General features: G+C 65.6%; 38 protein-coding genes and 1 pseudogene. 31 read left to right on the top strand and 8 right to left on the bottom strand.

Annotation, left to right across the window (positions count from 1 at the left end; genetic code table 11):
• The 12 genes from OEX18_11840 to OEX18_11785 all read left to right on the top strand — a co-directional run.
• Nucleotides 1-290: amidotransferase (locus tag OEX18_11840; GenBank protein MDH4337953.1), on the top strand; the 290-nt coding region annotated here is incomplete at its 5' end.
• A complete protein-coding gene (locus OEX18_11835) occupies nucleotides 274-1,515 on the top strand; it encodes a PQQ-dependent sugar dehydrogenase (GenBank protein MDH4337952.1) in 1,242 nt (413 codons plus the stop codon). The genes OEX18_11840 and OEX18_11835, both read left to right, overlap by 17 nt.
• Before the next feature lie 5 nt (nucleotides 1,516-1,520).
• Entirely contained in the window at nucleotides 1,521-2,690 is a 1,170-nt protein-coding gene (locus tag OEX18_11830; GenBank protein ID MDH4337951.1) for a PQQ-dependent sugar dehydrogenase, read from the top strand.
• Nucleotides 2,687-3,415: a bifunctional demethylmenaquinone methyltransferase/2-methoxy-6-polyprenyl-1,4-benzoquinol methylase UbiE gene (gene ubiE, locus OEX18_11825; GenBank protein MDH4337950.1), complete on the top strand. Its 729-nt coding sequence runs from the start codon at nucleotides 2,687-2,689 to the stop codon at nucleotides 3,413-3,415. Before OEX18_11830 ends, ubiE begins: the two co-directional genes overlap by 4 nt.
• Nucleotides 3,416-3,442: 27 nt before the next feature.
• A complete protein-coding gene (locus OEX18_11820; protein ID MDH4337949.1) occupies nucleotides 3,443-3,886 on the top strand; it encodes an arsenate reductase ArsC in 444 nt (147 codons plus the stop codon).
• A 29-nt stretch (nucleotides 3,887-3,915) separates the two neighbouring features.
• Nucleotides 3,916-4,818 (top strand): carbon-nitrogen hydrolase family protein, encoded by a 903-nt coding sequence (locus tag OEX18_11815; protein ID MDH4337948.1) that lies wholly within the window; start codon nucleotides 3,916-3,918, stop codon nucleotides 4,816-4,818.
• A 9-nt stretch (nucleotides 4,819-4,827) separates the two neighbouring features.
• Nucleotides 4,828-5,496 carry a GNAT family N-acetyltransferase gene (locus OEX18_11810; GenBank protein MDH4337947.1) on the top strand — a complete coding sequence of 223 codons (669 nt, stop codon included), beginning with the start codon at nucleotides 4,828-4,830 and terminating at the stop codon, nucleotides 5,494-5,496.
• On the top strand, nucleotides 5,493-7,622 hold the full coding sequence (locus OEX18_11805; GenBank protein ID MDH4337946.1) for an acetate--CoA ligase family protein: 2,130 nt from the start codon (nucleotides 5,493-5,495) through the stop codon (nucleotides 7,620-7,622). The genes OEX18_11810 and OEX18_11805 overlap by 4 nt, the downstream gene beginning before the upstream one ends.
• A 229-nt stretch (nucleotides 7,623-7,851) precedes the next feature.
• Entirely contained in the window at nucleotides 7,852-9,195 is a 1,344-nt protein-coding gene (locus tag OEX18_11800) for an insulinase family protein (protein ID MDH4337945.1), read from the top strand.
• A gap of 31 nt (nucleotides 9,196-9,226) precedes the next feature.
• On the top strand, nucleotides 9,227-11,299 hold the full coding sequence (locus tag OEX18_11795; protein ID MDH4337944.1) for an insulinase family protein: 2,073 nt from the start codon (nucleotides 9,227-9,229) through the stop codon (nucleotides 11,297-11,299).
• A 317-nt stretch (nucleotides 11,300-11,616) separates the two neighbouring features.
• Complete coding sequence (locus OEX18_11790) at nucleotides 11,617-12,243, top strand: PEP-CTERM sorting domain-containing protein (GenBank protein MDH4337943.1); 627 nt, start codon at nucleotides 11,617-11,619, stop codon at nucleotides 12,241-12,243.
• Between the two features lie 132 nt (nucleotides 12,244-12,375).
• Nucleotides 12,376-13,524, top strand: coding sequence for a hypothetical protein (locus tag OEX18_11785; protein MDH4337942.1), 1,149 nt, complete (start codon nucleotides 12,376-12,378; stop codon nucleotides 13,522-13,524).
• A gap of 6 nt (nucleotides 13,525-13,530) precedes the next feature.
• Here OEX18_11785 and pyrE read toward each other — a convergent pair whose 3' ends face one another.
• Nucleotides 13,531-14,079, bottom strand: coding sequence for an orotate phosphoribosyltransferase (gene pyrE, locus OEX18_11780; GenBank protein ID MDH4337941.1), 549 nt, complete (start codon nucleotides 14,077-14,079; stop codon nucleotides 13,531-13,533).
• A gap of 116 nt (nucleotides 14,080-14,195) precedes the next feature.
• Here pyrE and OEX18_11775 point away from each other — a divergent pair, with 116 nt between their 5' ends.
• Nucleotides 14,196-16,283: a tetratricopeptide repeat protein gene (locus tag OEX18_11775; GenBank protein MDH4337940.1), complete on the top strand. Its 2,088-nt coding sequence runs from the start codon at nucleotides 14,196-14,198 to the stop codon at nucleotides 16,281-16,283.
• On the opposite strand, the gene OEX18_11770 is transcribed toward OEX18_11775, so the two are convergent.
• On the bottom strand, nucleotides 16,280-16,939 hold the full coding sequence (locus OEX18_11770; GenBank protein MDH4337939.1) for a porin family protein: 660 nt from the start codon (nucleotides 16,937-16,939) through the stop codon (nucleotides 16,280-16,282). The two genes, OEX18_11775 and OEX18_11770, sit on opposite strands and share 4 nt — an antisense overlap.
• Nucleotides 16,940-16,983: 44 nt before the next feature.
• Nucleotides 16,984-18,768, bottom strand: coding sequence for a hypothetical protein (locus OEX18_11765; protein ID MDH4337938.1), 1,785 nt, complete (start codon nucleotides 18,766-18,768; stop codon nucleotides 16,984-16,986).
• A 171-nt stretch (nucleotides 18,769-18,939) separates the two neighbouring features.
• On the opposite strand from OEX18_11765, the gene OEX18_11760 reads away from it, so the two are divergent.
• The 9 genes and pseudogenes from OEX18_11760 (at nucleotide 18,940) to OEX18_11720 (ending at nucleotide 30,963) form a co-directional block, all read left to right on the top strand.
• Entirely contained in the window at nucleotides 18,940-19,953 is a 1,014-nt protein-coding gene (locus OEX18_11760) for a site-2 protease family protein (protein MDH4337937.1), read from the top strand.
• 196 nt (nucleotides 19,954-20,149) lie between these two features.
• Nucleotides 20,150-20,656: a hypothetical protein gene (locus OEX18_11755; protein MDH4337936.1), complete on the top strand. Its 507-nt coding sequence runs from the start codon at nucleotides 20,150-20,152 to the stop codon at nucleotides 20,654-20,656.
• Nucleotides 20,657-20,748: 92 nt separating this feature from the next.
• Nucleotides 20,749-21,942 carry a tetratricopeptide repeat protein gene (locus OEX18_11750; protein ID MDH4337935.1) on the top strand — a complete coding sequence of 398 codons (1,194 nt, stop codon included), beginning with the start codon at nucleotides 20,749-20,751 and terminating at the stop codon, nucleotides 21,940-21,942.
• A gap of 73 nt (nucleotides 21,943-22,015) precedes the next feature.
• Nucleotides 22,016-22,459: a zinc-ribbon domain-containing protein gene (locus OEX18_11745; GenBank protein MDH4337934.1), complete on the top strand. Its 444-nt coding sequence runs from the start codon at nucleotides 22,016-22,018 to the stop codon at nucleotides 22,457-22,459.
• A complete protein-coding gene (gene glpX / locus OEX18_11740) occupies nucleotides 22,459-23,412 on the top strand; it encodes a class II fructose-bisphosphatase (protein ID MDH4337933.1) in 954 nt (317 codons plus the stop codon). The genes OEX18_11745 and glpX overlap by 1 nt, the downstream gene beginning before the upstream one ends.
• A 42-nt stretch (nucleotides 23,413-23,454) precedes the next feature.
• On the top strand, nucleotides 23,455-24,795 hold the full coding sequence (locus tag OEX18_11735; protein ID MDH4337932.1) for a replication-associated recombination protein A: 1,341 nt from the start codon (nucleotides 23,455-23,457) through the stop codon (nucleotides 24,793-24,795).
• Nucleotides 24,796-24,864: 69 nt separating this feature from the next.
• Complete coding sequence (locus OEX18_11730) at nucleotides 24,865-27,774, top strand: PD-(D/E)XK nuclease family protein (protein MDH4337931.1); 2,910 nt, start codon at nucleotides 24,865-24,867, stop codon at nucleotides 27,772-27,774.
• The gene (locus OEX18_11725) at nucleotides 27,747-30,824 is read left to right on the top strand and encodes an ATP-dependent helicase (protein ID MDH4337930.1); all 3,078 of its coding nucleotides are present in this window, start codon (nucleotides 27,747-27,749) and stop codon (nucleotides 30,822-30,824) included. The genes OEX18_11730 and OEX18_11725 overlap by 28 nt, the downstream gene beginning before the upstream one ends.
• A gap of 7 nt (nucleotides 30,825-30,831) precedes the next feature.
• Nucleotides 30,832-30,963: pseudogene (locus tag OEX18_11720) on the top strand (tyrosine-type recombinase/integrase).
• An 828-nt stretch (nucleotides 30,964-31,791) separates the two neighbouring features.
• Here OEX18_11720 and OEX18_11715 read toward each other — a convergent pair.
• Nucleotides 31,792-32,028: a thioredoxin family protein gene (locus OEX18_11715; GenBank protein MDH4337929.1), complete on the bottom strand. Its 237-nt coding sequence runs from the start codon at nucleotides 32,026-32,028 to the stop codon at nucleotides 31,792-31,794.
• 115 nt (nucleotides 32,029-32,143) lie between these two features.
• Between OEX18_11715 and OEX18_11710 the strand changes: the two genes are divergently transcribed.
• The 4 genes from OEX18_11710 (at nucleotide 32,144) to OEX18_11695 (ending at nucleotide 35,299) form a co-directional block, all read left to right on the top strand.
• A complete protein-coding gene (locus OEX18_11710) occupies nucleotides 32,144-32,563 on the top strand; it encodes a helix-turn-helix transcriptional regulator (protein ID MDH4337928.1) in 420 nt (139 codons plus the stop codon).
• A 76-nt stretch (nucleotides 32,564-32,639) separates the two neighbouring features.
• Complete coding sequence (locus tag OEX18_11705; GenBank protein ID MDH4337927.1) at nucleotides 32,640-33,020, top strand: hypothetical protein; 381 nt, start codon at nucleotides 32,640-32,642, stop codon at nucleotides 33,018-33,020.
• An 88-nt stretch (nucleotides 33,021-33,108) separates the two neighbouring features.
• Entirely contained in the window at nucleotides 33,109-34,338 is a 1,230-nt protein-coding gene (locus tag OEX18_11700; GenBank protein MDH4337926.1) for an alpha/beta hydrolase, read from the top strand.
• Nucleotides 34,339-34,348: 10 nt separating this feature from the next.
• Complete coding sequence (locus OEX18_11695; protein ID MDH4337925.1) at nucleotides 34,349-35,299, top strand: hypothetical protein; 951 nt, start codon at nucleotides 34,349-34,351, stop codon at nucleotides 35,297-35,299.
• A 66-nt stretch (nucleotides 35,300-35,365) separates the two neighbouring features.
• Here OEX18_11695 and OEX18_11690 read toward each other — a convergent pair whose 3' ends face one another.
• From OEX18_11690 to OEX18_11675, 4 genes are all read right to left on the bottom strand, one after another.
• Complete coding sequence (locus OEX18_11690; GenBank protein MDH4337924.1) at nucleotides 35,366-35,710, bottom strand: type II toxin-antitoxin system PemK/MazF family toxin; 345 nt, start codon at nucleotides 35,708-35,710, stop codon at nucleotides 35,366-35,368.
• A gap of 4 nt (nucleotides 35,711-35,714) precedes the next feature.
• On the bottom strand, nucleotides 35,715-35,954 hold the full coding sequence (locus OEX18_11685; protein ID MDH4337923.1) for a ribbon-helix-helix domain-containing protein: 240 nt from the start codon (nucleotides 35,952-35,954) through the stop codon (nucleotides 35,715-35,717).
• Nucleotides 35,955-36,016: 62 nt separating this feature from the next.
• Entirely contained in the window at nucleotides 36,017-36,712 is a 696-nt protein-coding gene (locus OEX18_11680; protein MDH4337922.1) for an HAD family phosphatase, read from the bottom strand.
• Nucleotides 36,705-37,532, bottom strand: a complete 828-nt coding sequence (locus OEX18_11675; GenBank protein ID MDH4337921.1) for a hypothetical protein — start codon at nucleotides 37,530-37,532, stop codon at nucleotides 36,705-36,707. The genes OEX18_11680 and OEX18_11675 overlap by 8 nt, the downstream gene beginning before the upstream one ends.
• Nucleotides 37,533-37,738: 206 nt before the next feature.
• Here OEX18_11675 and OEX18_11670 point away from each other — a divergent pair, with 206 nt between their 5' ends.
• The 5 genes from OEX18_11670 to OEX18_11650 form a co-directional block, all read left to right on the top strand.
• Complete coding sequence (locus OEX18_11670) at nucleotides 37,739-38,725, top strand: MoxR family ATPase (GenBank protein ID MDH4337920.1); 987 nt, start codon at nucleotides 37,739-37,741, stop codon at nucleotides 38,723-38,725.
• A gap of 4 nt (nucleotides 38,726-38,729) precedes the next feature.
• On the top strand, nucleotides 38,730-39,650 hold the full coding sequence (locus OEX18_11665) for a DUF58 domain-containing protein (protein ID MDH4337919.1): 921 nt from the start codon (nucleotides 38,730-38,732) through the stop codon (nucleotides 39,648-39,650).
• Between the two features lie 14 nt (nucleotides 39,651-39,664).
• Nucleotides 39,665-40,591 (top strand): hypothetical protein, encoded by a 927-nt coding sequence (locus tag OEX18_11660; GenBank protein MDH4337918.1) that lies wholly within the window; start codon nucleotides 39,665-39,667, stop codon nucleotides 40,589-40,591.
• A complete protein-coding gene (locus tag OEX18_11655) occupies nucleotides 40,588-41,577 on the top strand; it encodes a VWA domain-containing protein (GenBank protein MDH4337917.1) in 990 nt (329 codons plus the stop codon). The genes OEX18_11660 and OEX18_11655 overlap by 4 nt, the downstream gene beginning before the upstream one ends.
• On the top strand, nucleotides 41,578-42,475 hold an 898-nt coding region (locus OEX18_11650; GenBank protein MDH4337916.1), incomplete at its 3' end, for a VWA domain-containing protein.

Genomic DNA, 42,475 nt, shown 5'->3' with positions numbered 1-42,475 from the left:
CCTTTGAACTGCCCGCGGGCGCGGTGCAGCTGGCGCGCAGCGCCGCGTGCGAACAGCAGGCCTTCGCGTGGGGCGATTCGGTGCTGGGGCTCCAGTTCCACCTGGAGATGGACGCGGAGGGTGTCGCGGCGCTGGGTGCGCACTGCGGCGCGGATGCGGGAAGCGGGCCTTACGTGCAATCCCTGGAGGAAATGCTCTCGGCGCCGCAGCGTTTTGCAGCCGCGCACGCGTTTCTGGATGACCTGCTCGACCACTGGAAGAAGGAGGAGCGCCATGAAGACCCGGCATAGCGCGGTGTGGATGCTTGCAATTCTGAGCCTCGCGGTGCTTGCGTGCGAGGACGACCCGGCCCAGCCGGGTCCACCGCAACCGCCGCCCGGCGCCGACTACACCTACGACCTGGTGCCGGCGTTCCCCAGCCTGACGTTCGCCCGTCCGGTGGATATCCGCAACGCGGGCGACGGCACGGACCGCCTGTTCGTCGTCGAGCAGACCGGCGTCATCCGGGTGTTTGCCAACGTGGACACGGTATCGACGTCGTCTGTCTTCCTCGATATCAGCGCGTCGGTGACCTACACCTCGCAGAGCGAACTGGGTCTGCTGGGGCTCGCGTTCCACCCGGACTACGCGTCCAACGGCTACTTCTACGTGTACTACACCACGGGACCGACCAACGCCCTGCGCGCGCGCCTGTGCCGCTTCCAGGTGAGTGGAGATCCCGACGCCGCGGATCCGGCCAGCGAGCGGCTGATGCTCGACTTCGCGCAACCCTACGCCAACCACAACGGTGGCGGGATGTGTTTCGATGGCAACGGCTACCTGTGCCTGGGGGTGGGCGACGGTGGCAGCGGTGGAGACCCGCTGAGCAATGCGCAGGACCCGACCACGTTGCTCGGCAGCATCCTGCGTGTCGACGTGGATCAGAACGTCAATGCGCCGCCCTACCACGGCATTCCCGCCGACAACCCGTTCGTGGGTTCGGGTGGTGGGGAACGCCCGGAGATCTTTGCGTACGGGCTGCGCAACCCGTGGCGTATTTCGTACGATGCCGTGGGCGGAAAAATATGGGCGGGCGACGTGGGGCAGGCGTCGTACGAGGAAATCGACATCATTACCAACGGCGGCAACTACGGCTGGGACTGCCGCGAGGGCATGCACGCGTACACCGGGCCTCCCGGGGGTCCGTCGGCCGCGTGTGCCACCGCCAGCGGGCTGATCGACCCCGTCTACGAGTATCCGCGCAGCGACGGCCAGTCGATTTCGGGCGGCTACGTGTACCGGGGCCCCACGCTGACCTCGCTGACCGGCCGCTACGTATACGCCGACTACATCGGCGGTACGCTGTTCGCGTTGAAGAACACGGTGCCGGCCGAGACAGAGGTGCTCAAGGACACGACCAGCTTCATCTCCACGCTGGGTGTGGCGGAGGATGGCGAGTTGTTCGTCGCCGGCTACTCCTCCTCCGGAAATCCCACGGGGCTATTTCGCATCACACAGACGGAAGTGCAGCCTTGAGGCTCGTGCGCGGCGTTGCGGTCGCGGCGCTGACAGGGTGCGTGGTACCGGTGGCTTCGCCGGCGCAGGATGCGCCGGCGTACGCCATCGAGGACGCGTTTCCGTCGCTGGAATTCCGCCGTCCGGTGGACCTGCAGTCGCCGCGCGACGGCAGCAACCGCCTCTTCGTCGTCGAGCAGGACGGCGTGATCCGCGTCTTCGACAACGACCCCGGCGTGGCGGTCAGCAATGTGTTCCTCGATCTGCGCGAGCGGGTCAACCGCGACGGCAACGAGATGGGCCTGCTGGGACTGGCGTTCCCGGGCGACTTTGCCCGCTCGAAGACCTTCTATGTGGACTACACCGCCTCGAAGATGCTGCGGCGCATCACGCGCGTGAGCCGTTTGACCGTCGGCCCCTATCCCAATGCCGCCGACGTGGCCAGCGAGCTCGCCGTCATCGAAATTGCGCAGCCATGGTCCAACCACAACGGGGGGCAGGTGGCGTTCGGTCCCGACGGCATGCTCTACATCGCCATGGGTGATGGCGGCTCGGGGGGCGACCCGCGCGGCAGCGCGCAGGATCTCTCCTCGTTGCTGGGCAAGATCCTGCGGCTCGACGTGTCGCGGCATCCCTACACCATCCCGGCCGACAACCCGTTTCGCGGCAACCGCGACGGCCACAAGGAGGAGATCTTTGCGTACGGGCTGCGCAATCCGTGGCGCCTCTCCTTCGACCGCGAGACGGGACGGCTGTGGGCGGGCGATGTCGGACAGGTGACGTGGGAGGAAATCAACATCATCGAGTCCGGGAAGAACTACGGCTGGGACTGCCGCGAGGGGTTTCACGACTACGAACCGGCCGACCAGCGCTCGCCGGACTGCGGTCAAGCCCGCGACCTGCGGGATCCGGCGTGGGCCTACGGGCGCGACCAGGGCATCAGCGTGACGGGCGGATACGTGTACCGGGGAAGCGCGCTCCCGGATCTGAGAGGCTGGTACGTGTACGCGGACTACGGCAGCGGCCGCGTCTGGGCGCTGCGCGTTGGAGACGACGGCGCGGCGGAGAACCGGCTCCTGGTGGACACGAACGTGCTCATCTCGTCGCTCGGTTGTGACGAAGCGGGCGAGGTGTACATCTGCGCCCACGATCCCTCCAACGAACCCACCCGGATCTACCGGCTGGTGGCCGAGTGAGTGCCGGCATGCCCAACGACGTGGACGCGCTGGTGTCCGACAAGTCGCGCACGCCGCGCATGTTCACCGCCATCGCACGCCGTTACGATCTGCTCAACCATGTCCTGAGCTTCAACGTCGATCGTAGCTGGCGGCGCGCGCTGGTGGCGTATGCCCGTGCCCACGTCGGCGAGCGCGTGCTCGACGTCGCCACCGGCACCGGCGACGTCGCCATCGCGTTCGCCCAGCGCACCCGCGTTGCCGCCGTCGTCGGGCTGGATCCCTCCGACGGCATGCTGGCGGTGGGTCACGAGAAGCTGGCGGCGGCGCCGCAACCGCGGATTCATCTCGTTATGGGAGACGCACTTGCCCTCCCGCTCGCCGACGCCTCGGTGGACGTGGTGTCCATCGCCTTCGGGCTGCGCAACCTGCCCGACTACGACGCGGGCGTACGCGAAATGGCGCGCGTGCTCAAACCGGGGGGGCGGATGGTGGTGCTGGAGTTCCTGCCCCCGCAGGGCGCGGCACTGCTGGCCTACCGCGTCTACCTGGGCGCGGTGCTCCCGATCGCCGGCCGGGCCATCTCGGGATCGCGCGAGGCCTACGGTTACCTGTCGGCGTCCATCCGCCAGTTCATGCCCGCCGACGAGGTCCGTGAACTGCTGGCCACCGCGGGCCTGCGCCGGGTGGAATCGCGCCGGCTCTCCGGCGGCATCGCGTCGTTGTATCGCGGCGTCAAGTCGTGATAGGTTGGGGGTAGTTTCGCAACCGAGATGATCCCAGTTCGCAAGACCCGCATCCTCTTTGTCTGCATCGGCAACATGTGCCGATCGCCCATGGCGGAGGGCTTCGCCCGCACGCTGGGCGGAGACGTGCTCGAGATTTACAGCGCCGGCACCAATCCAACCGGTTTCGTGAGCGAAGACGCCATCGAGATCATGCGCGAACTGAAGATCGACATTTCCGCGCAGCGCTCGGGGGGGCTGGACGCGGTGCCGGTGGCGGACATGGACATCGTTGTCTCCATGGCGCCGCTGCCCGCGCGCAGGATGGTGCCGCGGGGGTTCGGCGGGGTGGCGATCGACTGGAAGGTGCAGGACCCGGTGGGGAAGTCGCTCACCGTGTTCCGTCGCGTCCGCGACGACATCCATGTGCGCGTGACGGACCTGGTTGACCAGGTGCGGCGCGGCGAACTTGCCAACCGGCGCACGCCCTGAGCGACGGGCGGAAGGAAAAGGAAGAGGAAATGGAGAAGGAATTGGACCGCATCCGCGTCGCAACGCTGCAGTACTTCATCCGCCCCATCTCCTCCTTCGACCAGTTTCGCAACCAGGTCGCGGGGCTGGTGGAAACCGCGGCGGACTACAAGTGCCACCTGCTGGTGTTTCCAGAGTACTTCACGCTGCAGCTGCTGACCCTGGAGGACATCCGTCGCCCCATCCACGAGCTGGTCCGTTCCCTTGCGCTGCAGCGCGAGCGTTTCGTGGAACTCATGTCGGGGCTGGCGCGCAAGCACCGCGTCTATATCGCGGCGGGCACCATTCCCTCCAATGGCACCGAGGATGGGGTGATTCACAACGAGGGATTCTTCTTCGGGCCCAGCGGTGGTCATACCTCGCAGTGCAAGATCCACATGACGCGCTTCGAAAAGGAAGAGTGGTTCGTGGAGCCGCTGAACGAATTGCGCATCATCGAAACCAACTTCGGCCGTGTCGCGTTGAACGTGTGCTACGACGTGGAGTTTCCCGAGCTGGCCCGCGTTGCGGCGCGGGAGGGCGTATCGGTGCTCATCGTGCCCAGCTGCACGGACGACCGCCAGGGGTTCCTGCGCGTGCGCTACTGCGCGCAGGCGCGGGCCATCGAAAACCAGATGTACGTGGTGCACTCTTCGACGGTGGGGTCGCTGCCCATGGTGCCCGCGGTGTCGCTCAACTATGGCCAGGCTTCCATTCTCACGCCCAGCGACTTCCCGTTCTCGCGCGACGGCATCCTGGCCGAGGGGCTCCCCAACCAGGAGACGATGGTGATCGGCGAGCTCAACCTGCGCATCCTGATGGAATCGCGCGAGAGCGGAACCGTGTTGCCGCTGCGCGACAGCGTGGCGTCGGCCGAGGTGAAGAAAGTTGTCGAAGTGGTGAAGGTGACGTAGGAGGGTGACATGTTTACGGTTCGGGGTCTGCAACCCGCGGATTTCGCCGCGGTGCAGCGGTTATCGCTCAAGATCTATCCGGACGCGCCGCCATGGGACGACACGCAGTTGTTCTCGCACCTGCGTGTCTTCGCCGAGGGGCAGTTCGTGGCGCAGCGCGACGCGGACGGGCGCATCGTGGGATACGCGGCCAGTTTGATTGTGTTCTGGGACGACTATGAACCCACCGACACGTGGCGCGATTTCACCGACCACGGGATGTTCACCAATCACGACCCCGAAAACGGACGCACCCTGTACGCCGCCGACGTGATGGTGGACCCGGACTGCCAGGGGCAGGGGGTGGGCAAGCTCATCTACCAGGCGCGGGAGAAGCTGCTGCGCGATCGACGCCTGCTGCGCATTCGCGCCGGTGCGCGCCTGCAGGGCTACCACCGCTACCACCAGGAGATGGCGGTGGAGGAGTACGTGAGGCGCGTCGTCGACGGTGAGCTCTCCGATGCAACCCTCTCCTTCCAGTTGAAACGCGGGTTCAAGGTGCTGGGCGTCGTGCATGGCTACATGCGCCACGACCCCCTGAGCATGGGCTACGCGGCCGTGATCGAGTACCTCAACGACGAGGTCGCCACCCTCGAGGACCACCGTCACCAGCAGGCCAACCGGTTCTACCGCCCATGAACTCGCTCGACGCCATATTCAAGCCCAGGTCCATCGCCGTCATCGGCGCCACGCCGCGCGTGGGCAGCATCGGGCGCGAGATTCTCAACAACCTCTTCGCCTACGAGTTCAACGGGAAGATCTTTCCGGTGAATCCGCGCTACGAGTATATCCACAGTACCAAGGCGTACCCCACCGTACTCAGCATCCCCGACCCGGTTGACCTGGCGATCATCGTGGTGCCCGCCGCGCACGTTTACAGCGCCGTCGACGACTGTGGGCGCAAGGGCGTAAAGGGGCTGGTGGTGATCACCGCAGGATTTCGGGAGACCGGTGAAGAAGGCGCTGCGCGCGAAGAGGCAATCATCAGGCTCGCGAAGAAGTATGACATGCGCATGATCGGCCCCAACTGCATGGGTGTCATCGACGCCACGCCGGACGTGCGTATGAACGCCACCTTTTCGCCCGGCGTGCCGCCATCGGGCAGCGTGGCCTTCATGACCCAGAGCGGTGCGCTGGGTGTGGCCATTCTGCTGGCGGTGCAGAAGCTCGGCCTGGGCTTTTCGTACTTCGCCAGCGTGGGGAACAAGGCGGATGTCAGCGCGATGGATCTGCTGGAGTACTGGGAGAAGGATCCCCACACCAGTCTCATCGCGATGTACCTGGAATCGTTCGGCGACCCGCGCCGCTTCACCGAGCTCTCCAAGCGTATCTCTCGCGAGAAGCCGATCGTGGTGGTGAAGTCGGGAACCTCGGATGCGGGCGCGCGCGCGGCTTCGTCGCACACCGGCTCGCTGGCCGGCATGGAGGCGGCATCGGAGGCCCTGCTGCAGCAGTGCGGTGTGAACCGCGTGTCCAGCATCGAGGAGATGATCCATGTCGTCGCCGGCTTCGTGGGCACCCCCATGCCCACCGGCAACCGCCTGTGTATCGTGACCAACGCCGGCGGGCCGGGCATCATGGCCGCCGACGCCGCCGACGGCCACGGGCTGCAGATCGCAACCATCACGGACGCAACACGCGCCGCCATGCGCAAGGTGCTCGCGCCCGAGGCCAGCGTGCAGAACCCGATCGACATGATCGCCGCCGCCGGTCCCGAGGAATACGAGAAGGTGCTCGAACTGGCGCTGGCGGACGAGAATGTCGACATCGCCATTCCCATCTTTGTGCCGCCGCTCATGATCGAGCCGCTGGAGGTGATCCGGCGCATCACCGCGGTGGCGCGCCGCCACGGCAAGCCGGTGTACTCGGTGCTGATGGCCGAGGAGAGTTACTACGAACGCATCCCCCGCGCCGTGCCCGATGCCGTGCCCATTTACCGTTTCCCCGAGGACGCCGTGCTGGTGGCCGAGCACATGAACCGCTACCGCCTGTGGCGCGCGCGACCGGTGGGCAAGGAGCGCCGCTTCGAGGTCGACCACGACCGCGCGGCGGCAATCGTGGACGCAAAGCGGCGGGCCGGCGGCGGCTACCTGGCCCCGTGCGACGCCCAGGCCGTGCTGGAAGCGTACGGATTCCCGGTGGCCCACCAGGTGGAGGTCGTGGTGGACGGTGACGCGGTCACCGCGGCGGCCGGTCTCACCTACCCGGTGGTGCTGAAGGTGGTCAGCCCGGTCATCGTCCACAAGTCAGATGTCGGCGGCGTGATCGTTGGTATCGAGAACGAACCGGGCTTGCGCGAGGCACGGCAAGCCATGGAGGCGTCACTCAAGCGCGCGGGGGTTTGGGACGGTGCCACCGGCTTCCTCATCCAGGAGATGGTGCGGGGCGATGCGTCCAGCAAGGAACTCATCTTTGGTGTGGCCGAGGATCCCAAGTTCGGGCCCCTGCTCATGTTCGGAATGGGGGGGCGCTACGTGGAGATTCTGCGCGACGTGGCCTTCCGGGTGCTGCCGGTGACCGATATCGATGCCCGCGAGATGATCCGCGGCATTCGTTCCTTCCCGTTGCTGGAGGGCGTGCGCGGCGAGGCCCGGGTGGACATCGAGTTCGTCGAGGAAATGGTGCTGCGCCTCGCCCAGCTGGTCGACGAGTTGAACGGGATTGCCGAACTGGACATGAATCCGGTCATCGTGACCCGCTCGCGCGCCAGCTGCCGGGTGGTCGATGTTCGCATCCGGGTGCTTCCCGAGCCCCCTGCGGCCTGATTTCGCCCGCCTCCGCCCGCTCCCACCGCAACCTTCCCCCCCGTTGCGCCGTATGGTCTCGGCATCGAGTCACTCACACGATTCCGGGCGCGCCCCCCGGCTGGTTGACGCGGGGGGCGTTTTCGGGTATACCGGGTGACAGGCCCATCCACTCACCGACCCCACCGTGCCCCAGCGGGCGCGGAAATGGAAATGTACCAATGAACAGCACTGTGGAGGTAACGACGGCATGAAGCGCCTCGCATGGTCATTCGCAGTCGTCGCGCTCGTCGCGGCGTTTTCCACCGCCGGATACGGCAAGAAAGACACGCCGGCCGGCCAGATCGAATACGAAGAGCACGTCCTGGACAACGGGTTGCGCGTGATCCTCTCCGAGGATCACTCGGTGCCCGTGGTCGCGGTGAATGTGTGGTACCACGTTGGCAGCGCCAACGAGGAGAAGAGCCGCAGCGGTTTCGCCCACCTGTTCGAACACATGATGTTCCAGGGGTCGGAGAACGTCGGCAAGGGTGACCACATGAAGCTGGTTGCGGACGCCGGCGGCTCGATGAACGGTTCCACCACCGAGGACCGCACCAACTACTACGAAACGCTCCCGTCCAATCGCCTGAATCTCGGCCTGTGGCTCGAGGCGGATCGCATGCGCTCGCTCGCGATCACCGAGGACAACTTCGAGAACCAGCGCGAGACCGTCAAGGAGGAGCGCCGCCAGGGCATCGACAACCAGCCCTACGGCGAGGCCTTCCTGGTGTCGGACACGCTCGGCTACGACGGCTGGCCCTACGACCACACCGTCATCGGCAGCATGGACGACCTAAACGCTGCGCAGGTGAGCGACGTGCAGGCGTTCTTCAACCGCTACTACTGCCCGGCCAACGCCGTGCTGGTCGTGGTGGGGGACATCGACCCCAAGAAGACGCTGGAGATGGCGAAGGAGTACTTCGGTGACATCCCGGCCGGACAGGCCGCCACCTTCCCGAAGTGGAACGAGCCCTTCAACAAGGGTGAGCGCCGCAAGACGGTGGATGCGCCCAAGGCCAACGTGCCCGCGTTGTTCACCACCTACCTGGTACCTCCGCACGACCATCCCGATTCGGCGGCGCTGCAGCTGCTCAACAGCCTGCTGTGCGACGGCGAGTCCAGCCGCCTGCACGAGCGCATGGTGAAGGACGAGGAGGCCGCGTTCGCGGTGTTCGGATTCGTAGACGGCCGGCTCGGGCCCAGCCAGTTCCGGCTGATCACCGCGTCGAACGCGGGTGTCGACATCTCCACCTGCGAGATGCTCATGGACGAGGAGATCGCGAGACTCCAGAAGGACGGCATCACGCCCGCGGAACTCGAGAAGGTGAAGACGCAGTTCAAGTCGACCTTCATCGAGGGCCGCCAGACGGTGATGAGCAAGGCCGAGAACATTCACCACTACATCCTCTACCACAATGATCTCTCGGTCATTAACACCGACCTGGATCGCTACCTGGCCGTCACCGCCGAGGACATCCAGCGCGTCGCGCAGAAGTACCTGCGCACGGACAACCGGACCATGGTCGTCGCGGCTCCGCCGCAGAGCAGCTGATCCCAACGGACAACGCCAAGGAGAGATGAAAATGAAATCGATTCGAATGATTGGCGCGCTGCTGGTCCTGATGGTGGCGGGCCTCCATGCATCGGCGCTGGCCGCCAAACAGGAGCCGCCGGCGCCCGAGCCGATGAAGAAGATGTCGTTCCCCGCCTATTCGGAAATGAAGCTCAAGAACGGCCTCGAGGTGGTCGTCGTCGAGCACCACGAGCAGCCCGTGGCGTCGCTGTGGCTGGCCTTCCGGGCCGGTTCCACCCTGGACCCGGAGGGGAAGTCGTCGCTGGCCAGCTTCACGGGAACCCTGCTCAACAAGGGCACCAGGTCGCGTGATTCCAAGGCGCTGGCGGAGTGGATCGAGTCGGTGGGCGGCAGCGTCAACGTCAACGTCGATGAGGACGACACCGTAATCGCCATCTCGCTCCTCAGCGAGTATCTGCCGACGGCTTACGAGTACCTGGCAGATATCGTGCTCAATCCGACCTTTCCGGAAGACGAGTTGAGCGAAGAGCGCAAGCGCGCAATCACGGGTATCGAGTTCGAGAAGTCGGACCCGAATGCCATGGCCGACCGTCACTTCCACGGGGTCGTGTATGGCAAGCATCCCTACGCGATTCGCCCCACCACCGACACCGTCGAGGATGTCTCGCGGGAGGACGTGGTGGCGTTTCACGCGCGCAACTACGTTCCCAACAACGCGCTGTTGTTCGTGGTGGGTGACGTAAAGGACAAGCAGGTCAAGAAGGACGCGGAGAAGTACTTTGGTTCGTGGAAGGCGGGGACGCCGGACAAGCCGCAGTACGCCGCCCCGCCCGAGCGCACGGCAAAGAACATCTCGCTCTACCACCGGCCGGGTTCGGTGCAGACCAACGTGTACATCGGGCATCTGGGTCTCAAGCCCACCGATCCGGACTGGCCGGCGGTGACGGTGGCCAACCGCGTGCTGGGCGGCGGCGCCAGCGGACGCCTCTTCATGAACATCCGTGAGGACAAGGGCTGGACGTACGGTGCGTACTCCAACTGGACCAAGCCGCTCGACGCCGGTTACTTCCGGGCCACCGCCAACGTGCGCACGGAAGTGACGGACAGCTCGCTGACCGAGATGCTGGCGGAGATCACCCGCATTGTCGATCAACCCGTTGACGCCGACGAACTCGAGAGCGCGAAGTCTTACCTGGTGGGCAACTTCCCCACCACCATCGAAACCCCCAGCCAGATTGCGGCGCAGATCGGGCAGGTGAAACTGCTGGGGCTGGACAAGAGCTACCTGGAGAACTACCGCAAGTACATCGCCACCGTCACGGCGGCCGATGCCCAGGCGGCCATGCAGAAGCACCTCCATCCCGACCGGCTGGCGGTCGTGCTGGTGGGTGACGCCACCGAGATCAAGGACAAGGTCGAGCCCATCGCATCGGTCGCCCTCTACGACATCGAGGGCAACGCCATCTCCCTGGATGAACTCGCGGTGCAGGGAACCGACTTCGACTACGATACCTCGGCGCTCAAGAACACCACGGCCACCTATGCGGTGAAGTACCAGGAGATGAACCTGGGCGACATGAACGTCTCGCTGGAGAAGACCGGCGACGACTTTGCGTCATCCTCCACCATCACCGGGATGATCAGCATGAAGGAGGAGATGACGTTCGGCGGCGACTTCGAGCCGCGCAGCTACAGCTTCTCCATGGCAGCCGGTCCGCAGACCCGGACCGCGGAGCTGGCCTTCGCGGATGGCCGGGCGACCGGCCGTTCCGAGGGTGGGAAGGACGGCCCCAAGGACATCGATGTGGAGCTGGTGCAGGGCATGATCCTCAAGAGCGCCGTGGACGTCCTGGTCAGCACGCTTCACCTGGAAGCCGGGGCCACGTTCAAGTTCCCGGTGCTCGACGCGCAGTCGGGCGGACTCGAGAACGTGTCCATCGAGGTAATGGGAGAGGAAGACGTCATGGTGCCGGCCGGCTCTTACGCGACCTTCAAGGTGCGGGTGAAGAGCGGCGACGGCGAGCAGATCATGTACGTGCAGAAGGCAAGCCCCCACTGGATGGTCAAGCAGGAGGTCCCCGCGCAGGGCCTCAACATCGAGCTCAAGAGCATCAAGATGTAGCGGCGTCGCCGCTGGCCGGGCGGGGTCTTCCCGCCCGGCCGGGCGCCGCTTCCCCGCGCCGTTTCACCCACGGAAGATCCTTCCCACCCACGGGTATGGGTGGACCTGCCCGAGAATCTTGAGAGAACGGTATAGTGCATTGTGTCCGGTATAGTTTGCCCCGGTTGCCCTTGTAACTCCAATCTGGACAATCGATTAACTTGCATGGTAAACTTATTGCCGACCTTGAAAGCGGCATCCGGTGTGCATGGTGAGACATTCGGATAGTTGTGTCCATCTCACAGAGTCGCTCGTCGTTGTCCCTGGAGGACCGAACCATGAAGGCCCGCATTTGTTTTGCTGCCGTTGCAATCGTGCTGATTGCCGGCACACAGTCGTCTGCTTCGGTGATTTCCGCGTCCAGCCAGACCGCCGGCTCGCGTTCCGCTGAGCGCGTCGACTACCTGAGCGTTACATCGATCCAGACCGACCTCAACGCGTCCATGCGCGAGGCCGCCGATGCATCGGCGCCCACGGCGCTGCGCGCCACGTCCGCGCCCTCGACGGCAAGCGGCGGCTTCCTGCTCACCGCGGGACAGGGCTCCGGCTACAACGGCGTCAGTGGGAATGCCATGGAGAGCCTGTTCAAGCCCGACCACGACAAGACGTCCAGCGCGATGAAGCGTGACGTCGCCGGCCCGGGCACGGTGATCGCCAACGGCGGCTCCCACGGCGGGCGATGGGGTGGCAACCACGGTTCGGGTGGGCGCTGGGGGAACAACGGGGGCGGCAAGAAGGGCGGCAAAACGGGTGGCGACAAGAAGGACGGCGGCTGGGAGAACCACCGGCGCCGTGGTGGTGGCGGCGGCGGAATCCAGGCCGCGCCGGAGCCGTCCACCTGGCTGCTCCTTGGAGCCGGCCTCACCATGGTCGGCATCTACGAGGTCATTCGCCGCCGCAGCTAGGCCGAAACCGTAGATCATAAGACTCTCGACGAGGGCTCGCCGGTTGACCGGCGGGCCCTCTCGCGTTGCTGCCCGCCGGGTGGGGTGGTGGTCTGGCACGCCCTGTGCTTTCCCTTCGCGGGGGGAACTGCAATGGCAACGGATACACTCTACTACGTGCTGCGTGAGGGCTCGACCCGCGAGGAACAATGGAGCTGGGAGGACATCGAGTCCCTGCGCCGCTCCGGCGAGCTCTCCGGTAATGCGCGTGTCTTTCTGCCCGACGAGGATCGCTGGGCACTTCTTTCCGAGACCCGTATCGGCGGCACGGACGACGCCGACCCGGATGGTGGTGCGAACGAAGCCGCGGCCGCGCGTGCCGCCCTCGAGGAGGCCTACCAGGCTGCCATCGACCGGATCGACCTCGACAACGCGCTCGAGGCGCTGCTCGACGCCGGCGTGCTCGCGGTGCAGCTGGACAAGCAGGTCGAGGCCCGCGCCCACTTCCAGGACGTTCTCAACCGCTATCCCTACCACCCGCGTGCGGCACAGGAGATCAAGCGGCGCTACTCGGTGGCCGAGCAGCGCAAGTTCCGTTCGCTCGACCGTCCCGCGCCGGTGTGGGACGATCTGGGCAGCGCCGCGGCCATGCCGCTGGCGCGCGGTCCCATCCATTTCTTCGCGCCCGCGGCGGTACTGGTGGCTCTGAGCTTCCTCCCCTACGGTCACCTGGCCACCGTGTTGATTGCGTTCCTGTGGATATTCCAGATCATGGAGTACACCGCGCGCGGCGCATCGCGCACGCCCGACTGGAACCGCGCCTGGGCGGATCCGATCCGCAAGCTCGTGCGCCCCGCACTCCTGATGGGCGTGGTGGTCGCGCAATGGGCGGCGGTGTTGATCGGCCTGGCGCGGCTCGCGATGCTGGCGGGTGGGGTGAAGAATGAAACCGTGTGGAGTTACATGGCGGCCAGCCCGCTCTTCGTGGTGCTGGTGTGGATCGTGGCGGCGCTGTACCTGCCCGCGGCGACGGTTTCAACCGGCGGTTTCGTGGGGTCGGTGGCCAAGACGCTCGATCCGCGCCGGCTGGTGCGCATGGTGGGACGCATGGAGCACGAGTACGTGTACAGCGTGGCCCTGCTGGGCGTGCTGGTGGGTGTCGTGGCGCTGGTGCGCGTTCTCACCGGCTCGATTGCCCTCGTGGGCAACGTGGCGCAGGGACTCGTGCTTGCCTACGCGCTGCCGCTGGCGGGACTGATCCTCGGCCGCCTGCTGGGGCGCACCGGTCACGTGATCTCGTAGCCCGGATCACCCCGCGGCGCCGAGCAACTCGCTGGCCGTGAAGATCGCCTCGAGCGCGCAGCCCGCGTCGGCGAGATTCTTCCGTCCACCCTCCTCGCGATCCACCACCGCCAGGACCTTGCGCACCTCGCACCCCAGCTCCTTCACCGCGGCGATCGCCTGAAGCGAAGATCCCCCCGTGGTCACCACGTCTTCCACGATCACCACGCGGTCGCCCTTGCGCAGCGGTCCCTCGACGAGCGATTTGGTGCCGTGATCCTTGCTCTGCTTGCGGACGATAAAGCCGCGCACGGAGAGGTCTTCCAGCCCGGCGAGCGACAACATGGAACCCACGATGGGATCTGCGCCCAGCGTCAGCCCACCCACGGCGTCGGGGACGTCATCCGCGATCATGGCCAGGAAGGTACGCGCCACGAGGTACGCGCCGCGCGCGTCCAGCGTGGTCATCTTTCCGTTGACGTAGTACTTGCTCTTGCGGCCGGACGCGAGGGTGAAGTCTCCCGTCTTGAAGGAGTGAGCGAGCAGATGCGTGAGAAGCTCGTCGCGGAGCGTCATGTCGGTCTCCCGGGTGGCGGTGGATTTCCTGTGCGGCAAACGATTCGTGGGCGGGTGATGCCTCGAGTTCAGGAGCGTAGGTTGCGGACCGTTCCCGGTCAAGGGATTTCCTTGCGGTGGAAACGGTGTTGGACTACGTTGCCGTCACCATGAGGAGTCTGATGCAGCGCATCGACAACGCCCTCACGCGGGCGGACGGCGTACTCGCCTGCGGGTTGCGCTGGCCGCTGATTCTGCTGGCCGCCGCCTTCGTTCTCAAGGCCATCTACGTGTTGCAGAGCGCGGACGCGCTGCACGTGCGCGTGCCCATCATGGACTCGCGCTACTACGACGAGATGGCGCAGGACATCGCGCGCGGCAACGTGGTTCGGCGCGAGGCGTTCTTCATGGGGCCGCTGTACCCGTACCTGCTCGGGTTCCTCTACGAGGTGGTTGGGCGCGACTTCACGGTGATCCGGCTTGTGCAGGCGCTGGGCGGCGCGCTTACCGTGATGCTCACCTTCCTCATCGGCCGCCGGCTGTTCCGGCCCTCTGCGGCCATGGCCGGCGCCGTGCTGCTGGCCCTCGCCGGCGCCATGACCTTCTACGAGACCCAGCTCCTCATGGAGGGACTGGGAACGCTGCTCAACTGCACCGTGCTCTACCTGCTGGTCAGTGGTGGCGAGCGCATCACGCCCCGCCGGGCGGCCGTCGTCGGCGCCGTACTGGGTCTGTCGGCGCTGGCGCGCGCGAGCATCCTGATCTTCGCCGTGTTCGTGGCGGTGTGGTTGTTCCGGCGCCGCCCGCGCACGGCCAGATGGCGGCGCGCCGGGGCCTGCACCGCCGGGCTGGTGCTGGTCCTGCTGCCGGCGGTCATCCACAACTACGCCGCCAGCCGCGATCTTGCGCCGGTAACCACCAACGCGGGCGTGAACTTCTACGTGGGCAACGCGTCCCATGCCACCGGCACCTTCGTGCCCATCGAAGGCGTGGACCTGCTGCGGGACATCACCACGCGCGACTATGTGGAGCAGATGACGGGACGAGAGATGTCGCCATCGGAGGTGTCACGCTTCTGGTTCGCGCGTGCCTGGGACGACATTCGTAAGGGGCCGGCGCGCACGCTGGGCCGGATGGGCAAGAAGACCGCAATCTTCTTCAACGGGTACGAGGTGCCGCAGATCGAGAGTTTCGACCTGCTGGCGCACGAGGAACCGTGGCTGCGGGTACTGTTCGTGCGCCTGTGGTTGATCATGCCACTGGCCCTGCTGGGGATGCTGCTGGCCCTGCGCAAGCCGGAAAGACTCGCGCCCCTGTACGGGTACGTCCTGCTTTACGCGCTGTCGATCGTGGTCTTCTTCGTCACCGGACGCTACCGGTCCCAGGTGATTCCCGTCCTGTGCCTCTTTGCCGGCTACGCACTGGTCACGGTGCCGCACCATGCGCGTTCGCTCCGACCGGCGTTCGCGTTCGCGGCCGGACTCCTGGCACTCGGGCTCGTGACCAGTCCCGGGCTGTTTGCCATCGACGAAGACATGATCGTGTTCCGCGATCAGGTGCGCCGTGGCCGCCGTCTGGGCGAATTGCGCAGCTACCAGCCCGCGCTGCGCGAAATCGACAAGGCGATCGCCATCTATCCCGGCGAGCCGGAAGGGTATGTCCAGCGCGCCATCATCCACCGGGACAACGACAACGACTTCAAGGCTATCGAGGACTACTCGCGCGCCCTGCAGATCGATCCCGCATCACCCTCGGTTCACTATGACCTCGCGCAGGCGTTGCGCAGCGTGAATCTCCCGGAGGAGGCGGCGCGTGAGTATCGCCGGGCCATCGAGTACAACCCGCGCATGCTGCAGGCGCACAACAACCTTGGTATCACGCTGCGGGAGATGAAGCGCTACGACGAGGCGGTGGCAGCGTTCCGGGAGGTGATCGAACTGTCACCGGATTACCGCAAGGCGTACAACAACCTGGGGGCGAGCTACGCGGAGATGGGGCGGATGGACGACGCGGTGGCCACCTTCCAGGAGACCACGCGCCGCTTTCCCGACTACGCCACCGGCTACCGCAACCTGGCCATGGCCTTTGCCGCGCAGCACCGGCCGCGGCCGGCGCTGGAGGCGATGCGGCGTTACGTGGCGCTGAGTCCGGATGATGTGGAAGCGCGGGAGCTGGTGCGCAAGCTCGAGATCGCGGCGCAGGCGGACACCAGTTCGGTCGACTAGCGCAGATCGACGGTGAGCCCCAGCGCGACGCCGAGCAGGAGCGGTGCGTCGGCCTCGGAGGTGAACACCCAGTAGAGGTCGTTGTCGTTCTCGTCGATTCCGAAGTAGTGGACGGTTCCGTTGAGTTCGAGCGACCAGTTGCTTGCGATACGCCGCGAGAACCCCAGCCCGCCGTTGTACCCGATGTGCTGATCGCTGTAGTCGAACGTGGTCACGCCCGGAGTGAACTCCATGCTCACCGAGTAGATGCCGATTCCCGCGCTGATGTATCCCGAAGACGAGCTGCCCACGTTGAACCCGAACAGGGGGCCCGCGCTGAAATACAGGTAGCGCATGCTGGGAATTGTCCCGAGCGGCAGGATGATTCCGTAGTTGTCCAGCACCTTCTGGTTGAGATCGGGGTCCAGCGTCTCACCCAGGTAGATGGCGCCCAGCCTCACGTCGAGCAGGATTCTCGAGTAAAGCTTCTCCGTGAAGAACAGGGTGAGATCCCATCCATCGCCATAGGCGTCGTTCAAGCCATCCTTGGTCTGAACATATCCCGCGCGAATGCCCAGGCGCTCCTGGCCGGCGGCCTCGTCGACCGCGGCCGCGGCGCCGGGCAGCAATGCCGCCACCAGTGCCGCCGCGAGCAAAGCGCGTTGCAGGACTGTCATGGGCACAATGTACGGTGGTTGTACGGGTGCGTAAAGCCCGTTTGCTACTTGAGGAGGACCATCTTGCGGGTGTCGATGGAAACGCCGTCCACGATGAGCCGGTAGAAATACACGCCCGAGGACACCGTGCGGCCGCCGTCGTCGATGCCGGTCCATGGCTCGCGGTGCATGCCGGCGGCGCGAACGCCGTCCACCAGGGTGCGGACGCGGGCGCCGGTCGCGTCGAACACATCCAGCCGTACGCGTGCCGCGCGCGGAATCTCGAAGGCAATCGACGTCGCCGGATTGAAGGGGTTGGGAGTGTTGGCCAGCAGGCGCGCAACGCTGTTCGCGCCGGTTCCATGGTTCGCCGACTGAACGGGGATTTCGGCGCCGGGACGCTCGCGGGTGGATCCGCTGCCGTTGCCGTTCGCGTTTCCCCCGCCCGAGCCGACGACCTCGTACGACTCAACTATCTCGTCCGCGCACACGTGCCCCGTCGCCGACAGGTCGGCCACTTCGACAAACACGCTCCGCCCCAGCAGCGGACGGGTGTTCCAGTAGCGTTTGTCCATTTCGTTCGAATTGCGCCCGGTTTCTGTGAAGAGAACCTCGCTGGTGATGGCGTCCACCAGTGCCACATAGCATTCACCCGGGAGGTCGTTTCCGCCCACGAGCAGGCTGATGGAGTTTCCGGTGAGCGTGAAGGGGTTGGTGCGGATGATGCCGGTCTTCCCCTCACCCTGGACGGTGCCCGGAACCCCGTAGCCGAGCGGTCCGGTGTAGTACTCGTAGGTGTTTATCCATCCGTCGCCCACGAATGTCTTCGCATAGTTTTCGTTACGAACGGCGGCGTTATTGTTCCACACCGGCTGGTAGTAGAAGGCATCGCCCGAGACGAAGTTCCAGTTGCCCGCCAGGGGCAGCGGCTTGGGGACCGCGGGAATGTTGCCCAGCCATGCCAGTGGTGTGAAGCGAATGACGTACTGGAGATTTCCGTGCTGGTCGTTGTAGACGGCGTGACGCGAGAACATCTCGCCGAGGTGCGTGTCGCTCACCTGCGGCGCGTGCCCGCTGTCGATAACGCGGCGCAGCGAAATATCCCATCCGGAGAGCAGGGAGTCCGATGACATCCACGAGGTCCCGTTGACGGTCTCTTCGGTAAACATCATCTGGAAGCGGTTGTTGTGCCGGAAGATGAATACCGACTCCATCACATGCCAGCTGGTATTGATGAAGATGGGTCCGATGTCCTGCCACTGAATGAGGTCGTCGGAGACGGCGCAGGCCACCGCGCCACGGTTGTCGTTGGTCTTGGCGGTGACGAACATGTAGTAGCGCCCGTCTTCTTCTACAATGTGCGGGTCGCGCCCGTGGCTGAACACGGATTCGCTCCACTCCGCCCACGCGGTGTCCGGGTGGTAGAGTGGATCCGGGAACTTGAACCAGGCGTTGAGGTCGTTGGAAACCGCCAGCCCGGTCTGCTGCGACGAGACCAGGTTGACGCCGGTGTAATACATGTACCACCACTCGGTTCCCGGCAGGCGAAACAGTTGCGGGGCCCACAGGGCCTTGTTGTCCCACACCCCGGGCTGGAGCACCGGTGGCTGTTTGTCCCAGTGCACGAAGTCGGTGGTGGTGGCGTGCCCGATGTTGACGGCGGGGTTACCCCGCAGGTAGAAGAGGTGATAGACCCCGTTCTCTTCCACGACGCAGTGGTCCAGAATCGGCTCCGGCGGCTCGGTGTAGATGGGCTGCTCGAAATCGAACCGGACGAGCGCGTGCGCACCCGTCGCGAGGCCGACGAGCAGGGAAGCCAGGACGATGCCGCGAAAGAGGCCCAAAGTCATGCATTTCACCCGGTGCGACCCGGGCGGGTGTTCGAGTAGAATTCGAGAAAAGGCCTTTATTGGGGTGGATTAGTGCCTGATTCTATCACACCCCCCGGCGCCGGGCAAGGCGGCGCGGGGTGTCCCTGGGGCGGCGGGAAGGTGTCCTGGGCCCTCGAGAGGTGGCCGGCAATGAGATACACGCTCGGTCTGGTGAAACTGTTCGGGATTCCGGTTCGGGTCCACGCCACCTTTCCGCTGGTTCTGGTGCTGTATGCCGCGGAGGCGGGCCGCAGCGGCTCCGCCCGGGACGCCCTGCTCGCGGCCCTGCTGGTGCTGCTGGTGTTCGGCTGCGTGGTGTTGCACGAGCTCGGGCACAGCCTGATGGCGCGGCGCTACGGCATCCGCGTGCGCGATATCGTTCTGTTTCCCATCGGCGGGGTCGCGCGCGCCGAGTCCATCCCCGAGGACCCACGGCAGGAGATTGCGGTTGCCATCGCGGGGCCCATCGTCAACTTCGCCATCGCGGGGGTGCTGTTTGCGCTGCTCGCGGCCCGCGGCGTTCCGCCCCACGGCGGCGGCTTCTTCGTCGACCTCGCCTGGGTGAACCTGGCCCTCGGTGTCTTCAACCTGATCCCGGCCTTCCCCATGGACGGGGGACGGATCCTGCGCGGGATGCTGTCCCTGCGCGTGCCCTACCTGGAGGCCACCCGACGCGCGCGCGGGGTCGGTCAGTTGATCGCGCTGGGATTCGCCACCCTGGCGCTGGTGAACACCTCCTTCATCATGCTGGCGCTCATCGCGGTGTTCGTGTTTGCGGGCGGCATGATGGAGGAACGTGCCGTGAGCACGCGGCTGCGTCTCGGGGGGCGGTCGGTGGGTGATCTCACGGACGCCTCCGCGCCGGTCTTTGCGCTGGATGACGCGGTGGGCGTGGTGGTGGATCGGGCCGACGGGCGCCCCGCCTTCGCGGTGGCCGGGGAGTCGGGGTCGCTGGCCGGTGTGGTGTCGGTGGCCGACCTGCTGCACGCGGTGCGGGACGGCCGCGCCGGTGATGCGCTTTCCACCATTGCCCGTTCCGACTTTCCCGTGACGGAGGCATCCACCGAAGCCTCGCGCGTCTACCGGTACCTCAAGGAGGAACGCAAGCCGTTCGCCGCCGTGGTGGAGGGCGATCGCTTCCTCGGGCTGTTCCACGCGGATTGAGCGGCCGCGTTGCAACACGCGGCATGTTGCCGGTTCCGCGCTGCGCCGCTGCGCGCCGGGAACCGCCGGATGGCACCCGGTTTTCCCCCGGTATGCGATTTGCTGCTTCCCTGCACGCGTTTCATCCCACGAATGGTTGTGGAGCATCATGTCGCAGCGGGGAATCCCGCGCTTGTTAACTACGGGAGCGGCAAGAATGAGCAATGTCGGGATACTGGAAGAAAGCCGTGCCCACGAGGGCACGCATGAATCGCACGTCCTGTACAATCGCGCCGTCGAACTGGTGAACCGCAATCGCGTTGCGGCGGCGCGCAAGGAACTGGAAAAGGCGCTGCAGATCTGCCCGCGCCATCCCGGGTATCTTTCACTCTACGGTCTGTGCATGGCCATCGAGAGCGAGGACTACGAGGCGGCGCGCCGTCTTTGTGAAAGCGCAACCCGCCTCGATCCGACCGACCCGGCGGTGCGCGTGAACCTGGGCAAGGTGTTGCGCCTGCAGGGTGACGCTCGCGCCGCGTACCACGAGTTCATTGCGGCGTGGAAGATCGACAAGAAGCATCCGGGGCCTGCCTCGGAGCTGTCGCGTATGGGCATCCGCCGTCCGCCCGTCCTGGGCTTCCTGCCCCGTTCGCACTGGGCCAATATAGTGCTGGGCAAGGTGCGCGCGCGCGCACTGCGGCTCGGTCTTCGCATCGGACATTGACCATCCACTGCGCGCGTCCCGTTGCCAGCGACGGGACGCGCCGCCGGGCTTTCCCTTTCCGCCACAGCCATCCCCGGGATATATTCCCCTGCGTGAATCATCGCGCCATATCCGTCATGTTGGTTCTGCTGGTGGCGTCGTGCGCCTCCGCACCGCCGGACAACTCCGCGCAAACCGACGCACTCAACGCCGCCAAGCGCCGCGCCGCCGTACAGCTGGAAGCCGGCGAGTACGCGGCAGCGGTACGCACGCTCGAAACACTTTCCGCGGATGTGCCGCGTGACGACCAGGTCTTCATGATGCTGGGGGACGCGTATCGCGGTCTGGGAGAGTACCAGCCCGCCATCAACGGCTACGAACAGGCCATCCGCATCGACTACGGTGACTACCTCCCCCACCTGAAGCTGGGCACGTGGCTGATGGAGAACGGGAAGACGGGACGCGCGCTCACCGAGTTCGAGGTGGCGGTCAAGTACGGGGCGGGCGATCCGCTCACGCATTACAACTACGGCCTCGCGCTGCACGAACTGGGACGCCGCGACGAGGCGCTGGTGCAGTGGCGCCTGGCCCGGGATCTCGACCCGGCCAACGCCGAGTTCGTTGAGGCGCTGGGTATCGGGTTGACCGGCGTGGACGACGCGGCGGCCCTGGCGTATTTCGAGGAAGCCGCGCAGCTGGGACGGAGCGGCGCCGCATTCGACAACAACTACGCGCTGGTACTCGAGCGCGTGGGCCGGCAGGAAGAGGCCCGCAGGCGCTTCCAGGCCGCTGCTGCCGCTGAACCGTCCAGCGAGGAGTACCAGCGCAACCTCGCCCTGCACGACATGCGCGTGGGGGACTACGCGGCCGCGTCGGGAGAACTGGGGCAACTCATCGAGCAACACGGTGTGCGCTGGAGCTACTCGGTGTACCTGGCGCGCGCGTACGTGGAACTGGGCCGTTTTGAGGATGCGCTGGGGGCGCTGGATCCGTTCCGCGCCGAGCTGGAAGCGGGCCGTCTGGATCGCAAATCCGGACGCATCGATCGCGTGCCGCCCACGGTGGCGGACGCGCTGTCCGCCGCCGGACTCGCGTGGCGGGGGCGCGGGGACCTGGCGCAGGCGCGGCCGCTACTGGAGCGAGCGGTGGTGCTGGACCCGGACGAGCCCGCGCACCTCAATAACTATGGCGTGGTTCTCGCCGAGAGTGGTATGCTGGAAGAAGCTCGGGCGCAATGGAAGCGCGTGCTCGAACTGGACCCTGGAAACACCACTGCCAGGTCCAATCTTTCCGCGTACCAACGGTAACAAACGTATCCCGGCGCCCGTAGAGAGATGCATGGTGCCCGAAGCATCCCGACCAGCCGGAAGGCGGTAAACCATGTACTGCAAATATTGCGGACGTGAGGTCGACGACAAGGCCGAACTCTGTGTCCATTGCGGGCGGCGCATTCGAAGTTCCGTTTCCGCAGTCATCACCGACAGCGAACTCACCCGGCTCAAGCCCCAGCGTGAGCCCAAGAGCCCGGGGCTGGCCGGGTTCCTCGGTTTTGTATTGTCGTGGCTCCTGATGGGCCCGGTGGGCTACATCTACCTCGGTCAGTGGAACTGGTTCTTCATCACGCTCGTCATCTCCGTTCTCGTCTACATCCTTACCTTTGGGGTCGCCTACGCGTTGTTCCCGTTCGTGTTCGCATTCCACCAGTACCAGATGGCGCGCGAACTCAACGAGATGATCACACCCAGGCAGACGCCCGCTTCTGATGAGCCGGGCCAGGCTGCGGGCGGCGCGGAACCGACCCACACGCCATACTCGCAGGATTGATGGAACGAAACCTCGCGCTGGAACTCGTCCGGGTAACGGAGGCGGCTGCGCTCGCCTCCGCACGCTGGATGGGCAAAGGCGACAGCGAGGCGGCGAGCCGTGCGGCCAACGAGGCGGTCACGGTGGTGATGGGCTCGGTGAAGATGATCGGGCACATCGTGATCGGTGACACGCACCTCGCCTCGCCGCCGGCCGGCAAGCGTGCGGCCGGCGGGGGAGATGTTCCCGAGGTCGACGTCGCCATCGACGCGTTGCAATCCATCGAATCGGTCGCTCTGGGGCGTCCCTACGCGATATCCACCATCGCCGTGTCCAACCCGGATTCGTTCCTGAAGCCGCCCGTGCCCTACATGAACAAGATCGCGGTGGGTCCGGACGCGGCGGGCAGCGTGGACATAAGGAAGAGTCCGCTCGACAACCTGGTCAACATCGCGGCGGCCAAGCGTTGCTACGTGGAGGATCTCACCGTCTGCATCCTGGCCCGTGATCGTCACCGTGCACTCATCGAGGATGTACGATCCGCCGGTGCGCGCATCCTGCTGGTCTCCGACGGCGACTTGACGGCCATGCTCGCCACGGTGGTTCCGGCAAGCGGCGTTGACGTGGTCATGGGCATCGGCGGCAGTGCGGAGGGCGTTCTGGCCGCGGCCGCCTTGCAGTGCGTGGGCGGTGACCTGCAGGCGCAGTTCCACCCGCGCGACGACGCCGAAGGGGAGAAGATGCGCGAAGCGGGTTTTGCCAGCCGCGATCGCGTGCTGCGTACCGTGGACCTGGTGCGGGGCGCGAACACGATGTTCGCCGCCACCGGTGTCACCAACAGTGACGTGCTGCCGGGCGTGCAGTTCGTGCCCGGTGGTGCCATTACGCACTCGCTGGTGATGCGCAGCGCCTCGGGCACGGTACGCCACATCAAGGCGCACCATCGGTTTGACCGCAAGCCCGTATATCGTTAGCGCCGCTATGCGGCGCTAACGCCTGCCGATTGGGACGACACGATGAGCGATTCCTTTGAGCTCCTCCCCGAGAATTCATCCCGCCACGACTCCGCCCGCCCCACGCCGCTCGCCGACCGTATGCGCGCACGCGACCTCGACGAGTTCGTGGGGCAGGAGAAGATCGTTGGGCCCTCCACGTTACTGCGTCAGACATTGGAAGCCGGCGTCATTACCCAGTCGATGATCCTGTGGGGGCCACCCGGCTGCGGCAAGACCACGCTGGCGCGGCTGATCGCGGCGCGCGTGAAGAACCGATTTGTCCCCTTCAGCGCGGTCACCTCCGGCATCGCCGAGGTCAAGCGTGTCATCGCCGACGCGCGCAAGCTGCGCTCGGTGGATCCGCATCCGCTGCTGCTGTTCGTCGACGAGATCCACCGCTTCAACCGCGCCCAGCAGGACGCGTTTCTCCCGCACATCGAGGACGGCACCATCGTCTTCATCGGCGCCACCACCGAGAACCCCAGCTTCGAGGTCATCGGGCCGCTCCTGTCGCGCTCGCGCGTGTTCGTGTTCGAGATGCTGGGGCCGGAGCAGGTGACCGACATTCTGCGCCGGGCGCTCGCGGACCGCGAGCGCGGACTGGGAGAGGCGAAGATCGAAGCCGAAGACGGCGTGCTGGAAATGATCGCCGACGTGGCGCAGGGTGACGCGCGCGTGGCGCTGAACGCGCTGGAGTACGCCAGCTCGGTGATCCAGCACCAGCCGCAGCCCAGGCGCCTGACGAAGGTGCTGGCGATGGACGCGTTGCAGCGGCGCACCCTGTCCACCGACCGAGCCGGCGAGTCGCACTACAACCTCATCTCGGCGCTGCACAAGAGCCTGCGCGGCGGGGACACCGATGCATCGCTGTACTGGCTGGCACGGATGTGCGAGGCGGGGGAGGATCCGGTGTACATCGCGCGGCGCCTGGTGCGTTTTGCGTCCGAGGATGTCGGCAACGCCGACCCGCAGGCGCTGGTGGTGTCCATCGCCGCGCGCGACGCGGTGGAGTTCATCGGCTACCCGGAGTGCAAGCTGGCGCTGGCACAGTGCGTCATCTATCTCGCCCTCGCAGAAAAGAGCAACGCCATCTACACGGCGTACGGGAAGGCCGCCGACGTGGTGAACAACACGCCGCCGCACCCGGTGCCGCTGCACATCCGCAACGCGCCCACGCCGATGATGAAGGACCTTGGCTACGGCAAGGACTATGTCTACCCGCACGACCACCCGGACGCCGCGCCGCAGGACTTCCTGCCCGACGCGCTACGCGGTTCGCGTTTCTACCACCCGCGCGAGGCGGGCTTCGAGGCCGAGCTCAAGCAGCGCCTGGAGGCGTTCCGCAAGCGCCGCAGCGGTTGACCTCCGCCAAAAAACCGCCCCCCGCGCGCCGCACTTCGAGTACCATGCGGATCGAGCACCCATCGATCCATGCAACTCGCACCCGCCATCAAGAATTACCTGCTGGCCGCGCCCGGACACAGGCGTGTCATCGGCCCGCCGGGCAGCGGCAAGACGACGCTGCTGGTGGAACGCTACCGCGCACTCATCGCGCGCGGACGCCGGCCGGGGATCATCGCATTCGGACGCGAGCAGCAGGAGCGCCTGCTGGACCTGGTGCTGCCGCCCGGCGCGGTGCACCTGGGGCCCAGCCCGGTGACGACCCACGCGCTCATCGCATCGGCGCTTCTTGATGCCAGCCGTCCCGGCCGCACACGCACATTGCGCGACGTCGACGAGCTGCTCGTGCTGGGAAGACTCCTGCGCCGCGAGCCGTCGCTGCTTTCAAGCGACCTCTCGCGCATCGCGGGATCGCCAACGTTTCTGCGCGACCTGGTGGAATCGGTTCACGCGCTGGCGCAACACGGTCTGACACCCGCCGCCGCGAAGCAATGCGCGCACACCACGAACAACCCGCGCATCCGCGACGTGTTCAACGTGTATCGCCGCTACCGCGAAGTGTGCGACGACCGTGGCCTGGTGACGTTCTACGACGCGGCGTGGCGCGCGGCGGAGCGCTTTGACGCGGGTGGCATTGCCTCGCCGTTGGCCGGCTTCCATGTGGTCCTCATCGACGACTTCCACGACCTCGACCCGGGCCAGTATCGGCTGCTCACGAGCTTGTTGCCGCCGGGCGGCGCCACCACGATCGAAGTGTTCGGGGATCCCACCGGCGCGCGCTTCGCCTTCCGGGGGACGAGTGATCGCCATCTGGAGCGCCTCCGGCGCGACCGTGCAACAACAGACTTCGAGCTGAGCGCACCCCAGAGCCCCGACGTCGCGTTGAACCAGACGATCGCAAGTCTCGTTACCCTCACCTCCCGCATCGCCCCGGCGCCTTCTTCCCCGGACCTTCCGCTGTTCGCGAACGCAATCCCGCGCGACTCACACGCTGTACGTCCCGCATGGCCATGCGAGGCGTCCCTCGTCATCGCCGACGACGAGATCGCCGAGGCGCAGGCCATCGCCGCGCGCATCCGCACCGCACTCGATCAGGGCACCGCGCCGCGCGACATCGCGGTGATTGCGCGCGACCCCGCGCGCTATCGTTCGGCGCTCGCGATGGCGTGCTACGAGTGGGGCGTTGCGCTGGACGCCGGCGGCGACGGGAACGGGGCGGTGGAGGACTTCGTTCGGTCGCTGCTGGGCGCGCTCGGAGCCGACAACGACGGCCGCTTTGGCGAATCACTGGCCACGTCGCCCTTTTACCCGCCGCTCAGCGGCGGGATGGACGGCGACGAACTCGTGCGCGCGCTCAGGCGCGACTACGCACAGCGCGGTGGTGGCTTCGACCTGGAGCGCCTCGTGCACGAGCGCGTGGTGCCCCTGCTGGCGCAGGGAGACGCCGTCTCGCGCGCGTCACTCGCGGAAGTGGCCGATGAGTGGCGCCGCTACGGAGAGGTGGTCGGCCACGCCGGAGGCGGGGCGTCACTGGACGAGTTCCGCTTTGTCTATCTCGGCGAGCCGGTTCACCGGCTCGCCGCGACGGGTCGTGTCGCGTTCCTCTCGCCGCGGGAAGCCAGCGGACGCTCGTTCCGTACCGTCTTCGTATGTGGCTGCGCGGAAGGTTACTTCCCGGCCGCCGACGTTCGCGATGGCTACATCTCCATGGCGGCGCTCGCGCGGGCACTGGAACCGGTGAACCCGGACGCCGCCGCGGATCTCGCCGCGCGCGTGGACGAGACAAAGGTGGAGCGCGTGGAGAACGCCCTCCTTTTGACCGCCCTCACGCGGGCGCGCGAGTCAATCACCATTCTCTGTCCCGCGAAAATCGCCGGTGAGGCCACCCTGCCCGCACGTGTCCTCGCCGCGGACGAACGCCCGTTCACCGCCGAAACCACCGGCCGCGTGACGTCTCCCTGCGCGCGCGCCGCCGCCGCGGTGGCCATGTCGCCGGGCGGTGAAGCAACCGCCGCGAAACTGCGCGAGTTCGACGCACTCGCGGGGTGGTGGACGTCGCCGCCGCCGCCGGAACGGCTGCCGGCGATCGCATCGTTCACCATGAGCCCGTCCAAGCTCAACTCGTACGCGCGCTGTCCACGGCAGTTCTTCTACCGCAACGTGCTGAGAATCGAGGAACCCGAGTCCATCTACCTGCGCGTGGGATCCCTGGTGCACGAGGCGCTCAAGGAAATCATCCCGGTGGGAGCCACGGGCGATGAAGTGCGCGCCGCACTGGGCCACGCGGGAACGCGCGAGATCGCCGAGCGCCTGGTGTCGAAGGAGATGGGGGATGCCGGCGTCTGGATGCGCGACCTCTCCGTCCACTACCTGGAGGGCATGCTCACGCACGTGGCGGAGCTGGAAGCGCAACGCGAGGGCAGCTACCGCGTGCGGGTGCAGGAGGAATCCGTTGAGACATCCATCGAGGGAATGCCCATGCGGGGGCGATTCGACCGCATCGACGATGTGGGCGGACTGGGACCGGTGATCATCGACTACAAGACATCGGGAACCATCTCGAAGACGTACCCCACGCTGATCGACAAGATCGAGACCGACTACTGGCAGATCCCGGCCTATGCCACCATGGCCGCCTCCACCGGCCGCGCCGCGGCCAGCTTCGTTTACTACGTGCTTCCCCCGGGGGAGCCGGGGCTGGCGGTGGGTGTGCAGCTCGCGCCCGGCGGTCGTCCCGCGCCGATTCCACTGGGCAAGCGGCGGCCCCACCGCTATGGACCGGTGGACGCCGGCGTCATCGTCGCGGCCATGGCGCACGCGGTCGAGACCCACCGCACAATCGTGGAAGGCGAGTGCCGCTACGAACGCACCGCCAACACCACCATCTGTCCCAACTGTCATTTCGCGAGGATATGTCAACGAAGCAGAGCATCGAACTGAACGACGCGCAGCGCAGCGCCGTCGACGCCGCTATCGCCGATCCCACCAATGTGGTGGCCGGTGCGGGCACCGGCAAGACCAGCGTGCTGGTCGAACGCTACCTCAAGCTGGTCACAGACGGCGTACCCATCGAACGGCTGCTGGCGCTCACCTTCACGCTCAAGGCCGCGGGCGAGATGCGCGAGCGCGTGCGCCGCGCCATCGCGGTGCGCCATCCCGACCTCGCGCGGCGCATGTCGAACGCCTGGATCATGAACTTCCACCAGTTCGGCTACCGTTTCATCAAGGAGAATGCGCCGGCGCTTGGCATCGATCCCGGTGTGGACGTGGTGTCGATTGCGGAGTTCGAGCGCATCAAGCGCGCGCTGCGTGCGCGCTTCGAGAGCGGCCACATTCCCGGCGTGCCGGCGGACTTCGGCGGCGAGCCCCCGCCGCCCACCAGGCTGGGGTCGCTCTTCGACAACCTCATGAACGTGGTGCACCAGTGCCGCAGCATCATGCTGGCCCCCGGAACCCTGCGAACGCTGGTCACAAAGGACGACCATCCCGCCTACATCGCGCGCGTGGACACGGTGATCGCGCTGGCGGACGAGTACGAGGTGGAGTTGCAGCGGCGCGGACTACTGGACTTCAGCGACATGATCACCATCCCCGCCCGCGCGCTGCAGGAAGACACCGCCCTCGCGGCGGGCTACCGCGACGCGTTCGACCACATCCTGGTGGACGAATTCCAGGACACCAGTGCCGCACAGAACGAGCTGCTGCGCTCGCTCTCCGGCGGCGACTTCTCGTGCGTCACCGTGGTGGGGGACATGAAGCAGTCGATCTACCGCTGGCGCGACGCGCGCGTGGAGAACATCAAGGAGTTCCCAGACCCGAAGCCGAAGGAACTCACCGTCAACTATCGCTCCTACCAGCCCATCCTCGACCTCGCGCACGCGCTGGTCATGAACGATCCCGACCTCGCGCACGCGGCCGTCCCGCTCACCGCGCACCGCGAGGGTGGAGACGCGAGCGTGCTCCTGTTTCATCCCGAGTATGGCGCAGAGCGGCACGACGACGAGGCGGAGGCGCTGGGCGCGTGGGTGGACCACCTGCTGGGGCGAACGCCCGCACCCGGTGCATGGAAGCTGGACCCGGTTGAACAGCTGCTGCAGCCCCACGACATCGCCATCCTGCTGCGCCGCTTCGCCAGCAGCAAGCTCATGCCCGCCATTGAGCGCGTGTTCCAGCGCCGCGGCATCCCCTTCGCCATCGTGGGCGGCGCCAACCGCACCGAGGCGCGCGCACTGGAAAGCTGGCACGCACTCCTCTCGCTGCTCCTTCCCGGCAACCGCGACGTGGACCTGGTGGCGGTCCTGGAAGCACCGCCGTACCGTGTGAGCGAGGCATCGCTCGCGGAACTCTTCACAGACAACGACAAGTCGGCTTCGTCCAGCCCGCTCGAGTGTCTCGACGACGCGCGCATCGCACACGTTACCGACCAACGCGACGCCACCATCATGCGCGACCTGCGCGCGGGCATCCACGAGGCACGGGAGGTGTGGAGGAAACAGGGCTTCCGCGAGTTCCTCGTGGGGTCCATCGAGAACAGCCCGCTGCGCACGCGCCTCATGCGCGACGGCACCCAGCCCGCCGCCGTGGACGAACTCCTGCGCGAGCTGCTCGACCTGACCGACGGCCTCGCGCGCCGCGGCGAGTTGAACCTCGCCACCTTCCTCGACCACCTGCGTGCGAGCCTCGACGAGCGCAAGTTCCGCGAGGATGGCGAGGCGGCACTGCCGCGGGGCCGCGTGGCGGTGATGACCGTCCACCAGGCCAAGGGCCTCGAGTTCCCCGCGGTTGCCGTCGTGGGCGTGGTGGACACGCCGTCGCGCGGCGAGGGCTTCCTCGTGTCGCGCGAGAGCGGCCTGTACTTTGGCGGGGACAGCGGAAAGAACTGGAACCGTGAGAAGAAGCAGGCGGAGAACCACGATCACGAGAAGCGCATGGAAGACATGGAGGAGCGCTGCGTGCTCTACGTGGCCCTCACCCGCGCACGCGACCACCTGTGGGTGAGCGCTTCCAGCGTGGAAGGGAAGAAGCTGCTCAAGAGCGACTCCCGCGACTGGCTCTTCACCGAACTGATCGAGAGCGCGCGTAGACTGAACCTCGCGCAAGAGATCCGCGAGGCCCCGGCCAGCACAGAACCCGGGGCACCACAGCACCCGGTCCCGAACCAGACTGGCCAGATTGCAGAACACCTGCTCAACGAATGGGTGAACCTGCGCGCACGCAACGAGCAGACACCCGACAGTCCGCTGGCGGACGGCATCGTCACCGTCACCTGGTCCGACCTCGCCGCCTTTGCCCGCTGCCCGCTCCAGTTCCAGATGAGCCGCGAGGCGGCCCATCGAGAGGGAGACCTCGAGGAACCCGGCGAGGCGCGTTCCATCGAGCGTGGCAACTCCTCCGTACCGCCCGCCGTCAATCCCCGGGACTTCGGCGTGTTCGTCCACGAGATCCTGCAGCGTACCGCGACCGGCGAGGGCCTCGACGCGGCCCTCGGGGCGGCCGCAAGCCGCTATGACTTCGGGAAGCACCAGGCAACCGCCACACGCGCTGCACGAGTGCTGGTGGAGCAGGCCATCGCCGCCGGGGTCGCCGGCCCCGGCGAAGGTGTCCGCACCGAACTCCCCTTCGCCATCCGCCTCGACCGCATCATCGTCCGCGGAACCATAGACAGGATTGACACGACTCCCGCCGGCACCGTCATCACCGACTATAAGGTGGGGGACCCCAGCGACGACCACGCCTGGCAGGTGCAAACCTACGCGTGGGCCGCACAGCGGGCAGGCATGGAGCCACCCGTCACCGCGCGCGTGACCTATCTCCGCGATACCGGAGCCGACCCGGTGGACGTGCCGATGGACCAGGACATCGAGCGCATCACCGCAACCCTGGAGACCGCCGTCGCTTCGCGCGCGTTCCCGGCGAAGCCCGGAGCACCCTGTTCCGCGTGCGCGCACCGGGGCGTATGCGAGTTCGTAGCGCAGGTTCCGGAAGGGTGAGCCGGATCTGCTGGAATCCGGCGCGGACATCCGGACCATCCAGGAGCTCCTCGGACATCGGGACGTGACCACCACCATGATCTATACGCACGTGATCAACAAGGGCGGGCTCGGCGTCAAGAGCCCGCTGGACCGGTGATGACGGACGTTCGCAGCGTTTCACTTGTTAGGCTGCGGGTTACGCAGTACTATTGGTGGCACAAGCGTCAGACCCGTTATCGCGACGGCAGTTACATCGCCGCCTATTGAATTAGTCTGCGAGACCGGGGCGGTAGAAGTGCAGTAGAAGAATAGTTCAGGACGACAAACTGTTATCCATGATCCAAGTCCGAGACAGCGAGGAGCGGCTTGATATCGTCACTCCGATGCCTCCGGGAAAGCGGCTTCTCTTTGCGCTGCTCGCTCTCTTTCCTCTGCTCGCGCCATATGAGTTGATGTTGCGCGCCCAATGGACTGACTACCGACACCCGTTGTTTCTGCTCGCTGCGATTGTTTCCGTGGGTGCTATCGCCTTGGGCGCACTTTTCGTTTTCGCTGCAGTTGCCGGACTGAGTTCTCGGATGATTTTCGATGCAAGGCGCTCGACATTCACGTACTCGGAGGGCGCCCCTCTTGTCCCACGGCGTACGCTGGAGTTACCGCTGTCTTCGCTTGAGTGCGTTCAGGTTCGGACCCATGAATGGAGCGAGGGGGCTCCCAGCTACTCACTGATGGTCAAGATGTCTGACGGTGCCACGTTCGAGTCTGGCTCCTCGTCGTCGCGTCAAGAAGTGGAGCATGACAAGACTCGAATAGTGCTTCTGCTGGACCGGGCACAACGATTCCAGCGGTCGGCGCTCGGCGCCGCCGCTGAACCGAAGCGTTAGGCGACCCGAGGAATGACCGATGACTCAGCTTGATTCGACTCCGGGGCTCAGAGCGCATGGAGGGGCGCTTCCGCCCCTCCATGCATGCGCTAGGCCGGCGGTCACTTGAGGGCGGACAGGTCGGCGCCGAAGTTGATATGAAAGACTTTGCCATCCAGCGCGAGCGCGGGGACGGACTTGATGCCGAGCTTCTCCGCTTCCGAGACGCGTCCCTTGGTCGTCCCGAGATGCACGACCTCGACATCGAAGCGGTTCCTGTCCAGTGCTGCGAGCACCGACTGTTCGGCGCTGACGCACACGGGGCATCCGGCGTGGTAGAATACGGCTTTCTTCTTCATGATTCTGCTCCTTTGGTTTCGAACGGTTCGCGGCGGGCTCGCGCCACCCACACGACAGGATGCGCTGCCCGCGCGCTCCTGCCAAGAAGGCACCTTTTGGTAAGGTAGGTACACGATGGTCCACGACGATTCGTCCGCTCATCCGATTATTGCGGCCGCCGAGGCCAAGGCCATTCCCGTCGCCTCGATGGTCGAGAGCATCGTCGGATGCAAATGGTCCGTAGGACTGCTCCGGCTTCTCGCCGACGGATGTAGTCGGCCCAGCGCCATCCTTCGGGCCTCCACGGGTCTGTCCGCAAAGGTAATGAACGAGCGCCTGCGCAAGATGCTTCGCTTCGGCATCGTGAGTCGCACCGTGTTCGGCGACAAGCCGCCCGTCGAAGTCGAGTATGTGCTCACGCCCTTCGGCCGTCGCTTCATAGGGATCATCGAAGAAGTTCGCCGGCTGCAGGAGGCCGTTGACCGTGGGGCCATCTCGGAGACTGCGGTGATGCGGAAGGAGGCGGCCCCGCGCGATCGCCTAACCAGCCGATGAAGCTGACGGTCGCCTAATGCGCCCGCAGCTTATCGGTACGACGTTAGGCGGCTCTTCGAAACACGGATATGACCTCATGCCAACCGGCTGGAATATATCAGTGCATCGGCAGGTGAATGGCGGCGCTGTCCCGGCAACGTTCGGTGCGGAGCTCGGGGAAACACCGGCGGTCTGGCAAACCGACTTCCTGGGTCTGAGCTGGCTCGACGCACTGGTACGTGAGAACCTGGCGATCAATCTCGGCGGGAATGGCTATCCCATGGAGTTCACCGCGAGGGCTTCGCAGATAATCCCGCAACTTCGGCGTAAACCACCAGGATCGAGAGATCCCTGGGCAGCCGATTCCCACGATATACTTGGGCATGAGTGGCTCGGAAAGACGACCAAGTCCCCGGAAGTAATCTCCGCCTGTGATCCCGAAGAATGGCTCGTCGTGCAGGCGTGGGACGAGAGCTAGTAGATCTCAGCGGCTTGACTTGCAAGCGCACGGCGGCACAGCAGCTTCGGTAGCTTGCGACGCGCAAAGAAGAGGAGAACCTGGCTTAATGCGTTATTCGACCAGTCGAAGGGTCAGTCCGAAACTCGTGATCCTGATGTTGTCGCTACTGCCCCTGCTCATTATCCCGCTCATTATTACTTCGTGTCGAGGCGATGCCAGCCAGGATGGGAATGCTCGAGGGGCGACCACGGCGACGCTGGGACCAGAGGAGGAAGTCCGCTTCACGAACGGATCAACCAGTCTTGCGGGCACCCTGTTCTGGCCGGCCGAGAAAGCCGACTGCCCGGCGGTCGTGGTGCTCGCAGGGAGCGACAGGAGCGAACGTGGCGGATTGCGGACCGCGATCGCAAGACACTTCGCATCTCATGGCGTGGCGGCAATGGTCTACGACAGCCCCGGGACGGGCTCTTCAAGCGGGAACGCGCTGCTTCAGAGTAGCGTTGATCGAGTCGCCGAAGCGCTATCCGCCGTCGCCTACCTTCGAAGTCTGACCGGCATTCGTTCCACGGCGGTTGGCCTCTTCGGAGGTAGTGAAGGAGCGAACATCGCGCTGATGGCCTGTGCGGGGGACGCCGGAGTGGCGTTCGTGATCCCTGTGTCGAGCTCGCTGGGTGTGTCGCTTCTCGACATCCTGAGATACAGCGCCGAAAAGAAGGGTTACCAGCAGGGACTCACCCCCGACGAAATCGCGCAGGCGACGACGTTCAAGGAGATCGCGTTCGTGCTGTTGAGTGGCGTAGAAATTGTCGAATGGCCACTGATCGAATCGAGAGTGAGGCAATGGGATGACGCCCCCTGGCTGGCGCTCATCGATCTTGCCAGGCAACGTGGAAGAGCGTTGACTCAGGCGGAGAAGGAAGCGTTCCTGGACACATTCAGGACGATCATCGCGCGCTTTGAGACTCAACGATGGTTCGCCGTGGTGGATGTGGGCAATGCCGTCCAACGAATGCTCAGCCTGGATGCGAACGCGTTTTTTGGTCTTCTTGAGTCGGGGCGGTATTCCCGCGATTGGGAGAGGAGTCTCTGCTTTGGTGATGCGGAGATTCCATGTCCCGTGCTTGCCATCTGGGGGGAAGAAGACTCGTTTCTGCCGCCGCATCAGAGCGCGGCGAGGCTGAAGAAGTACCTGGTGGATTCTGGCCATTCCGACTATGAAGTGATTGTCTTTCCGGGTGCGAGTCATTTCCTGACCCTTCCGGGGCAGCGGGCGAACTTCGTGCCGGGTTATCTCGATACGGTGGTGAACTGGGTTGGCAAACGATTCGGCTCTTAAGGAGGATGATTTGAGACTGCTAATTCTGTTTGCCGCTGGACTGGTGTTGAATGGTGAATCGGTGGCTGTTTGGGCTCAGAAGCCACAAATGCTGGAGCCACAGCGGTTGACCAACGTCATCAACTCCTATCCCAGTCCATCGCCTGACGGGCGACGTGTTCTGTTTCAATCCAATCGCACGGGCCGCTCGGAAATCTACATCATGAATACCGATGGTAGTGGGCTGGCGCAACTCACCGACAAACCAGGCGACAACGTCACGCCCGTTTGGTCACCGGACGGAACGCAGGTAGCGTTTGCGGCAAGTCCGGGCGGCAACTCCGATATCTACGTGATGAATGCAGATGGCCGCGAATGGAGGAGGTTGACAGATCATCCCGGAGATGACTCACATCCACATTGGTCGGCGGACGGAAGCCGCATTGTTTTCAACTCTCCCCGTACGACCCCAGATCTCAACGCAGACTGGTCGAGTCAGTGGCACGAGATCTTCAGTATGAACGTCGATGGTACCGGTCTGCGCCAGCACACCAATCACCGCACGGTATGCACGTATCCCTCCTTTTCACCCGACGGTACCAAAATCGTCTACCGAAAGGTCACGGACACGCCTGCCTTTGCATGGGACCTCTCTGTCGGCCGGCGCAATTCCGAGGTGTTCGTGGCCGACGTAGACGGCTCGAACGAGGTCAACTTGTCGAACAATGCAGCATTCGACGGATGGCCGGTGTGGTCAGCGGACGGGAGGCAGATCGCCTTTGCATCGAACCGGGCCGGACCGGCGAATGTGGGGCAGCTTTACCTGGTCAACGTGGATGGAACGGGTCTTCGGCAGATAACGAGCGGACCGTGGTCCCACGCCCAACCGGCCTGGTCGTTTGACGGCAAGAGGATCTATGCTTACGAACATCAGGAGACAGAAGCCTATGAATTCGGTGACGTGGTGGTCTTCGACAGGTGAATGCATCGCCCTTCGTCGGCAACCATCTCTGGGTGACAAAGCTGGGGGAATCCGGATGGAACCGTATCACACGGTGAGCACGAGGCGGATGCCGGCGTCGACGCGGGCCATGAGCGCGTCGGGCAGAGAGGTGACGTGTTCAGTCAGGATGCGGCGGTCGATCGTGGCCAACTGGGAGACACTGACGACGGAGCCTTTTGACATTCCGCTCTGCGATGTCTCGAGGCGCACGTTGCCGGGTGCGCGGGCGAGGTCGAGGTTCGAGGTGATTGCCGCCACGATGACGGTACCGATGCGGCTGCTGTTGAACACATCACTCTGAATGACAAGTACGGGCCGCCGGTGCCCCGGCGCCGATCCCGTTGGCCGGGGCAGGGAGGCCCACCAGATGTCACCCCGCCGAAGCTCCACTGGCTCACCAGTCCTGGTCCGGAAGGATCGCCTGGCTGGCAACTTCGATGAGCGGGTCCAGGCCCCGGTTGTTCCAGACGCCGTACACGGCATCGAGACGCTCGCGAACGATGTCGCCACCCTTGCGTTCCAGGTACTGGGCGATCGCCCGCTGGTACAGCTCGCTCCGTGATATGCCCAGGCGCCGGGCCACCTTCTCGGCCGCTTCGAAGAGATTGTCGGGTACGGAGATAGCGGTCTTCATGGCAGAAGTATAACCATGAGTATGACCGCCGTCAAGGATCTGTCTCGGCGAAAGCAGCGCGCCTAGCCCGGGAAAGCGCGGCGCGCCAGCTCGGCCAGTTCCCTGTGCGAGTCCACCACCAGGTCGGCGCCGGGAAAGTCGATGCCCTTCGTCTCCCGCGTCCTCACCACGATGACGGGGATGTTGGCGGCGATCGCCGATCCCACGCCCTTCTCCGCGTCTTCGAACACCAGCGCCTCTTCGGGGCGCGCGTTCACCATTTCCAGCGCGTGCAGAAAGATGTCCGGCGCGGGCTTGGGCGCCGCCACCATGTCGCTGCCGGCGATGGCGGCAAAGGCATCGCTCAGCCCTTCGTTCTTGAGTACCGCCTCGATGTCACTCCGCACGGTGCCGCTGGCAATGGTGAGCGTTTTTCCAGCCGCGGCCAGCCGTTCCACCAGTTCGTGCGCCTCGGGGAAGAAACGGATGGTGCCGTTCCTGCAGTACTCGCTGAAAATGGGGCGCTTCTCGTCGCGAATGCGCTGCGGGTCGATGGGAAGGTGGTAGCGCTCCACCTCGCCCTTCGGCCCCAGGCCCAGCGAGGTCCAGTACTTGTAGTACTCGGTTTCGTCGATGACGTGACCGTACTTCCTGAACACGGCGCTGTAGGTTTCAAAATGGAAGCGCTCGCTGTCCACCAGCACGCCGTCGAAGTCGAAGATGACCACGCGCGCGCGGGTGAGTTCCGTGAATTTCGGGAGCCGCGCGTTGTCAGCCAAGATAGCGCGCCCCGTCGCGGAGCGGGATCATGCGGCGCACGAAACGGTAGATGGCGTAGCTCTCGATGATGAAGGGCATGAAGCCCAGGAAGCCCAGCACCGGCATCTCGAAGAGCTTCACGTGCCCCAGGTAGGGGACGTCGTACTCCCACTTGGCGAGCGCCCAGTAGTTCCAGAACTCCCACAGCACGCCGGCCACCAGCCCCGCCAAAAAGAAAACCGGCATGGAGCGGAAGCGGCCGGTGAAGAACTCGGAGAGAATCGAACGGTCGCCCAGGCGCCCGTTGATCGGATCCAGGAAGAATGCAAAGCCCACCCACACCAGCGGGGTCATGTAGGTGGACGGCCAGATGAAAGGAACCACCAGGCACGCGGCGCCGAAGACCACGAACGGCCAGAACACCGCGTCGGGCAGGCGCGGGTACACCGGTTCGTCGCTGCCGGGCAACATGTCCGAGAGGGTTTCGTAGATGAGGAACATCCCCGGCGAGATGGTGGCGAACGCCCACACGTAACCCGGGATCCGGATCAGCGGGTTCTCGGGCAGGTTGAGGTAGCGCCAGTTCTTCAGGAGCACGTTGTACCCCTCGAAGACCGCCCAGCTGCCCACCGAGATCGCGCACAGAATGACGAACTCCCGGAAATGGTCGGAGATGAGCGACGTGCCCCGGCGCTGCTTGCGCCACCCGTCCAGGAATAGAATGAGCCCGGTCCACTGCAGCGGCGTGTAATAGAGGCCGATGAAGCGGCCCGGGGTGACAAAGAGCAGGACCTGGAAGAGCACCATGGAGCCAAGGCCCACCCAACCGTAAGCAGGCATTCGACTTACGGCGCGGGCCGACGCCGCGGCGCGGCTTGACTTCGTGTGTTCCTGGGTTATCATGTGCGATCCGTCCGGTGGCCCCGCGGCCACCGGGGGAGACTAGCCGATCGGGTGGGGGGCGTGCAACCCGGTCGGAACCCCGGGGCAATCATCGCGTTAAATTCCGCAATGACCGGCGCATGGACGCCGGCGGAGGTTAATTGATGCAGTATGAGATTCAGGCGCTGAACGAGCGCGTGGAGCGCGAGGCGCGCTTCGTGCCCGTGCTCCAGAAGGCCATCCAGAACGTCATCGTCGGCCAGCGCTACCTGGTGGACCGGCTGCTGATCGGGCTGTTGTGCGACGGCCACGTGCTCATCGAGGGCGTGCCCGGGCTGGCCAAGACCCTGTCCGTCAAGACGCTGGCCGGGGCGGTGCGCACGTCGTTCCGGCGCATCCAGTTCACCCCGGACCTGCTGCCCGCCGACCTGCTCGGCACCGAGATCTACAACCCGCGCGACCACACCTTCTCCGCCAAGAAGGGCCCCATCTTCGCCAACTTCATCCTGGCGGACGAGATCAACCGCGCGCCGGCAAAAGTCCAAAGCGCGCTGCTCGAGTGCATGCAGGAGCGCCAGGTCACCATCGGCGACAAGACCTATCCGCTCGAGTTCCCCTTCCTGGTGCTGGCCACCCAGAACCCCATCGAGCAGGAGGGCACCTACCCGCTCCCCGAGGCACAGGTCGACCGATTCATGCTGAAACTCAAGGTCACCTATCCCGCGCGCGAAGAAGAGCGGCAGATCATGGAGGTGGTGACGGCGGGCAAGATGCCGGCGGTGGAGCCGGTCATCGATCCGGACGTGCTCAAGACCGCGCAGCAGGTGGTGCGCGAGATCTACATGGACGAGAAGGTGAAGGACTACATCCTCGACATCGTCTTCGCCACCCGCGACCCCGAGGCGTTCAAGCTAAACATCAAGCACCTCATCGGCTACGGCGGCTCGCCGCGCGCCACCATCTTCCTCGCGCAGGCGTCGCGCGCGCACGCGTTCCTGCGCGGGCGCGGCTACGTGACCCCGGAGGACGTGAAGGCGATCGCCTTCGACGTGCTGCGCCATCGCGTCATCGTCACCTACGAGGCGGAGGCCGAGGGGCTGGATTCGGAAGCGGTGCTGCAGCGAATCCTCGACCACATAGAGGTCCCCTGATCCCATGCGCGACGCCGATCGCAACCCGTCCTCAACCGAATCGTCCGAACGCAGCGTCGCCGAGGTCCTCAAGAAGGTGCGGCGCGTGGAAATCACGACGCGTCGGCTGGTCAACGACGTCTTCTCCGGCGAATACCACAGCGTGTTCAAGGGGCAGGGGATGGAGTTCGACGAGGTGCGCGAGTACCAGCCCGGCGACGACATCCGTGCCATCGACTGGAACGTCACCGCGCGCATGGGCGCGCCCTACATCAAGCGTTTCATGGAGGAACGGGAACTGGTGGTCATGTTCCTGCTCGACGTGAGCGCGTCGGGGCGCTTCGGTTCCGGCAACCAGACCAAGATGGACACCGCCGCGGAGATCTGCGCGGTACTCTCCTTCAGCGCCATCCAGAACCACGACAAGGTGGGGGCCATCGCGTTCACCGACCAGATCGAGGAGTTCATCCGTCCCGACAAGGGCAGGCGTCACGTGCTGCACGTGATCCGCGAGATCCTCTTCTACCAGCCGCGCGGTCACCGCACCGACGTGGCGCACGCGCTCGACTACCTGCTGCGCGTCTCCAAGCGCCGTGCCATCGTGTTCGTGGTGAGCGATTTCCTCTCGCCCGACTTCGAGCGGCCGCTGGCGATGGCGGCGCGCAAGCACGACGTGGTGGCTGTGTGGATCACGGATCCGCGCGAGGAACAACTCGCCGGGGGCGGGCTGGTGCGGGTGTGGGACCAGGAGAAGCAGGTGGAACGGGTGATCGACGTGGGATCCGCGCGCGCACGCGAACGCTACGCGCAACACGCGCGCCGGCGAGAGGAAGAACTCAAGGCGGCGTTCCGCAGGAACGGTGTGGACGTGGTGCGGGTGGAGGCGGGCCAGGATTACATCGTGCCGCTCTCGTTGTTCTTCAGGTCGCGGGCGAAGCGGAGGTGACCGGGGTGCGTCGCGTGGGTACATTCGCGATTGCGGCGCTGGCACTGCTCGCGTGCGCGCGTCTGGCGGGCGCGGAGGTGCGCGATGCGGGGTTTGCGGCGCGCGTGACCACGGGCGTAACCGCGGATACGGTGACGGTGGGGGAGCGGTTCGAGGTGACGTACGATCTTGCGTACGCCGACACGCTGACGCTGGTAGAACCCGTTCAGATCGATCCAGGGACGTGCCGGGTAGTTGATAGCAAGTGGGAACGTGCCCGCGGTGAAGCCGCGGGCGGGGGCGCCGTGCGTGTGCGGTTCATCCCGGTCAGCCTGGACTCCGTGCACGTGCCGGCGCAGGCGTTCGACTTCGTCACCCAGGACGGCGACACGCTGCGCGCGTGGTCGGACGCGGTGGATCTCGATATCCGCTACCTCTCGGCCGACTCGCAGGACCTGCGCCCGCTGAAGGAACAGTGGACCATGCCGCCCAACTGGCCGTTGTGGATCGCGCTGGGTGTGGCCGCGCTGGCGCTCGCCGCCGCGGGGGTGTGGTGGATTCGCCGCCGCCGCGCGCGCCGGACCGTCGGTGCGATTCCCGAGGTGCGCCTGCCGCCCGACTTCGTGGCGCTCGCCGAACTGGAACGTATCGCGGCCATGGGCCTCCCGGCGCGAGGCGAGTTCAAGCAGTTCTACACCCTGGTCACCGACGCCGTGCGGCGCTACCTGGAGGCGCGTTTTGGCGTGGAAGCGCTCGAGCGTACCACCTTCGAACTGCTCGACGATCTTGCGCGCCGCAGGCTGGACGTGGACGGACTGGCGGCGCTCCTGAACGAAGCGGATCTGGTCAAGTTTGCGAAGTACAAACCGGATGTCGCGCGTGCTGATGCGGCGATGAATCGTGCGCGCGATGTTGTCATTGGCACCACACCACGCGTCGTAAACGACACGCCGGGGCAATGATGTTTCGCTTTGCGCACCCATGGCTCCTCCTGTTGCTGCTGCTCCTGCCGGTGGTGTGCTGGCTCTCCCTGCGCAAGGGCCGCCGCCGCAGCGTGGCGTTTTCTTCCGTGGACCTGCTGCTCGGCGCCGGCCTGGAAGCGCCGTTGTGGAAACGCTACGGCGCGCTGGCGCTGCAGCTGGCGGTGCTGGCGCTGGTCATCGTGGGCGTTGCGCGCCCGCAGACCGGCCGCTCCAAGCACACCGAGTACGCGGAGGGGGTCGACATCATGCTGGTGCTCGACACCAGCGGCAGCATGCAGGCGCAGGACTTCGAGCCCCGGAACCGCCTGTTCGTGGCCAAGGAGGTGGTGAAGGAGTTCGTGGGCAAGCGCTCGCAGGACCGCATCGGCATGGTGGTGTTTGCCGCCGACGCCATCACCCAGTGCCCGCTTACGCTCGACTACGCGCTGCTCAACAAGCTGGTGGACGCGGTGGACTTCGGCATGCTGGACGACGGCACCGCCATTGGTGTTGCGCTTGCCACCGCGTGCAACCGGCTGCGCAGCAGCGAGGCCAAGAGCCGCGTGGTGATTCTGCTCACCGACGGCCAGAACAACGCCGGCATGGTGGACCCCACCACGGCGGCGCGCGTGGCCGCCTCACTGGGTATCAAGGTCTACACGGTGGGTGTGGGAACGCGCGGCCGCGCGCCCATGCCCATCGACGACCCGGTCTTCGGGCGCCGGCTGGTCTCGGTGGACGTCGACATCGACGAGCCCACCCTGCGGCGCATCGCCGAACTCACCGATGGCCACTACTTCCGCGCCACCGACCGCGAGGAACTGGTGGAGATCTACAACCGCATCGACCAGATGGAGAAGTCGAAGGTTGAGTCCGAGACGTACGTGGAATACACCGACCGCTTCATGTGGTTCGTGCTGCCAGCACTGGGGCTGTTCGTGCTCGAGCTGGGATTGTTGCAGACCGTGCTGCGGGAGACGCCGTAGATGATCGAGTTCGCGCGACCCGTCTGGTTGTGGGGATTGCTGGCGGTGCCGCTGGTGGCGGCGCTGCTGGCCATCGGCGTGCGCCGCAACCGCGCCGCGCTGGAGCGTTTCGTGGGTACCAGCCTCGTGAACAAGCTCGCGCCGGGCGCAAGCTGGCGGCGGCAGGCGGCCAAGGTAACACTCAAGGTGCTCGCGCTGGCCATGCTGCTGGTGGCGCTGGCCGGTCCGCGTTTCGGCAGCCAACTGGTCAAGGTGGAGCGCGAGGGAATCGACCTGGTCATCGCGCTGGACGTGTCGCTGTCCATGTTGGCCGAGGACGTCCAGCCCAACCGCATGGAACGCGCCAAACGGGAGATCGTCGACCTGGTGAACGGGCTGCAGGGCGACCGGGTCGGTCTGGTGGTGTTCGCGGGCGAGGCGGTGGCGCTGTGCCCGCTCACGGTCGACTACGACGCCGCCCTCATGCTGGCCCGGTCGGTCGATGTGTTTTCCGTGTCCGAGCCGGGATCGGCGCTGGCTGATGCCATCGAGGTCGCCACGGCGATGTTCGAGGGCTCACAGGGCGGCGACAAGGTGATCATCCTGATCACCGATGGCGAAAACCAGACCGGGGACCCCGACGCGGCCGCGCGGCTGGCGGCCGAGAATGGGATACGCGTGTATGCCATCGGGCTGGGCAACCCGAAAGGCGAGCTCATTCCGGAACGCGGACCCGATGGAACCGTAGTGGGATACAAGAAAGACGCGCACGGCGAGACGGTGCTGAGCCGGCTGGATGAGGCCACCCTGCAGCGGGTGGCGCAGGCCTCCGGCGGGCAGTATCTTCCCGCCACCAGCGACGGGCTGGAGATCCAGGCCGTGTACGACGCCATCGCCGGCATGCAGCGCAAGCTCATCA

This window comes from Candidatus Krumholzibacteriia bacterium, assembly GCA_029865265.1.
Taxonomy (GTDB): Bacteria; Krumholzibacteriota; Krumholzibacteriia; order WVZY01; family JAKEHA01; genus JAKEHA01.
The sequence above is the reverse complement of the archived record's forward strand: the minus strand, read 5'-3'. Positions and strand labels throughout refer to the sequence as shown.

Coding starts and splice junctions, on each gene's coding strand:
- OEX18_11730 (MDH4337931.1), top strand. CDS start 24,865: ATGCAACTCGCACCCGCCATCAAGAATTACCTGCTGGCCGCGCCCGGA.
- OEX18_11755 (MDH4337936.1), top strand. CDS start 20,150: ATGAGCAATGTCGGGATACTGGAAGAAAGCCGTGCCCACGAGGGCACG.
- OEX18_11665 (MDH4337919.1), top strand. CDS start 38,730: ATGCGCGACGCCGATCGCAACCCGTCCTCAACCGAATCGTCCGAACGC.
- OEX18_11770 (MDH4337939.1), bottom strand. CDS start 16,939: ATGACAGTCCTGCAACGCGCTTTGCTCGCGGCGGCACTGGTGGCGGCA.
- OEX18_11785 (MDH4337942.1), top strand. CDS start 12,376: ATGGCAACGGATACACTCTACTACGTGCTGCGTGAGGGCTCGACCCGC.
- OEX18_11745 (MDH4337934.1), top strand. CDS start 22,016: ATGTACTGCAAATATTGCGGACGTGAGGTCGACGACAAGGCCGAACTC.
- OEX18_11725 (MDH4337930.1), top strand. CDS start 27,747: ATGTCAACGAAGCAGAGCATCGAACTGAACGACGCGCAGCGCAGCGCC.
- pyrE (MDH4337941.1), bottom strand. CDS start 14,079: ATGACGCTCCGCGACGAGCTTCTCACGCATCTGCTCGCTCACTCCTTC.
- OEX18_11795 (MDH4337944.1), top strand. CDS start 9,227: ATGAAATCGATTCGAATGATTGGCGCGCTGCTGGTCCTGATGGTGGCG.
- OEX18_11655 (MDH4337917.1), top strand. CDS start 40,588: ATGATGTTTCGCTTTGCGCACCCATGGCTCCTCCTGTTGCTGCTGCTC.
- OEX18_11805 (MDH4337946.1), top strand. CDS start 5,493: ATGAACTCGCTCGACGCCATATTCAAGCCCAGGTCCATCGCCGTCATC.
- OEX18_11710 (MDH4337928.1), top strand. CDS start 32,144: ATGGTCCACGACGATTCGTCCGCTCATCCGATTATTGCGGCCGCCGAG.
- OEX18_11800 (MDH4337945.1), top strand. CDS start 7,852: ATGAAGCGCCTCGCATGGTCATTCGCAGTCGTCGCGCTCGTCGCGGCG.
- OEX18_11815 (MDH4337948.1), top strand. CDS start 3,916: ATGGAGAAGGAATTGGACCGCATCCGCGTCGCAACGCTGCAGTACTTC.
- OEX18_11790 (MDH4337943.1), top strand. CDS start 11,617: ATGAAGGCCCGCATTTGTTTTGCTGCCGTTGCAATCGTGCTGATTGCC.
- OEX18_11715 (MDH4337929.1), bottom strand. CDS start 32,028: ATGAAGAAGAAAGCCGTATTCTACCACGCCGGATGCCCCGTGTGCGTC.
- OEX18_11705 (MDH4337927.1), top strand. CDS start 32,640: ATGCCAACCGGCTGGAATATATCAGTGCATCGGCAGGTGAATGGCGGC.
- OEX18_11835 (MDH4337952.1), top strand. CDS start 274: ATGAAGACCCGGCATAGCGCGGTGTGGATGCTTGCAATTCTGAGCCTC.
- OEX18_11675 (MDH4337921.1), bottom strand. CDS start 37,532: ATGCCTGCTTACGGTTGGGTGGGCCTTGGCTCCATGGTGCTCTTCCAG.
- OEX18_11810 (MDH4337947.1), top strand. CDS start 4,828: ATGTTTACGGTTCGGGGTCTGCAACCCGCGGATTTCGCCGCGGTGCAG.
- OEX18_11670 (MDH4337920.1), top strand. CDS start 37,739: ATGCAGTATGAGATTCAGGCGCTGAACGAGCGCGTGGAGCGCGAGGCG.
- glpX (MDH4337933.1), top strand. CDS start 22,459: ATGGAACGAAACCTCGCGCTGGAACTCGTCCGGGTAACGGAGGCGGCT.
- OEX18_11685 (MDH4337923.1), bottom strand. CDS start 35,954: ATGAAGACCGCTATCTCCGTACCCGACAATCTCTTCGAAGCGGCCGAG.
- OEX18_11735 (MDH4337932.1), top strand. CDS start 23,455: ATGAGCGATTCCTTTGAGCTCCTCCCCGAGAATTCATCCCGCCACGAC.
- OEX18_11765 (MDH4337938.1), bottom strand. CDS start 18,768: ATGACTTTGGGCCTCTTTCGCGGCATCGTCCTGGCTTCCCTGCTCGTC.
- OEX18_11820 (MDH4337949.1), top strand. CDS start 3,443: ATGATCCCAGTTCGCAAGACCCGCATCCTCTTTGTCTGCATCGGCAAC.
- OEX18_11760 (MDH4337937.1), top strand. CDS start 18,940: ATGAGATACACGCTCGGTCTGGTGAAACTGTTCGGGATTCCGGTTCGG.
- OEX18_11700 (MDH4337926.1), top strand. CDS start 33,109: ATGCGTTATTCGACCAGTCGAAGGGTCAGTCCGAAACTCGTGATCCTG.